This window comes from Klebsiella planticola, from assembly GCF_000783935.2.
Classification (GTDB): Bacteria; Pseudomonadota; Gammaproteobacteria; order Enterobacterales; family Enterobacteriaceae; genus Klebsiella; species Klebsiella planticola.
Genome location: NZ_CP026048.1, coordinates 57,672 through 113,537 on the forward strand (window position 1 = coordinate 57,672; position 55,866 = coordinate 113,537).

Annotated in this window: 62 protein-coding genes and 6 pseudogenes (1 of these 68 cut by a window edge); 10 read left to right on the forward strand and 58 right to left on the reverse strand. The window is 52.4% G+C overall.

All coding sequences use genetic code 11. From position 1 onward, the window contains the following. Positions 1-194 precede the first annotated feature (194 nt). Both MC50_RS26775 and MC50_RS29165 read right to left on the reverse strand, forming a co-directional pair. Positions 195-482: a thermonuclease family protein gene (locus MC50_RS26775; protein WP_009486461.1), complete on the reverse strand. Its 288-nt coding sequence runs from the start codon at positions 480-482 to the stop codon at positions 195-197. A 53-nt stretch (positions 483-535) separates the two neighbouring features. Further along, a pseudogene (locus MC50_RS29165) lies at positions 536-670 on the reverse strand (Y-family DNA polymerase); the annotation flags it as partial. Between the two features lie 104 nt (positions 671-774). On the opposite strand from MC50_RS29165, the pseudogene MC50_RS26785 reads away from it, so the two are divergent. The 3 genes and pseudogenes from MC50_RS26785 to MC50_RS26795 form a co-directional block, all read left to right on the forward strand. Beyond that, a pseudogene (locus MC50_RS26785) lies at positions 775-1,211 on the forward strand (IS66 family transposase); the annotation flags it as partial. Between the two features lie 189 nt (positions 1,212-1,400). Next, the gene (locus MC50_RS26790) at positions 1,401-1,775 is read left to right on the forward strand and encodes a cupin domain-containing protein (protein WP_001348195.1); all 375 of its coding nucleotides are present in this window, start codon (positions 1,401-1,403) and stop codon (positions 1,773-1,775) included. Positions 1,776-1,798: 23 nt separating this feature from the next. Continuing rightward, on the forward strand, positions 1,799-2,362 hold the full coding sequence (locus MC50_RS26795; protein WP_001097412.1) for a chlorite dismutase family protein: 564 nt from the start codon (positions 1,799-1,801) through the stop codon (positions 2,360-2,362). 250 nt (positions 2,363-2,612) lie between these two features. Here the strand turns inward: MC50_RS26795 and tnpC are convergent. From tnpC to cynR, 4 genes and pseudogenes are all read right to left on the reverse strand, one after another. Continuing rightward, positions 2,613-3,710, reverse strand: a pseudogene (tnpC, locus tag MC50_RS26800) (IS66 family transposase); the annotation flags it as partial. 53 nt (positions 3,711-3,763) lie between these two features. After that, positions 3,764-4,468 (reverse strand): IS6-like element IS26 family transposase, encoded by a 705-nt coding sequence (locus MC50_RS26810; RefSeq protein ID WP_001067855.1) that lies wholly within the window; start codon positions 4,466-4,468, stop codon positions 3,764-3,766. An 11-nt stretch (positions 4,469-4,479) separates the two neighbouring features. Beyond that, positions 4,480-5,115 (reverse strand): DUF2238 domain-containing protein, encoded by a 636-nt coding sequence (locus MC50_RS26815; RefSeq protein WP_040178291.1) that lies wholly within the window; start codon positions 5,113-5,115, stop codon positions 4,480-4,482. A gap of 59 nt (positions 5,116-5,174) precedes the next feature. Continuing rightward, entirely contained in the window at positions 5,175-6,062 is an 888-nt protein-coding gene (cynR, locus tag MC50_RS26820; RefSeq protein WP_003032546.1) for a transcriptional regulator CynR, read from the reverse strand. Positions 6,063-6,171: 109 nt separating this feature from the next. On the opposite strand from cynR, the gene MC50_RS26825 reads away from it, so the two are divergent. The 3 genes and pseudogenes from MC50_RS26825 to MC50_RS26835 all read left to right on the forward strand — a co-directional run. Continuing rightward, entirely contained in the window at positions 6,172-6,831 is a 660-nt protein-coding gene (locus MC50_RS26825) for a carbonic anhydrase (RefSeq protein WP_003032549.1), read from the forward strand. Between the two features lie 29 nt (positions 6,832-6,860). Then, a complete protein-coding gene (gene cynS / locus MC50_RS26830; RefSeq protein ID WP_003032552.1) occupies positions 6,861-7,331 on the forward strand; it encodes a cyanase in 471 nt (156 codons plus the stop codon). Between the two features lie 48 nt (positions 7,332-7,379). Beyond that, positions 7,380-7,685, forward strand: a pseudogene (locus MC50_RS26835) (cyanate transporter); the annotation flags it as partial. A 21-nt stretch (positions 7,686-7,706) separates the two neighbouring features. Here the strand turns inward: MC50_RS26835 and MC50_RS26840 are convergent. Continuing rightward, positions 7,707-8,738 (reverse strand): IS630-like element ISEc33 family transposase, encoded by a 1,032-nt coding sequence (locus MC50_RS26840; protein WP_003033020.1) that lies wholly within the window; start codon positions 8,736-8,738, stop codon positions 7,707-7,709. 1,230 nt (positions 8,739-9,968) lie between these two features. Here MC50_RS26840 and MC50_RS26855 point away from each other — a divergent pair. Continuing rightward, on the forward strand, positions 9,969-10,673 hold the full coding sequence (locus MC50_RS26855) for an IS6-like element IS26 family transposase (RefSeq protein ID WP_001067855.1): 705 nt from the start codon (positions 9,969-9,971) through the stop codon (positions 10,671-10,673). 262 nt (positions 10,674-10,935) lie between these two features. Continuing rightward, positions 10,936-11,067, forward strand: a pseudogene (locus tag MC50_RS28745) (ISNCY family transposase); the annotation flags it as partial. Here the strand turns inward: MC50_RS28745 and MC50_RS26870 are convergent. Next, positions 11,064-11,675 carry a DUF2913 family protein gene (locus tag MC50_RS26870; protein WP_000176305.1) on the reverse strand — a complete coding sequence of 204 codons (612 nt, stop codon included), beginning with the start codon at positions 11,673-11,675 and terminating at the stop codon, positions 11,064-11,066. The pseudogene MC50_RS28745 and the gene MC50_RS26870 sit on opposite strands and share 4 nt — an antisense overlap. Before the next feature lie 53 nt (positions 11,676-11,728). Further along, on the reverse strand, positions 11,729-12,010 hold the full coding sequence (locus MC50_RS26875; RefSeq protein WP_001568067.1) for a hypothetical protein: 282 nt from the start codon (positions 12,008-12,010) through the stop codon (positions 11,729-11,731). Positions 12,011-12,191: 181 nt separating this feature from the next. Here MC50_RS26875 and MC50_RS26880 point away from each other — a divergent pair, with 181 nt between their 5' ends. After that, a complete protein-coding gene (locus tag MC50_RS26880; RefSeq protein WP_004201125.1) occupies positions 12,192-12,518 on the forward strand; it encodes a C2H2-type zinc finger protein in 327 nt (108 codons plus the stop codon). Between the two features lie 987 nt (positions 12,519-13,505). On the opposite strand, the gene repA (MC50_RS26885) is transcribed toward MC50_RS26880, so the two are convergent. From repA (MC50_RS26885) to traM, 47 genes and pseudogenes are all read right to left on the reverse strand, one after another. After that, complete coding sequence (gene repA, locus MC50_RS26885; protein WP_015065551.1) at positions 13,506-14,519, reverse strand: plasmid replication initiator RepA; 1,014 nt, start codon at positions 14,517-14,519, stop codon at positions 13,506-13,508. Further along, a complete protein-coding gene (gene repA, locus MC50_RS26890; protein ID WP_022631532.1) occupies positions 14,512-15,063 on the reverse strand; it encodes a plasmid replication initiator RepA in 552 nt (183 codons plus the stop codon). The genes repA (MC50_RS26885) and repA (MC50_RS26890) overlap by 8 nt, the downstream gene beginning before the upstream one ends. After that, on the reverse strand, positions 15,056-15,133 hold the full coding sequence (tap, locus tag MC50_RS29320) for a RepA leader peptide Tap (RefSeq protein WP_014386216.1): 78 nt from the start codon (positions 15,131-15,133) through the stop codon (positions 15,056-15,058). Before tap ends, repA (MC50_RS26890) begins: the two co-directional genes overlap by 8 nt. Before the next feature lie 211 nt (positions 15,134-15,344). After that, positions 15,345-15,614: a replication regulatory protein RepA gene (locus MC50_RS26900; RefSeq protein ID WP_022631531.1), complete on the reverse strand. Its 270-nt coding sequence runs from the start codon at positions 15,612-15,614 to the stop codon at positions 15,345-15,347. A 135-nt stretch (positions 15,615-15,749) separates the two neighbouring features. Continuing rightward, positions 15,750-16,301: a phospholipase D family nuclease gene (locus tag MC50_RS26905; RefSeq protein ID WP_015065550.1), complete on the reverse strand. Its 552-nt coding sequence runs from the start codon at positions 16,299-16,301 to the stop codon at positions 15,750-15,752. Positions 16,302-16,404: 103 nt separating this feature from the next. Then, positions 16,405-16,713: a hypothetical protein gene (locus MC50_RS26910; RefSeq protein ID WP_015065549.1), complete on the reverse strand. Its 309-nt coding sequence runs from the start codon at positions 16,711-16,713 to the stop codon at positions 16,405-16,407. Then, entirely contained in the window at positions 16,710-17,360 is a 651-nt protein-coding gene (locus MC50_RS26915) for a DUF2726 domain-containing protein (RefSeq protein ID WP_014343480.1), read from the reverse strand. Before MC50_RS26915 ends, MC50_RS26910 begins: the two co-directional genes overlap by 4 nt. Positions 17,361-17,415: 55 nt before the next feature. Continuing rightward, a complete protein-coding gene (locus MC50_RS26920; RefSeq protein WP_004153014.1) occupies positions 17,416-18,060 on the reverse strand; it encodes a hypothetical protein in 645 nt (214 codons plus the stop codon). Between the two features lie 49 nt (positions 18,061-18,109). Next, positions 18,110-18,712, reverse strand: a complete 603-nt coding sequence (locus MC50_RS26925) for a PIN domain-containing protein (protein ID WP_015065545.1) — start codon at positions 18,710-18,712, stop codon at positions 18,110-18,112. 160 nt (positions 18,713-18,872) lie between these two features. Next, positions 18,873-19,466, reverse strand: coding sequence for a fertility inhibition protein FinO (locus MC50_RS26930; RefSeq protein WP_015065544.1), 594 nt, complete (start codon positions 19,464-19,466; stop codon positions 18,873-18,875). Between the two features lie 155 nt (positions 19,467-19,621). Then, positions 19,622-20,347, reverse strand: coding sequence for a type-F conjugative transfer system pilin acetylase TraX (traX, locus tag MC50_RS26935; RefSeq protein ID WP_015065543.1), 726 nt, complete (start codon positions 20,345-20,347; stop codon positions 19,622-19,624). A gap of 79 nt (positions 20,348-20,426) precedes the next feature. Continuing rightward, the gene (traI, locus tag MC50_RS26940; protein WP_047665716.1) at positions 20,427-25,685 is read right to left on the reverse strand and encodes a conjugative transfer relaxase/helicase TraI; all 5,259 of its coding nucleotides are present in this window, start codon (positions 25,683-25,685) and stop codon (positions 20,427-20,429) included. Next, positions 25,685-27,997: pseudogene (gene traD / locus MC50_RS26945) on the reverse strand (type IV conjugative transfer system coupling protein TraD). Before traD ends, traI begins: the two are co-directional and overlap by 1 nt. 126 nt (positions 27,998-28,123) lie before the next feature. Then, positions 28,124-28,813 (reverse strand): hypothetical protein, encoded by a 690-nt coding sequence (locus MC50_RS28750; protein WP_014343485.1) that lies wholly within the window; start codon positions 28,811-28,813, stop codon positions 28,124-28,126. 192 nt (positions 28,814-29,005) lie between these two features. Continuing rightward, the gene (traT, locus tag MC50_RS26955) at positions 29,006-29,737 is read right to left on the reverse strand and encodes a conjugal transfer complement resistance protein TraT (protein ID WP_004152629.1); all 732 of its coding nucleotides are present in this window, start codon (positions 29,735-29,737) and stop codon (positions 29,006-29,008) included. Positions 29,738-29,922: 185 nt separating this feature from the next. Beyond that, positions 29,923-30,456, reverse strand: coding sequence for a conjugal transfer protein TraS (locus MC50_RS26960; RefSeq protein WP_080748465.1), 534 nt, complete (start codon positions 30,454-30,456; stop codon positions 29,923-29,925). Positions 30,457-30,458: 2 nt separating this feature from the next. Next, positions 30,459-33,308 (reverse strand): conjugal transfer mating-pair stabilization protein TraG, encoded by a 2,850-nt coding sequence (gene traG, locus MC50_RS26965; protein WP_020277954.1) that lies wholly within the window; start codon positions 33,306-33,308, stop codon positions 30,459-30,461. Beyond that, positions 33,308-34,687: a conjugal transfer pilus assembly protein TraH gene (gene traH / locus MC50_RS26970; protein ID WP_014343487.1), complete on the reverse strand. Its 1,380-nt coding sequence runs from the start codon at positions 34,685-34,687 to the stop codon at positions 33,308-33,310. Before traH ends, traG begins: the two co-directional genes overlap by 1 nt. After that, positions 34,665-35,108, reverse strand: a complete 444-nt coding sequence (gene trbF, locus MC50_RS26975) for an F-type conjugal transfer protein TrbF (protein ID WP_020277953.1) — start codon at positions 35,106-35,108, stop codon at positions 34,665-34,667. Before trbF ends, traH begins: the two co-directional genes overlap by 23 nt. A gap of 45 nt (positions 35,109-35,153) precedes the next feature. Next, on the reverse strand, positions 35,154-35,711 hold the full coding sequence (gene trbB, locus MC50_RS26980; protein ID WP_032736782.1) for a type-F conjugative transfer system pilin assembly thiol-disulfide isomerase TrbB: 558 nt from the start codon (positions 35,709-35,711) through the stop codon (positions 35,154-35,156). Next, the gene (gene traQ, locus MC50_RS26985) at positions 35,683-35,922 is read right to left on the reverse strand and encodes a type-F conjugative transfer system pilin chaperone TraQ (protein WP_004144400.1); all 240 of its coding nucleotides are present in this window, start codon (positions 35,920-35,922) and stop codon (positions 35,683-35,685) included. Before traQ ends, trbB begins: the two co-directional genes overlap by 29 nt. A 10-nt stretch (positions 35,923-35,932) precedes the next feature. Beyond that, entirely contained in the window at positions 35,933-36,685 is a 753-nt protein-coding gene (gene traF, locus MC50_RS26990; protein WP_004152677.1) for a type-F conjugative transfer system pilin assembly protein TraF, read from the reverse strand. Positions 36,686-36,705: 20 nt separating this feature from the next. Beyond that, complete coding sequence (locus MC50_RS26995; protein WP_004144402.1) at positions 36,706-37,032, reverse strand: hypothetical protein; 327 nt, start codon at positions 37,030-37,032, stop codon at positions 36,706-36,708. Positions 37,033-37,044: 12 nt separating this feature from the next. Next, positions 37,045-37,293: a hypothetical protein gene (locus tag MC50_RS27000; RefSeq protein WP_004152675.1), complete on the reverse strand. Its 249-nt coding sequence runs from the start codon at positions 37,291-37,293 to the stop codon at positions 37,045-37,047. Next, the gene (locus tag MC50_RS27005; protein WP_049194392.1) at positions 37,271-37,525 is read right to left on the reverse strand and encodes a conjugal transfer protein TrbE; all 255 of its coding nucleotides are present in this window, start codon (positions 37,523-37,525) and stop codon (positions 37,271-37,273) included. Before MC50_RS27005 ends, MC50_RS27000 begins: the two co-directional genes overlap by 23 nt. A gap of 31 nt (positions 37,526-37,556) precedes the next feature. After that, positions 37,557-39,512 carry a type-F conjugative transfer system mating-pair stabilization protein TraN gene (gene traN / locus MC50_RS27010; RefSeq protein WP_020277951.1) on the reverse strand — a complete coding sequence of 652 codons (1,956 nt, stop codon included), beginning with the start codon at positions 39,510-39,512 and terminating at the stop codon, positions 37,557-37,559. 58 nt (positions 39,513-39,570) lie between these two features. Continuing rightward, complete coding sequence (gene trbC / locus MC50_RS27015) at positions 39,571-40,209, reverse strand: type-F conjugative transfer system pilin assembly protein TrbC (protein ID WP_015065635.1); 639 nt, start codon at positions 40,207-40,209, stop codon at positions 39,571-39,573. 12 nt (positions 40,210-40,221) lie between these two features. After that, on the reverse strand, positions 40,222-41,211 hold the full coding sequence (traU, locus tag MC50_RS27020; protein ID WP_009309872.1) for a conjugal transfer pilus assembly protein TraU: 990 nt from the start codon (positions 41,209-41,211) through the stop codon (positions 40,222-40,224). Continuing rightward, positions 41,208-41,597, reverse strand: a complete 390-nt coding sequence (locus MC50_RS27025; protein WP_020277950.1) for a hypothetical protein — start codon at positions 41,595-41,597, stop codon at positions 41,208-41,210. The genes traU and MC50_RS27025 overlap by 4 nt, the downstream gene beginning before the upstream one ends. A gap of 41 nt (positions 41,598-41,638) precedes the next feature. After that, on the reverse strand, positions 41,639-42,265 hold the full coding sequence (gene traW, locus MC50_RS27030) for a type-F conjugative transfer system protein TraW (RefSeq protein ID WP_020277949.1): 627 nt from the start codon (positions 42,263-42,265) through the stop codon (positions 41,639-41,641). Further along, a complete protein-coding gene (trbI, locus tag MC50_RS27035; protein ID WP_032736784.1) occupies positions 42,265-42,654 on the reverse strand; it encodes a type-F conjugative transfer system protein TrbI in 390 nt (129 codons plus the stop codon). Before trbI ends, traW begins: the two co-directional genes overlap by 1 nt. Then, positions 42,654-45,293, reverse strand: a complete 2,640-nt coding sequence (gene traC / locus MC50_RS27040; RefSeq protein ID WP_032431388.1) for a type IV secretion system protein TraC — start codon at positions 45,291-45,293, stop codon at positions 42,654-42,656. The genes trbI and traC overlap by 1 nt, the downstream gene beginning before the upstream one ends. A gap of 71 nt (positions 45,294-45,364) precedes the next feature. Beyond that, positions 45,365-45,763: a hypothetical protein gene (locus MC50_RS27045; RefSeq protein WP_023179972.1), complete on the reverse strand. Its 399-nt coding sequence runs from the start codon at positions 45,761-45,763 to the stop codon at positions 45,365-45,367. A gap of 375 nt (positions 45,764-46,138) precedes the next feature. Beyond that, positions 46,139-46,543 carry a hypothetical protein gene (locus MC50_RS27055; protein ID WP_004197817.1) on the reverse strand — a complete coding sequence of 135 codons (405 nt, stop codon included), beginning with the start codon at positions 46,541-46,543 and terminating at the stop codon, positions 46,139-46,141. A 66-nt stretch (positions 46,544-46,609) separates the two neighbouring features. Further along, positions 46,610-46,921 carry a hypothetical protein gene (locus MC50_RS27060; protein ID WP_047066479.1) on the reverse strand — a complete coding sequence of 104 codons (312 nt, stop codon included), beginning with the start codon at positions 46,919-46,921 and terminating at the stop codon, positions 46,610-46,612. After that, positions 46,922-47,140 (reverse strand): hypothetical protein, encoded by a 219-nt coding sequence (locus MC50_RS27065; protein ID WP_004195468.1) that lies wholly within the window; start codon positions 47,138-47,140, stop codon positions 46,922-46,924. It lies immediately after the preceding gene. A gap of 23 nt (positions 47,141-47,163) precedes the next feature. Then, entirely contained in the window at positions 47,164-47,412 is a 249-nt protein-coding gene (locus MC50_RS28990) for a hypothetical protein (RefSeq protein ID WP_223175793.1), read from the reverse strand. A gap of 70 nt (positions 47,413-47,482) precedes the next feature. Further along, entirely contained in the window at positions 47,483-47,881 is a 399-nt protein-coding gene (locus MC50_RS28995; protein ID WP_020277946.1) for a hypothetical protein, read from the reverse strand. 154 nt (positions 47,882-48,035) lie between these two features. Further along, positions 48,036-48,620: a type IV conjugative transfer system lipoprotein TraV gene (traV, locus tag MC50_RS27080; RefSeq protein ID WP_020277945.1), complete on the reverse strand. Its 585-nt coding sequence runs from the start codon at positions 48,618-48,620 to the stop codon at positions 48,036-48,038. A gap of 73 nt (positions 48,621-48,693) precedes the next feature. After that, a complete protein-coding gene (gene traB / locus MC50_RS27085) occupies positions 48,694-50,118 on the reverse strand; it encodes an F-type conjugal transfer pilus assembly protein TraB (RefSeq protein WP_015065626.1) in 1,425 nt (474 codons plus the stop codon). Continuing rightward, on the reverse strand, positions 50,118-50,858 hold the full coding sequence (gene traK / locus MC50_RS27090) for a type-F conjugative transfer system secretin TraK (protein WP_004152497.1): 741 nt from the start codon (positions 50,856-50,858) through the stop codon (positions 50,118-50,120). The genes traB and traK overlap by 1 nt, the downstream gene beginning before the upstream one ends. Further along, positions 50,845-51,411: a type IV conjugative transfer system protein TraE gene (gene traE / locus MC50_RS27095; RefSeq protein WP_004144423.1), complete on the reverse strand. Its 567-nt coding sequence runs from the start codon at positions 51,409-51,411 to the stop codon at positions 50,845-50,847. Before traE ends, traK begins: the two co-directional genes overlap by 14 nt. A gap of 19 nt (positions 51,412-51,430) precedes the next feature. After that, complete coding sequence (gene traL, locus MC50_RS27100; RefSeq protein ID WP_004144424.1) at positions 51,431-51,736, reverse strand: type IV conjugative transfer system protein TraL; 306 nt, start codon at positions 51,734-51,736, stop codon at positions 51,431-51,433. Positions 51,737-51,749: 13 nt separating this feature from the next. Next, positions 51,750-52,118 (reverse strand): type IV conjugative transfer system pilin TraA, encoded by a 369-nt coding sequence (traA, locus tag MC50_RS27105; RefSeq protein WP_004194426.1) that lies wholly within the window; start codon positions 52,116-52,118, stop codon positions 51,750-51,752. Positions 52,119-52,182: 64 nt separating this feature from the next. After that, entirely contained in the window at positions 52,183-52,350 is a 168-nt protein-coding gene (locus MC50_RS27110; RefSeq protein ID WP_032420970.1) for a TraY domain-containing protein, read from the reverse strand. Between the two features lie 168 nt (positions 52,351-52,518). Continuing rightward, positions 52,519-53,238 (reverse strand): hypothetical protein, encoded by a 720-nt coding sequence (locus MC50_RS27115; RefSeq protein ID WP_015065526.1) that lies wholly within the window; start codon positions 53,236-53,238, stop codon positions 52,519-52,521. A gap of 199 nt (positions 53,239-53,437) precedes the next feature. Then, positions 53,438-53,854: a conjugal transfer relaxosome DNA-binding protein TraM gene (gene traM, locus MC50_RS27120; RefSeq protein WP_072145360.1), complete on the reverse strand. Its 417-nt coding sequence runs from the start codon at positions 53,852-53,854 to the stop codon at positions 53,438-53,440. A gap of 390 nt (positions 53,855-54,244) precedes the next feature. Between traM and MC50_RS27125 the strand changes: the two genes are divergently transcribed. Continuing rightward, complete coding sequence (locus MC50_RS27125) at positions 54,245-54,730, forward strand: transglycosylase SLT domain-containing protein (RefSeq protein WP_001568108.1); 486 nt, start codon at positions 54,245-54,247, stop codon at positions 54,728-54,730. A gap of 32 nt (positions 54,731-54,762) precedes the next feature. Here the strand turns inward: MC50_RS27125 and MC50_RS27130 are convergent, their stop codons facing one another. Both MC50_RS27130 and MC50_RS27135 read right to left on the reverse strand, forming a co-directional pair. Continuing rightward, positions 54,763-55,092 (reverse strand): DUF5983 family protein, encoded by a 330-nt coding sequence (locus tag MC50_RS27130; RefSeq protein ID WP_047066474.1) that lies wholly within the window; start codon positions 55,090-55,092, stop codon positions 54,763-54,765. A gap of 32 nt (positions 55,093-55,124) precedes the next feature. Continuing rightward, positions 55,125-55,866 carry the 3' portion of a DUF932 domain-containing protein gene (locus MC50_RS27135; RefSeq protein WP_004152492.1) on the reverse strand. Its footprint extends 80 nt past the window's final position, so the window shows 742 of its 822 coding nt (coding positions 81-822); its start codon lies off the right edge, out of view — the gene reads right to left on this strand; it ends in the stop codon at positions 55,125-55,127.

Below are 55,866 nucleotides of genomic sequence, written 5' to 3' on the forward strand. Positions count from 1 at the left end.
TTGCCCACAATACCACCGGCTCAAGCAACAGGATTTTTTTATATTTTTGTTTTTAAAAGAAAAAAGCGGCCGTGCTCTAGTGGCATGGCCGCGTTACGTGGTCCTATCAGGGGCTTGTGGCTCTTGCGCCTCCTCGGATCGACACAAGTGCCGATCACTGCGGCGGGGCGCTCCTGGCTCAAGCTGAAAAGCGATCAGTATCCGCACCAGTGGCGACGGCGTTCCCTCCACGCATTCGGGCCGGGCCTCCACTCAACGGCTAACCCCTCGGCCATGAGGGTTTGCCCCACGTCCCGCCCGTCGATCAGCAGGTGAACAAGGCGGCGGTCGTACTTGTCGGCTTGGCCGGAATCGACAACCTCGATGCGCTGAGCGTTGGCAACCAGTTCGCGGAGGCGTGCGGTTGCCTCGCGGCCCTTCGTCAGCTCGGCGTCGCACCTGGGCTTGTAGGTTTCCGGGGTGTCAATCGACAGCAGGCGCAAGCGTTGACCGTTGTATCGTAACCGTCCGGTGATTCCACCTTGAGCCAAATCGCCTGCCGACCAAAAGGCTCGAAGCTTACCACCCGGTCGATTCCGGTCAGATCCAGAAACGCCTCGTCGATGGAGTAGACATCCACTCTCGATGCCAGAGCTTCCAGGGTCGTCATCACCCGCCGGCTTATATCGCCATTTGTGTGGAATAGAGAATCAATTGGAACGGGGGCTTTGCTCGCCCCCCCTTGAACTTCTCATACCCAACCTGTTTGGCTATAGCTACTGAGGAGATCGCGGTGGCCCACCAAATCTTCCGGTCATCCTGTTCAATTACACCGCTAGCCGTACCCAGGAGGTGCCGCAGCGCCTCCTGGAGGCAGAAAGGCGTCGAGCGTATAGGTTGCTGGGCATGCGCGGCGCAAGTTCATCAGAAAACTCAATCCAAGGGCAAGATCGGCCGAGCGGAGATGGCACTGACTCTTATCAACAAGCTCTACGGCATCGAGCGCGACATGGAAGAGGCGGGCGATGCCCAGCGATACCAGACGCGCCAGTCGCAAAGCCAGGCTTTCCTGGAGCAACTGAAAGCTAGGCTGGACAAAACCCCTCCCCAGGTCACGTCGTCAAAGTGCCTTGGGCAAGCAATCAATTGCCTTGCGAGCAACTGGTTAAAGCTGATCCGCTACATCGAAAGGGGGACACCTGCCCATCGACAACAACCCTGCCGAGCGGGCGAGCCACCTTCTCATGTACATATGACCAAAGCGTCGCCCGTCTCCTCCCGTTATGTCATGCCTACCCACGACGGAGTATTGACGGTCTCTGTGCGCCAGAGCATAGTTTTCCCGAAGGGCGCTTAGGTACATATCTTCATGTGCTGTCCAGGCGCAGTTGCGTTTAGAGTACGTGTCCAATCAGTTTTAAATGGGTGTGAACATGAGAGCAGAAACTGAATCGCGGATTTTTTCGGTGGATGAATATGTTCGTCCGTCTAACGGCGAACCGATTCGTTCGGTTGTTCTGGAAACCAATGACTCTGTCGTCGTTGTTTGGCACGCCCACCCTGGGCAGGAAATAGCTTCCCATGTACATCCTCACGGCCAAGATACTTGGACGGTTATCTCAGGTGAAGCCGAATATCATCAAGGTAACGGCATAGTCACTCATCTTAAAGCTGGAGATATTGCGATCGCAAAACCTGGGCAGGTACATGGTGCAATGAACTCTGGCCCCGAACCTTTTATATTTGTTTCAGTGGTTGCGCCGGGCAATGCCGGTTTTGCGTTGGCTGAGAAATAGGCGAAAGGCCTGAGAGGAAACTGATGAATACACGATTATTTACGTTCGCTGGTGGAGAAACGGGTGTTTGGCGCGTTGTTCGGATGGATGCCGTGGCGGGAGCCCCTCTCCCTGGAATCCCCCGGCTCGACGTAGCCGCTGGCTCTGTTTCGCCGCAGCCTTTGGGCACCAAATGGCTTCTTCGCGGGATAACGAGTAACGAGCGTTATGTCGTGCGTGAAGAGAAGGATCGTCTCGTGGCGAAGCAGCCAAGTTTGGGTCGAGCAGAGGCCACCTGTGCCGCCCTGATCCCTATCCGGAAAAACCCCTCATGGTGGGGACTGGCTCAAGACGAACGCCGGAAGATTTTTGAGGAGCAGTCCCGTCACATTCACATTGGGCTCCAATATCTCCCTGCTGTGGCCCGTCGTCTCCACCATTGTCGGGACCTGGGCGAGAGCGAACCCTTCGACTTCTTGACGTGGTTCGAATATTCCCCGTCTGATGAGCCGGGCTTTAACAGGCTTTTGGCCGAACTCCGGGCCTCGGTGGAGTGGAAGTATGTCGACAGAGAAATCGACATCCGGCTAGTGCATGAGCCGGCCTAGTATCAGGTTTAACTGCGATCTCCGTGCGGCATACACCTGCGACACCCGCAGCCCAGCAAAGCCCGGAAAATCTAGTGTGTCTAATAACTTAGGAGTAACACGACACGTATGCCTAGCGAGCCACCAGTCGCTTGGGAAATTTTCTACTTATGGCCTCCTCTTTCTCTCATCGATCTCCCAGGGCATATCCTGCCGTCTAGAGTTGGCACCTTGTCCAGCTTTCGAAGAAGGCTCTCCATACACGTCCGGCCTACACCTTGTTAGGTATGGCCGGTTTCCAGTTGTGGGGCAATAGCTCGTCGATGGCGTTGTTCTTCTGTGTCGGCAGGCGAGTCAGCACATCCTTCAGGTAGGCATAGGGATCATGCCGATTCAGCTTCGCTGACTGTATTAGGGTCATGACCGCAGCCGCACGTTGACCACTGCGCAGTGAACCCGCAAACAGCCAATTGCTGCGCCCCAGCGCCCAGGGTCGGATCTGGTTTTCCACCCAGTTGTTGTCGATGGGCACAGCGCCATCGTCCAGGTAGCGCGTCAGCGCTTCCCAACGTTTGAGGCTGTAATCCAGGGCTTTGGCCGTGCCGGAGCCATCCGGCACTTTCTGGCGATGGGCCAGCATCCACTGATGCAGCGCATCGGCAAGGGGTTTGGCTTTGGTTTGCCGGATTTCCCGCCGCATATCCGGTGGCAGATCTTTGGTTTCCCGCTCGATCTCGTAGAGTCCACCGATGTATTCCAAGGCCTTGGCCGCCAATTCGCTCTTGTTGGCCTCGTGCAGGTCATAGAACTTGCGCCGGGCGTGGGCCATACAGCCGATTTCGGTAATGCCGTTGCCGAACCCGGCCTTGTAGCCAGCGTAATCATCACAGACCAGCTTGCCCCGCCAGTCACCCAGGAAGGTTCGGGCGTGTTCGCCTGCACGGCTGGGTGCGAAGTCGTAAATAGCTGCCTTCAGGTCGGCAAACGGTGTGGTGCAGTAGGCCCAGACGTAGGCCTTGTGGGTTTTCTTCTTGCCCGGGGCCAGCATGCTGACCGGGGTTTCATCGGCATGCAGAACACTGTGTTCCAGCAGAGTATTTCTCAACGCATCCACCAGCGGCTGCAACTGCACACCACAGGCACCCACCCATTCGGCCAGGGTGGAGCGCGGGATTTCCAGGCCGGCACGGCCGAACATGCGTTCCTGACGGTACAGCGGCAGATGGTCGGCATACTTGGCCACCAGCACCTGGGCCAGCAGGCCAGCGGTGGGGATGCCTTTGTCGATCACCTGCGGTGGCACCGGTGCCTGGATCAACGTCTCGCAGCTGTCGCAGGCCCATTTGCCCCGGATGTGACGTTCAACGGTGGGCACTGTTGCAAAGTTAGCGATGAGGCAGCCTTTTGTCTTATTCAAAGGCCTTACATTTCAAAAACTCTGCTTACCAGGCGCATTTCGCCCAGGGGATCACCATAATAAAATGCTGAGGCCTGGCCTTTGCGTAGTGCACGCATCACCTCAATACCTTTGATGGTGGCGTAAGCCGTCTTCATGGATTTAAATCCCAGCGTGGCGCCGATTATCCGTTTCAGTTTGCCATGATCGCATTCAATCACGTTGTTCCGGTACTTAATCTGTCGGTGTTCAACGTCAGACGGGCACCGGCCTTCGCGTTTGAGCAGAGCAAGCGCGCGACCATAGGCGGGCGCTTTATCCGTGTTGATGAATCGCGGGATCTGCCACTTCTTCACGTTGTTGAGGATTTTACCCAGAAACCGGTATGCAGCTTTGCTGTTACGACGGGAGGAGAGATAAAAATCGACAGTGCGGCCCCGGCTGTCGACGGCCCGGTACAGATACGCCCAGCGGCCATTGACCTTCACGTAGGTTTCATCCATGTGCCACGGGCAAAGATCGGAAGGGTTACGCCAGTACCAGCGCAGCCGTTTTTCCATTTCAGGCGCATAACGCTGAACCCAGCGGTAAATCGTGGAGTGATCGACATTCACTCCGCGTTCAGCCAGCATCTCCTGCAGCTCACGGTAACTGATGCCGTATTTGCAGTACCAGCGTACGGCCCACAGAATGATGTCACGCTGAAAATGCCGGCCTTTGAATGGGTTCATGTGCAGCTCCATCAGCAAAAGGGGATGATAAGTTTATCACCACCGACTATTTGCAACAGTGCCCGACCAAGCAGCAATACCGTGGTTAATGCCCCGAGCAAGGCGCAGAACATGTCCGACTGCGTATCCCACGGATCGCCCTGAGTCCCCAGGAAATCATCTGCGCCCTGGCCCATCGCCAGCGCCGCCCACCACTCGATCAATTCATAGGCTGCACTGATGGCCAAAGCGATACAGCAGACCAGAAAACCGACCATTTTACGCCCGCGCACGTAGCCGCTGCGCAGTAAAATTTCTCGCGCCGCCAGTGCCGGAACCAGCCCCTGGAAAAAGTGGCCCAGTTTGTCGTAAGGATTGCGGCTCAGGTTAAACATCTCCTGCACGTCGAAGCCGATGGGCACTTTGGCGTAGGTGTACATGCCGCCGCCGATCAGAATAAGCGCGTGGAAAAAGATAAGCGTGTAAAGGAGGGGCGTCAGCGGGTAGCGACGATGCGTGGACAATAGCAGCGGCACAATGATAATGACCGGGGTGACCTCCATGAGCCAGGTCGTGCGGTCAGCGGTAAAGAGGCCGGTGTAAATCAGGGCAAGCAACAGGATCAGCGCGCCGCCTTTGAGTGTCGATGAGAGTGCGGTTGATGTCATACTCGTCTTCTGTCTCAGTCAAAAAAGCACTATCGCCTGCTGGCGTGCGAAATTCAATGTTACCGGGTGTACGTTTTCGTCACTTCCTGCGCCATTGCCGTAAATGCCTTCACGGCGGCCGTTCTCCACGCGCCTTTGCGTAGCATCAGCGCGGCGGTTCGTTCCAGCAACTGCGGCGTCAGTGAAACGGCTTTTAATCCCTCATTTTGCGCGGCGATTGGCGATGGAAGCAGGGTGGCGAGCGTTGTACGACGCACCAGTTCCAGAATGGCATTGATAGAGTTTGCTTCTATTACTATCTGCGGATGCAGATCTCTTTGGCGGCAATAGCGATCAATTTGTTCGCGCGTCGCAAATTCCTCACTCAGTAAAATGAGTCGTTCATTATTAAGATGTGACAAGGCTACGCACTCCTGTTGCGCCAGAGGATGGCTTTCAGACACCATCAACGCAAGGGATTCCTTCAGTAGCGGCAGTACGTCGATGTCTGCCGAATGAACATCATCAAATGCGATGCCGATGTCCAGTTCATCGTTGAGCAGCAGCTCTTCCATCTTTTCCTGCGACATCTCCTGTAACGCAAGGGTGATATTGGGATAGCGCGCATAAAACCTCGCCATTAGCGGCCCGATAAGCCACGAGGTAAACGTGGGGGTAACGGCGACACGCAGTGAGCCACGGCTCAAATCCTCGACATCATGAATTGCCCGCTTTCCCTCTTCCAGCGATCTCAGCGCATTTTTCGCGTAACCCAACCAGGCTTCGCCAGCATCGGTGAGCTGAATATGGCGACCACTGCGATCGAACAGTTGCGCGCCAAGTGACTCTTCAAGCTGTCTGATTTGCTGAGAAAGCGCGGGCTGCGAAACGTGAAGCGCCGTGGCGGCACGGGTAAAGCCTCGATGCTCAGCGACTGCCAGAAAGTAGTGAATATGTCGTAACAGCATCATCTTTCCCATAAGTTTTACCAATAGACTTGATTATAAATGAGTCTTTTATCTTATGGAACGTAGCGAGTAGCCTGTGTCCATTCTATAGTGAGACAGAGGAACAATCGTGAAAGAGATTATTGATGGCTTTTTGAAATTTCAGCGCAGCGTCTTTCCCGAACGCGCCGAGCTTTTCAGATCGCTGGCAAACCAGCAAAACCCACGCGCGCTTTTTATATCGTGTTCAGATAGCCGCCTGGTGCCGGAGCTGGTGACGCAGCGTGAGCCTGGCGATCTGTTTGTCATCCGTAATGCGGGCAACATTGTTCCTTCTTATGGCCCGGAACCGGGAGGCGTTACCGCATCGGTGGAGTACGCCGTGTCGGTTTTGAAAGTAAATGACATTGTTATATGTGGTCACTCTGACTGTGGCGCCATGACGGCCATCGCCGGATGCCATTGCCTGGACAGTATGCCCGCCGTCAGCCACTGGCTGCGCTATGCCGATTCAGCCCGCGTGGTGAATGAATCACGCACGCATATTTCATTGCAGGCGAAAACCGCATCAATGGTGCGTGAAAACGTTATCGCACAGCTGGCCAATATTCAGACCCACCCGTCAGTACGCCTGGCGCTGGAAGAGGGGCGGATGGCATTACACGGCTGGGTTTACGACATCGAACGTGGCGATATTGCCGCCTACAACGGTGCCAGCGGGCAGTTTGTCTCGCTTGCCGAAAATCCAAATACCTGCGCGATGCCGCTTCGCAGCCTCACCGCAGCTTAATTTTTTCTCTCTATACAGGAGGTTCCATTATGATCCACGCACAAATTAACCGCGATATTCGCCTCTCTTTGGCTGACCAGATTCTGCTTATCAAAGCGAAAAAAGATCTGACCTTTGCGCAACTCACCGATGGTACGGGCTTATCTGAAGCTTTTGTTACCGCGGCCTTGCTGGGGCAGCATGCACTGCCGGCTGATGCGGCGCGTCTGGTTGGTGAAAAGCTCTCACTGGATGAAGATGCGGTGCTGCTTCTGCAAATGATCCCACTGCGCGGCAGTATTGACGATCGCGTACCCACTGACCCGACCATTTATCGCTTCTATGAAATCCTGCAGGTGTATGGCTCTACGCTGAAGGTGCTGGTGCATGAGAAATTTGGCGACGGCATTATCAGCGCCATTAACTTCAAGCTGGATGTCAAAAAAGTGGCTGACCCGGAAGGCGGTGAACGCGCGGTGATTACGCTTGATGGCAAATATCTGCCGACAAAACCTTTCTAAACCCGAGTAAAGCCTGGCGCGTTATCCGCGCCGGGCTCAAAGAACAATATGAATCAATCTCCTCGTACGGGTCTGATGCTCCTTGTGTTGGTGCTGATTGGCCTGAATATGCGTCCGCTACTCACGTCAATCGGGCCTTTACTCCCGCAATTACGTGCGGCCAGCGGCATGAGTTTTACTGTGGCTTCTCTTCTTACCGCATTACCGATGGTCGCGATGGGCGGACTGGCGCTGGCGGGAGGCTGGATCACTCGTCATATTCGCGAGCGTGATAGCGTGGCGGTCGGTCTGTTGATGATCATTATTGGGGCGCTAATGCGTGAGCTGGCGCCTCACAGCGTGGTGCTGCTGACTAAATAGCTGCGCCTAATACCGCTACACTTTTGCCTGACCATGTTTTCCTCCGGGGAATGGGCTGGCGGTTTCCATAAAATGGCGGACCTTTTTCAGTAACTGCCACATTGAGCGGCACTGATGATTACGGGTTATCGTGTCATGAAGTGCCTGCCATAGCCGTTCCACATGATTCACCCACGGCGAGTAAACCGGCTGGTAAATTACCCTGAACTTGGGATTTGCTTTCAACCAGCGCTGTGTTTCGCGGCTTTTATGGATAATGTAGTTATCAACGATCAGCGTGATTGTTTTCGCCCGCCGGTAAGTGGCTTTCAGGTGCTTCAGCAGAGCGATAAACAGCGCTGAACTTTTGCTGTTGCCGCCCACGTAGCTGACTTTACCCGTGCCACTGTGCAGTGCGCCGGCCAGATAGTATTTTTCGTTCTGCCCCGGCGTCACTACCCGTTTCTGCTGTCCGCGCAACTGCCAGTCCGCACCGATTTTAGGATTAAGGTGAATATCCACTTCATCTTCATAAAATACCGGATGCTCTGCGTTGCATTCATCCAGCGCTTTGTGGATTACCGCCATCTTTTCATCTTTATGTGGGTCACGGATGCGCAGAGTTGGCGCGGCCCTGCGCCATACAAGCCCCGCAGATGGCAACCAGCGGCGAACGGTTCCTGCATGTAACTGGCAACCGGTTATCTCATTGATTTTTATTGCCAGTAATTCGGTGCTCCAGCGTGAACGTTGATAACCAAAATCGCCGGGAGAATGCTTTATCAGCTCACGTAACAGGGTGCAGATATGTTCAAAAGGCCAGCGTCGGGAGCGCCCTGCGGGTAAGGATTTCAGGCCTTCAATACCTGAGTGCGTAAACCAGTTAATCCAGCGACCAACGGATGAACGGGCACAACAGAGAGTTCTGGCAACATCGCTGACCCGTTCACCCCGATGAAGCATCAGCATGGCCGTGAGTCTGCGGGCATGATTTTTATCGCGCGTTTTATGAATAGCTTTCTGCATCAGGCGTCGTTCGCCACGGGGTATTGGTGCTATGATCGGCATCGCTCAGTCCGGTTGGTGGTTTTGGTTGGTTTGGCGAATGATCAGATCGCGCAATCCGGGCTGAGTTCCCTTTCAGTGATCTACTATTCCGCGCAGCTATTTAGTGTTGGCCTGCGGGTTCCCCCGCACCCGCTGTATGTAGTATCGGCAGCATCTGAGAAAACCACTACATGTAGTTATCAGCGCCACAACGGCGCGGGGACGAGTGCGGTTCGGAAAAATTGGGGTTTTACCGAATCCGGCAAAAGATTGCTTCCTATAACGTCCGCTTCTGGCACACAGCAGCCGTTAAGATGTAAGGCCTTACGCCAACTAAATCTAATGGGACAGATTTAGTTGGTGATGGTCAAGTAATCTGCAAACGGTCACCAAGTAAAATGCAAATGGGTAGTCAAGTCCGATGCAATTACGCACCCGGCAAGGTGGGCCGATTCCCACACGACAGCAGCGCCCGGCAAGGTGGGCGGATTTCCACACGGCAGCGGCGCCCGGCAAGGTGGGCCTATTCCCACACGGCAGCGGCGCCCGGCAAGGAGGGCCGATTCCCACACAGCACCGGCGCGCGGCAAGGTGGGCCGATTCCCACACGACAGCAGCGCCCGGCAAGGTGGGCGGATTTCCACACAGCACCGGCGCCCGGCAAGGTGGGCCGATTCCCACACGGCAGCGGCGCCCGGCAAGATGGGCGGATTTCCACACAGCACCGGCGCCCGGCAAGGTGGGCCGATTCCCACACGACAGCGGCGCCCGGCAAGATGGGCGGATTCCCATATCGACATGTATGTAGCTTGTGTTATCCGTGGATTGTGCAGCTCAGCGGGTCGCTTGTCGTATGGCGTAGTGTCCCCCGTAACCGGCCGCGTGCGGCCGCTAACGCGCAGTACGGCGCCGCGACCCGAAGGCGGGCCGCCGTTCCCGCGCGCAGGCGCGCGGCGCCCACTGCGCACCCCCGTGGGGGACGTACGGCAGCTGTGTGGCGGTGAGCGGGATTAGGGCTTTGCAGGGAGGGGGCTGGGTCGGGCGATACGTTCAGCATTGCGGTTTCCGGCGATTTGCGGCCGGTGCCCGTTTAACTCCGGCGTGGTCGCCTTCCATGCCCTGACGGCATAAGAAAATAAAACCGCCATGCTGCGGTCATTCATGATTTTGTGGTGTAGCGATAAATAGGGCACTGTTGCAAATAGTCGGTGGTGATAAACTTATCATCCCCTTTTGCTGATGGAGCTGCACATGAACCCATTCAAAGGCCGGCATTTTCAGCGTGACATCATTCTGTGGGCCGTACGCTGGTACTGCAAATACGGCATCAGTTACCGTGAGCTGCAGGAGATGCTGGCTGAACGCGGAGTGAATGTCGATCACTCCACGATTTACCGCTGGGTTCAGCGTTATGCGCCTGAAATGGAAAAACGGCTGCGCTGGTACTGGCGTAACCCTTCCGATCTTTGCCCGTGGCACATGGATGAAACCTACGTGAAGGTCAATGGCCGCTGGGCGTATCTGTACCGGGCCGTCGACAGCCGGGGCCGCACTGTCGATTTTTATCTCTCCTCCCGTCGTAACAGCAAAGCTGCATACCGGTTTCTGGGTAAAATCCTCAACAACGTGAAGAAGTGGCAGATCCCGCGATTCATCAACACGGATAAAGCGCCCGCCTATGGTCGCGCGCTTGCTCTGCTCAAACGCGAAGGCCGGTGCCCGTCTGACGTTGAACACCGACAGATTAAGTACCGGAACAACGTGATTGAATGCGATCATGGCAAACTGAAACGGATAATCGGCGCCACGCTGGGATTTAAATCCATGAAGACGGCTTACGCCACCATCAAAGGTATTGAGGTGATGCGTGCACTACGCAAAGGCCAGGCCTCAGCATTTTATTATGGTGATCCCCTGGGCGAAATGCGCCTGGTAAGCAGAGTTTTTGAAATGTAAGGCCTTTGAATAAGACAAAAGGCTGCCTCATCGCTAACTTTGCAACAGTGCCCTTCGGGATAACGCTTACCGCTCATGGGCACCTCTCTTTAAGCCATCTTAAATGACTCTGAGGTGTCTGTTAAACCCGTGGCGATTCAGTACTCAATGCTGAATGGGCAGCAAGAGGGCGCAGGGGATTTGAACGTAATCCCCGTGATGATTAGCCTCCTTTGGGCTGAAAAATTTGCGCATGTGCAAACCACCGGAGCACACGCTAATAGGCCGTTCAGAAGGTGAGCGTCAGGCCACTCTGAAAATTGCCCGTACCATGCTGCAGAACGGCATTGACCGCAATACTGTCATGAAAATGACCGGTCTGACTGAAGATGACCTGGCACAAATCCGCCACTAATCCCCCTTTCCTGGCACTCCCTGCCGGGCCATCAGTGAAAACTGGTGGGGCAGGGAGGCATCAGACTCAGGCTCAGCCTGCCAGCCACAGCGATTTAACAGTTTCATTATCCCAGTTACGTTCCCTGTCAGACGTACTGTCAGCGGATTTGTCTGTTGGCCATTGTCGTCAAAAGCGGCATCAAGGTTTGTCCGTAAGAGATAAACACCGTTTACTCCAGGATTGAGTACCAAAGCATATCGTCCGGCCCATTCTCTGTCGCTCATTACGCGGTAATTCCAGCCCATGTCTTTCGCTGTTTCCAGCGCATACGTCAGGCGGAACATGTCGTTCTGTTCAGTCAACTCGCCGCTGCAGGAGCGCCAGACATAGCCCAGTTTGTCGGCCAGCTTAGCTCTCACACCCAGCAAACGCCCCTGATTCAGTAACCACCCGATATCCTGTGCCACATCGCGCGAGAATCGCCGTTGCTTCAGTGCTGCCGCGAGCCAGCGGGTGAGAAAGAGATTTTCCTGTGCGGGAGAGAGTTCTCCCTGCTCCTGTCTGGCCAGTGCCAGCGCGACCAGTGCACACCATGCCAGATGGCCTGTTTTTTCTGTCAGCGTCATAACAGATACCTCCCTTCAGTCTTACTGATTCCCAGGTCTTAAATCTCAGTTGTTCAGCTCTGTACAGTCGGTCTCAGCTGCCATGTTGCCCCACCAAAACAGGTCACACCGACCACCTGCTCCCAGGTTTCCTTCTGCTCCAGCAGCTTCTCCAGCGCATGAAAGTCCGCGCGCGAGAGCACAATATCTTCCCGCTCGCCGGGCGACTCCAGAATATACCCCTCAGGTATCCGCGTGGCCGATTCAGCAGCCTGCCGTGAGGATATGCGGTAAAAGGTTTTGATGCATCCTCCGCGAGTGAGGGCATCGAGGATGATGCTTTCGGCAACGCGCATGACTGGCTCCGGTTAAAAGTGTTTCACGTCTTTGCCGGTGTGCAACTGGCGACGCTCATCATGCCGCGTAGTGCTTCCACAGACAACGGCTTTGCCTCATTGCCCCGGTGGACCATCGCATGGCAGTTCGGACAAGGAATGCTATGGTAAATATAACCTTCCCCTTACACTCATGAAGCTTATGGAAGAATTATTCACTTGTCCGATATGTAAACTCTCATTTGGCCATAAAGCTAGGTTGAGAAAGCATATAAAAAAGCATACGAAATCCCTTGAAAAGAATCTCGCTAAGGCCAACTCAACCAAAAAGGCTGAGCATGAAAAGATGCTTATTCAGGAGAGGATTGCAAGGACAGGTAGCGCTTTTAAAAATGAATCGGAGAGAAATAAGTACTTTGAAAGAAGGCGTGCTGAAAACCCCATATTTGATATCGATACGCCGATCAGAAAGGCCTCGTTTATAGTGAATGCCGGTGCCTTTGGTTTGGGTAAATCCAGAAAAAACTAGCCGTTTTTTTGGCAAAAGCAGATCTAATGTCCCCGTGGTGAGTATATAAAAAATTACGGGGAGCTGAGCGACCTTCGTCTAGCTCTCTTCTTGTTTTTTTGCCGCAGCGGACTCTCGCGTGCGTCAGACACAAGTGGCGCAGGGGACGGGTTTTTGATGCGCGTCAGCGCATGGGAGGCGCCATGCGCCGGAGACCCCCGCAGCGAAGCGAGGACGAAAAAAGCATTACGGCTTCAGCCGTAATAATCCCCCACACTGCTAAGCCCAGAACAAACCCGCTAAAAACGATACAGAAGCTGCTGTGCGCGGTCGGAGTGGTCACGACAAGGCGATAGCCGCAGTCGGGGCGTATCTCCGCGTTAGCGGGCCGTTAGGGCCGCTTACGAGCGTGTACGCCAGAACGAAAAGCAACACCACCCACAGCAATGACAAGATCTAGTTACAACATCCGCCATTCTAAAGCGATGGTGTTCCCCGGCCTTCGGCCGGGGGCGGCGGCGCTTTTCAGTGGTGGGGAGGGGCACCTGGCTGGCAAACCGGCGCCGGTTTTATGACGGATTTCCTTTTGAATGCTGTAACTAATGAGGTTCTCCGGTCGGGGCCCGTCGCGAAGCGATGGGCGCTACTTTTATCTGAGCGACGCGGACGCTTGCGGCCGCTGTAAGCGAAGGCCTCACTGAGTTATTCACAGAGCCGGCAAAGACAAAAGATCTCCCTGCAGCTTGCAATGCAGGGGATTAAAAAAGTGGGGTAAGACTATTTTGCAGGTTTGCTGTTACCCTTTTGCTAAATTCCCTGTTTATTCATTTGCGGGTTTTTGTGGATAAGTGAAAACCTGGTGCGAACGTCACAGGGTATACGTGCTCAAACCAGCGATGGTCCGACGGCCGGAACGTCAGATGGATAAAAACCAGGCAATTTCATGAATCCGGACAAACGCCAAAAGCCCCGGGCAGGGGCATAGAAAAAATAGCTAAATGATATCCGTCAGGACGGCGGAGCCAGGGCCAGCTCCAGCTGATACAGGTTCTGAATGGCCAGCTGCTGCAGCCGCTCCGTTGTACACCAGTAAGCCTCGTCTGCCGGCATTGTCTTCAGGATATGAAGCGACATTTCGTGAATCTGGCGCTCACGAGAATATCTGGCCAGGCGGTTAGCTCGTTTACGTTCGGCGCCACGCTGCCGACGGAACCTCAGTGCATCGAGAGTTTTTTGACGGTACCAGCGCTCACGTGCTGCACACGGGGAGATCTCCTCATCTTCACGCAGAATCCCCTCCTCGATAAGACGACGACGCTCTTCGCTTTGCCGGAGCTTTTTTTGTTGTTCCGCATCAAGTTTTTCCAGATCCACTCCCAGCATCTGAAACCCTAACGCGGTGATATAGACGTATTTAGGAAGCCAGGTACGGGATTCCCTGTCCCAGCTATTTTCTTCAGATACAGCCAGGACACCAAAACGAACCTGTTCGTCAATCAACCGGGACAGACGTGAGACTGTTACCTCTGTTTCCGGAATAACTTTTCCATGACTGTCTTTCTGGCTGAGTTCTTTTGCCAGACGAGAAATACACATACCGACCGTCAGCTTGCCGGCATCACAGAAGCTGATCAGCACTGGCCAGATAGCATCCAGCAGACGTTGCTTTTCCGGCCGGAAGCCATACCGGCGGCCAGCCCGACGACGTTCCCTGACGTACAGCGGATGAAGCGATACGTGCATACGCAGTCGCACCTCACCAGTGGTGCGATCTTTTTGAACAAGACGGTTATAGGCGTGCCCCAGCTGGCCACCCAGTTTTTTGTAATGCTCCGGTCGAAACCAGGTCGGGTTTTCACATTTGGGTTTTGTGGAGTGCTCGCCGCGCCGGCGACGGGTAGATTTCTTCTCCGGGGAAACCAGAAAAGATGCCACATGGCCGTCCTCTACCCCCTGCCAGAAACGGATCTGTTCATCCATATCCAGCTGACTCCAGTGTTGCGGATTGTGCGCATTACTCATCTGCACTCTCCCTGCCGCTGTTTTTGGCGGCCAGACACTTCAGTCTGGCTTCGCTCAGAGAGAGTGGAAATACGCCAAGAAATTCGAACAGCTTAGGGGTGAAAAAAATCTCAGCAGTTGAATAGCAATCCGATGAGCAGGCAACAAATTCAAAATCTTTTTCCAGCGATTCCAGTGCCCTGATTGCTCGTGTAATGGACACTTCGCCAGAAAGAGATTTAGTTGCAAGTCCGCACTCCAGGGCAATCTCCCTGAGTGAGCGCAGAACTTTATTTGACAGGGGATCGTAATAAAAACACATCGCCATGAGCAACGCATTCATCGCTCTGCGGCGCAAAAATGGGGGTTTACGTTTTCGTATTCCGTCCCTACGCGACATCGCTGATGCGATATCGAAACTGAAGCTTTCAGTGAAACCATTGGCTTTTACCATAAGTTTCAGCGAGAAAGGCCAGGGAGTGTAGTCCTGGGGAACCGTGAAAACAGGTTCAGGATTGTTTACCTGAACATACTTGCATGAGCTTTGTTGGTTATGATCAGTCACCGCTTCCTGCGCTTATGTTGCACAGAAGGAGCGAATGACACAGAAACTGAGCTTGAAGTTTTCTGAGCATGTACATATACTCCCTGCATAGAGCAACAGCTTCTATGCAGTTTATGAGGGCCCCGTTAATCTTTTCCTTCCGCCAAGATTGAAGAAGATTATCGGGGTTTTTACTTTCTGGTTCCGGGTAAACATCCACAAAACCAGCTCCCTGCCACCTTATGGTGTGGCCAGCCAAGAATTCTAAACGTTCAGTAATCTAGCACTCATAGCAGGCATGATCAAGAATGTGACGTCGTTACGTCGATTCCTAGTTTCGCAGATTCCCTTTCAATCAGCCTCTCAATCATTGCTGCCTGAGTAATTCCTTCATTCTCACACATGATTTGAAGCTGGTTTTTAAGCTTGTCCCGCACAAATACTCTCACCTCTTTGTGCGTCGCTTTTTTTCGGGCAACAGCTTTCTGCTGACGTTCTGCCGCAGAAACAGGGTTGCCCTTCCTATAGGGACGTTTAGATGAGGAAGTAACTCCGTTAACGACCTGTGACATCTCTGCCTCCTCAAGCATATAACTGAATACTTGAACAAAGATACTACACGTCGCTGGATGCAGCGAGAGTTACGTTATTTTTTGTTATATAACCTGCCCTTGTTGGCGCAATGAGCAGGCTATTGAGCGAGGAGGTTAATACGAGGAACTCCAGTCTTTTCCCATCTCCCACCGAGTTTGCCAGTGCTGGAGATAGCGTTGAGCAACGACTGGTTCATCCCACACGACTAGCACGTTCTCTGAATTGAACCGATCAGCGGCTCGAGTGTAGTTAAAAGACCCCACTTCAACATTACGGCCGTCAGCAATAATGACTTTATCGTGCATGATTTTGTACTGCGACACTGTGCGAACCGGGATACCGGCATTGACCAGAAGATTCATGGCCGCCAGACTCGCCTTGTTTTGCCTGCCTGTATTGGCTTTCCAGTCCAGAACCACTTTCACATCGAGACCACGCTGTTTTGCCCTGACAAGCGCGCCGGCGACTTCGGGTGAGGTGAAGGAATAGCCCATCAGCCGGATTTCCTGCTGTGCAGAATTAATAGTCTTCAGGACCAGCTGCAGAGCCGTTCCTTCCGGCGAATACCCCGTCTCGATGCTGGCGGCATACACGGCCGGAACTGGTGCAAACAAAGACAGGCTGATAAGCCCGGACAGACAACATCTGCGGAGCGTACGGTTCATTTTTTTCACAGTATTTCCTTAACGGGTGTTTAAGAAACGCCGGGAGCGGGGAAACTGGCTTTTCCCCGTTCCCGAGGTTGGACAACGACGCGATGCGGAGGCGTCAGGATTTTGTGGTATGACGAAACCAGTAGCAGACGGGTCCGTCGCCGGTATCGTGGACAGATCCCAGAAACCAGCCATCATCATCCGGTGGCTCCGGTATCCAGCCACGGGCATTCGGGGCTTCATCCGTAAATCCGGCAGCGAAAGCTTCAGGCGCTTCATCGCGCATTGTTATCACAAAGCACTGGAGTTTATGGGTTCTGAGCCAGTAACTTAATTCTGCGGAAGTTTCACAGCCACTTCGTACCAGCGCAGGATGTGTCCAGTACCCCTGTTCATCACGTTTCACTTCGGCGGCGATAATCATTTTTCTTTCTCCTTGTGTTCGCTATGCTTTGTCGTTGATTTCATAACGGTTATGGATTTTTCTTCAGCACCGGCTTCCCGGTATTTCAGAAACTCTACGACCTTTCTTACCAGACTCTCCGAATCCCGATCGCGTAGTAGTGGAATGCCGGCCTGCCTCAGAACCTCTTCCAGCAGAATATCGCGCCGGATACGGTGTTTTTTCTGGTGTGAGGCATCATCCAGTTCAACTGCGCCGATGATAGCGAAGGTATGGATGTCAACGATGACCACATCGCAGTGCCACTGTGATGCCATCCGGAAGAGTTGCCACCAGGTCCGGGATCGTGGCCGGATATGGGGAGAGAGTGTGGCAATATCTGCCACCCGGACCTGAGGACACAACAGCCAGCGTGTTCGGCTGGTATGCCTCAGCAATGCCCGGAAAAAATGTTGTTCCCGTGGCGTCATCAGTGTGTCATTACCCACCCAGACCCGCTGGCGACACAACCGTTGCTCAGCCTCTGAGGGGCGAATACCCAGGGCTTTCAGTGACCTCAGAACCGGGGAAGTCTTCGTTACTGCGCGTCCTTTCAGAAGCAGCACCAGAAATCCCAGCAAACTCAGCACAACAACGGTACTGCCCGCCATCATTAATATCTTTGCCATGTATTTTATTCCCTGATGTTCCTTTCTTTCCCGATGCGTTTTCCTGTCGTCTTCCTCATCTTTCTGTCCCTCTTCTGATAAGGCAGAACTCTGCCGGCAGCCTGTCGAGCAACGCGCGGCGAAATACATTCGGCAGTCCTCTCCCGGCTACAACATCAGCAATCAGAACTGATATGACGCTAATCTGCAGGAAGTGGCACAGGACAAAACCAATCTGATGCACCAGTTCCGCAGCAGGCATATTACGAAGAGCATTAATCAGCCGGATGGCATCCTGTGGGGAACCCCAGGCGAGAATACCGATACCGACCAGCATCACCGCCGGCGTATACAACAGCCCCCGGCTGATAACCCGTCCGGTCAGGCCTGTAAGCTCACACCTTTGCTGGCGAAACACCTCATCATCCCGGAGGATTTCCCATTCCAGCCGGGCCTTTTCATGGCGCGGCACCTCGGCCACCACCTGAATACCGTCGCGAATACTGACCAGCGGTGAGACCTCTGGCTTTCTCATCCGGTCGATGTGCCGGGTGTACAGGGCAAGGCCTGCCCAGAACAGCGCGACAGATAACGCAACCAGATAAAATCCGCTTGCCCGGGATACAGGAGAAAATAAAACCATCTGAACCAGTGCCAGCGCGCAGCCGTATAAATAACAGAATAACTGCTGCTCAGGGCGCAGAATGAAATATCTGAACATATTGATTCCTTTTTAGATAAAAATAACATTCACAGCCGTCTTAATTTCATTATCGCCAGACCACTGTTTTCTCATACACCGCAATCACACCACGCCTGATTAATTCCTCTTTAACGCGACCATAAAGCGCCATGCCTTTTGTATTACCGGACAGGGATTTAATATAATTCATCAGGGATGAAGTATTCGCCGGGCGGTTCCCTGCAGATTTTTTACTTAATGACTGGACTTTATCGGTCAGGTGCAGCACTTCATCGTTACTGATTACCATAGGTGCCGCCTTCGGTTTCTCTGCAGAGCAAGGCGATGATATACGGCAACATCGTCTCCCCGCCCTGCATAGCTCGGCAATGACGCCATCATAGCCTTTATCATTCGAGATAATATGAAATATCATCTCTTCCGGTGCAGTCGCGCTAAGTCTTCCCAGCTCAAACACCAGATGGAAGTCCACATTATTTTTTGACACATTCGCAACCTGGAATACGCTTACCGATATATCACCTGCATACGTTACAGCTGGAAAACGTATAAACTCCTGCTGAGGCCCGGTAAATAAAATAAGGCGTTCATAACGGGACAGACGGACACTTTCAAGTGTACCAATATTTTCATAATCTACGAGAGCAATAATTTTTTCAGTCATCGTCATCCAGAATCTGTCTGCACGGACAGTTATGATGCCGCAGCCTGTAATGCGGCAAATATAAAATGAATACCTGTTGCTATTTCAGGCATACCCTCAGCTAATTTTCGTTACATCTATTAGCTGAGGATTCCCAAGTATAATTATCAGGAATGGGTAAATATAATTAAAGGGTCTGACTCATCTTTCGTTCAGCCCGCAGCAGCTCCTTCATCATGCGCTCACTGGCGTACTGCGCTTCCTCTGCAGTGACGGTCGCGACGGCATTCCCCTGCAGATCATAGCGGGAGGCCCCCACCTTCATCCGGGACAGATACCCCGCAGACCGGGTCAGACTCTTCAGGCACTTAATCACCTGTTTATGCGACAGCGGCAGGTCGCGGTTCACAATGTCGGCGAACAGCTGTTCGCGCATACCCGTTGCCAGCAGACGGGGTGAGTTTCCGTCGAACAGCTGTGGCCAGAATGCCTTCAGGGTCATGATGGCCTGTTCCGGCGGCAGCAGGCGAAGATAATGCACCGGAGGTGGCGTCTTTACCGCTTTAACCGGCACCGGCGCAGCGTTGCGCGCGGCGGCTTCGGCCGCTTGTTTAACCTTCTCAAGTTTCTCTTTTTTTGCCTTCCAGGCCGGCGGGGACGAGACCACCACGACCTTCTTTCGGCGCACCACACCAGGAGCAGGGGTCGCCTCTGCGGAGGTCGTACTGTTCTCCGCCGGTTTTCGTTTCAGGCTCAGTACAGGGCGTTTTTCTTCACTCATAAGGGGCCATATCAATAAAAGCTACAGGTCTGAGGTATACGATACGCTAACGGTATCATCGTTTCACCTCGCAATGCAGTGGACACAACGATGATGTCCCCTTTGTCACGTTTACGGGCAATGTGCCCGCCCCCGGACCTGTGTCCGGTTTTTTTTTACATCGAGACGACAATACCGAGTACCGCCAGGTGCACGGCATAGAACATCACGAAGAACTGCCGCGGCCAGAAGCGTTTCACACGTTCTCCGGCAGATGAGCACACCATCAGCGTCAGCAGCGCAATCGCCAGCCCGGCCACTGATTCACTCACGTCATGCATATTCATCAGCAACACCATGAGGGCCCACAGCACCCCGTATCCCAGCCGTTCCGGTGCATGCTGTGCGCGACAAAGCAGCCAGCTGGCGGTGAGCATGCCCACTCCGGCCATGCCGTAGCTGCCGGTTGACAGGGGTATCCAGGTGACCAGCAGTCCAGCCGCCGGGAGGGTGTAATACCAGGACGGCTGGCTGACCCACCGCAGGACCTGGCCCGTAACGGCAAAGGCAAACAGAATATTCCCGGTATACCACGGGTATCCAATAAGCATAAACGACACCTGGGCGACCAGCGCCCAGCCCCACAGGCTGTTCAGTTGAGACTGGCGTATTTCCGCGTGCCGTGCCAGATTCATTCCCCATGCCAGACCGAACAGCGGAAAACAACCACGTCCCAGCAGGCGCATCACTTCATTGTTTCCGGCCAGCAGTAAGCCGGTGTGGTCAGTCACCATCAGTACCAGTGCGACCGTTTTAATCATATCCGTTTGTCCCGGTGTCCAGGTCAGCAGGCGCTGAAGCCAGCTGTCTGTCGCGCCTGGAAATGTGTATTGTGCTCTCATATTTTTTTCCTTTTAGCGCACCGGCAGACTGCCCGATTTTAATCGGGGAGGCTGCCGGTGCAGACAAGCCGCAGGCGCGTCAGTCGCCCCCGAGTGTTTTCTCGCGGTTAAGGTCACGAACCATGTCACGCTCCACAGCCTGCAGACGCTCACGCTGCAGACGTTCTGAGGCCACCTGCTGAATCGCCGCCTCCTGGCGCCGGAACTGAGGATCATCCGGTAGCGTCGTTTTCTCCGTACCCGGCCGGTCACGCTCCAGTCCGCGAATGACGTCCCCGATAACCTCTTTCACCCGGTCCGCCGGCTCGCCGGCTTTACGCGCCTCCCCGGCCACTTCCCGGGCAGTCTGTTCCGCCTGTTTTTCCATTTCCCGGCGCTGCTGTTCTTCAGCCGCCCGCTGTGCCAGTACCTCTGGCGGGAGGATAATGTCAGCCCCGGCCTGCGGTACCGGAGCCACCGGCGCAGGTTCAGCCCATACCCGCCCACCGGTCATGGCCCCGGGGTTCCAGGGGCGGTCATCACCGGCCAGCCGCACCACCACCCCCGTATCGGGATTGTCGCGGGCCATTCTGACGCCCTCCCCCATATTCCCGGCCAGCAGGCTTTCTCCGTTGCGGCTGTTCTGCAGCGCCACGAACCGGGCGTCTTCATTGCCCATAATTCGTCCCTCTCCGCCGATAGCCTCCAGCCGTCCGTCCCGATCGGTCAGCGGGCTGAGCCAGATACCGGCGGCTTTCCCGTTTTTATCAAATGCCGGCAGCGCCACATGCGGCTGAGGGTACTTTTTCCCCGGAGAAATGAATTTTCCTGGTGAACTTCCCTGTGCCAGACCGGACTGCTGCAGGGCTGCCCGGCCCGCGGCGGTTTCATCCAGTGGCCTTGCCCGCCCGAACAGCAGATCGGCTGTTTTCACCGCCCGGTCGTTACGGGGTTCAAGAATATCGTGCGCCGTCGCTTTCTCAGGTGAATTCTTGATGGCCTTTATCCAGCCCTCACGGTTGTCGGTGTAGACCTGAACATGCTGTTTCATGCGGGATAAAGCCACATAGGCAGACTCAAAGCTGGCCATCTGTTCCCGACCACCGGCCACCCCTTCCAGCGCGATGGCATACGGTTCGCTGGCCCCCTGGGCGCCGTGGGCGGTGATGGCGTAGGCGAGGTCGATATGCTGCTGTGCCTGCTCCGCCTTCGGGGTCAGCGTACGGGTGATTTTGCCATCAGACAGCGTGACACTGTCACCCGAAACAGACTGCACTTCCCAGATACTGTTGGCCACATAGCCGCGCTCCGGGTCACTTTTGCTGAAGCGCATTCGGTCCCCCTGAGACACGGTGATCTTTTCCTGACGATAGAGCGTGACGCCTTCTGCCGATGCCTCCCGGGGTGAGATAAATCGCTCCTTTCCTTCACTGTCTGTCAGGGTGATCAGCTGATTATCCTTATCCACCTTGCTGATACGGTGGTATACGTTATCAACCAGCGCCACCGCCTCCTTGTGAGCCGTCCAGGTCGACAGTTTGCGCAGTTCACCGTCACGGATGTTACTCGTGACCAGCACCGGCAGGGTGATTTCCTCTTTGCCGGTTTCCCCGTTCTCCCGCCGTGCGTCATGGATCAGACTGTTCAGCGCCCGCCGGTCCTTATTCAGATGGGTGATCACCAGCGTCTGCGACTGTGCCTCCGGGGTCCGTCCGGTATAGTCCTTCACCAGCGCCTCGTAGAGCGTCGCGGGCTGACCTTCCGGCAGGGTTTTCCCCTCGCTCAGCGCCTTTTCTATCGCCTTTTCCTGCTTTGGCGTGAATTCCACCACAGAACTGCCCGGCGCCCATGAGCCTTCTTTTCTCGGCACCTGCTCCGGCGTGACCTGCTCGATGGTGGTCAGGGCGCGGTGCACATCCCGCTCAATCAGGCTGTAGACCGCCGGTCGCAGCTCAGGCATCTGGCGTACAATCTCTTTCATGATGGCAACGTCGGCGGCGCTGCGCTGCTGCATCAACCTGAACGGCTGGCCCGGCGCGATGGGCTGCAGCTGGTCGTTATCCCCACTGGACACCGCCCGTCCACCGCCGGCGACGATGAGGGAGTGGGCTTTTGCCATATCGGCCAGCCCCACCATCGAGCTCTCGTCGAGCAGAAACAGGGTGTTGCTGAAATCGGGTGTCTGGCCATTGCGCTGCAGCAGCTGCGTGTCGTGGAGGAACGACGCCGTCGTGCGCGCCTCCACGCCGGCACTCTGCATTTCCCCGACCGCGCGATGCGTCGGCGCCAGACCGATGACGCGCGGACGGGTCTCTTCCGGCAGCAGACTGATGGCACTCATGACTGCCCGGAACTGGGTGGTTTTCCCCACCCCGGCATACCCCTGAACCACCGTGAAGCGGTCCGTGCTTTCCAGAATCATCCGGGTCGCCGCCCGCTGTCCGGCGGTCAGGTCCGTCATCAGACTGGCCGGCACGCGGTCCATCAGGGGGGCCACCGCGTCTTTACCTTCCAGCACGTGGGTCAGGATGCTTTTTTCGGCGTCCCAGGTCTGACGGGAAATCAGCAGGTCATTGCCGTAGCCGTGCGCCACCGGTACATTCAGCAACTGCCCCGACCTGATTTGTGTCTGAATGGTCGTGTCGATGTCCGCCATCGAAACCTTCCCGCCCCCGGTTTCCATTGCCGTCGCCAGCAGCTGGGGCCGGGAGAAGGTCAGGTCCTGGCTCTCAAGCAGCGGGATGGCCAGGTGAATGGCCTGTTCTGCCGGGGTATGCAGCCCGGCCTTCTGCTGCGCAATGGCCGCATCCAGGTCCGTCTCGCCGGATCGGGACTTCAGCTGCTCTGAGACCACGCTAAACGCGGTATGCCGCGACAGCTTCTCCGTCGTGCGCGCCGCATCCTGCGCCGAGTACAGCCGGAGGTGACTTCCGCTCTGTGCCAGCTGGTTGAGGGTGGCGTTATCCAGCTCACGCTGCGTCACCGACGCAAAGACCGTTGCCGTCTCGCTAACCGACCTGCCGGGACTTTCCACCCAGCCGTGGCCGACTTTAATACCGTCAAACACGCCCGCACCCACGGCCAGGGTCTGCGTGGTTTTCTGCCCCGGCCGCTGTACCGTCAGCTGCCCGTCCTCCACTTTCATCACTGTGACGCTCTCCCCGCCCTTAAGGCGTGTGTCCGGTATCTTCCCGAGCACCGCCAGACGTTCCCCCTCTGCCACCGGCAGTGTATCTGCCCGGAACAGCGTCCACTGGCTGTCGACCGCGGAAACCTTCAGATCCAGACGGTCCCCTTCCCGGTCTTTCAGGGTCAGCATATTGCTGCTCGCGGTCACCCGGTCAATGACAAAGCGATCGTGCGTCCGGGTCTCCGGATCCCAGCGTTCCATCACCATCCCCTCCCGGTAATAATCCCGCACGCCCCGGCTTTTGCTGTCCAGCCACACCGGCGTCAGGGCTGTAATGGTCGTGTCTTTCTCACCCAGCACCCCCTCCTGTCTGAGGGAGTCTCGGATGAGGCCGTTGAGTACGCTCTGTTCACGCGTCCCGCTGATTTGGGCCACGCTTTCCTGTCCTTCACGCACGCTGACGGCAAACTCCTGTGCCAGCCGGCTGTAGCGTGCTCCTTTATCCGGTTCACTGATGATGTCGGCTGTGGTCTGATGGCCCCCCTGCCAGCGATACGTATTCACGCCGCTGTCCTTCAGCACCGTCAGCGCACTGCCGGTCCCGCTGCGCTTCCCGCTGTCGGAGAGCAGGACCTGCACGTTATGGCGCATCGCGCCATCGAGCAGGGAAATCGTTTCCTTCAGGCTCAGCTTCTCCGCCTGATCCACGATGAGTGTTCCGCCTGGAATAAACGCCGTCCCGTCCTGCAGGGCGGATTTACCGGTCACCGTTTCCCCGGCCAGACGCACATCACCGGCGAGAAAATCACGTGAGCGGTTATCGGCAGCCAGGATATGGACGTCACGCCCCTGCTCCCGGGCCATCAGGGTTAACTCGGCCACCCGCTCCCGCTGGCCGGTTGCACCGCCCTGACCGGAAACGATACCCATTACCGGGCGATCCTGCGCCAGCACACTGACGGCATCGCTGAAAGGGACCTGGCGCACCACAGACGCATCAGGCGTGACGGAGACATGATTCTGGCGCTGCACCTCCTGACTCAGGGCTTTGACGGCGAGTTCATCGAGAACGTGGATGTTTGAGGTGAACAGGCCTTTCTCGCGATCGAGAGGGATAAGCTGCTCCCGTTCAATGGCGGCATTGATGCCCTTTCTCGCCAGCTCAAACACACCGTCCTTCGCCTCCAGCTGGCCGACCGTGCGTGCCAGCAGGTCGGCATACGTGAACTGCACCTTGCGGTCGCTGAGACCGGCAATCGCTTTCGTCACCACATCCGTGATATCCGGACCGTCAGTGTTCACCGGCGCGGCAGGTGCACGGGCCAGCTCTGCGGCTCGCGCATCGGCGGCCTCACGGTACCCCCGGATGTCAAACCCGGTCTCCTTCAGCGTGTTCATCCACTCCACCATCTTCTCTGCCGGATCGATGGCTTCTTTCGACTTGCGGGTATCGAGCGCGGCCACATCCCGTGACTTCAGGGAGGCATCGGGTCCTGCAGCCTCCCGGAGTTCCTGACTGCGCGTGGAAAACGACTCAACCGGCACGCCCTCCATCTCCCACATGCCATTCCGACCCGCATCGACTGTCTTGTAACCCATAGACTCAACATCGGCCCTGAGAGAGTTCTGGTATATCTTTCCGAAAGCGATGCGGTTGGCCAGTATGGTTTCGGAGAACCCGGTTTTACCGACGGTATCGCTGGCCAGCGTCAGCCATTTATCGCCGTTCTGTGTCGCGTTGATAACCACGCTGTGTGTGTGTATCTGTGGATCCTGAGCGCGCGATGTATCATGGTTAAAGCGGGCAATAATCAGATTCCCGGTCAGGACCGTTTCAGACACGCCATCTTTCTTTACCCGTGTGGAAGCAAGAGACTCCACCTGGTTAAGAGCCACTGTTACCGCGCGATTATGAGCATCGATGAGACGCTTATCGCCGCCCAACATAGCCAGCATCGATACACTTTTCGGTGCCGAGAACGTCAGGTCATAACCGGGCCGGTGCTTATTCACGCCATCCTGTATCCGGGTCAGGTCGCTGCCATCAGGTAGTTTTCCCTGCAGAAGCTCCGTGAAGACCTGCTTGTCTACCTTTCCTTCAAGTCCCAGCAATTCTGCGCCTTTACCCTGCCAGCGCTCCTCCATGCTCCCGATGACGTAGTAATTGTCTTTCTCTGTGTAGTAGTTACCGGCACTGCCCGCCGATTTAACCTGGCTGAAACTGAGCATCAGATATTCCCTCCAATCTCGACATCATCCTGCTCATCGTGCCGGTGGCTGTGGTTGATATTGACTTCCTCACGCCGCTGCATATCCCGCTGTGTCTGCTCATCTGCCAGCCAGGCGTCATACGCCTGCATGTCCTCAATGACACCGTCCTCGTTCATGCCGGCCGGCAGCATGTCCTGTCCCTGTTCCGCTGACTGCTGCGCCAGTTCCTGTTGTGTCCCGCCTGCAGCTGTTGCAGGGGCACCGGAAGAGGATGCTGTTGAGGCAGCAGCGGCCGCTGCGGCTGCTTTTGGTTTGATCAACGGTACGGTCGTGACCCGCAGGACGGAAGGCTCCGTTGTTCTGACGGAAGGTTCCGCTGCCGGACTCTTTGTTGTCGGCGGCGCTTTTACCGGTTCCGGAGATACTGTCATGTCTGCTGGCGCAGGCTGACTGACCGGCTCAGGTTGTTCACCGGCGTGACTGTTTGTATCAGCGGGCCCGGATGCCGGCGCATCCGGAGTGAAAAGCGCCCTGGCAAGGCTGCCTTCAGCTTCCCGCGCTTCAAGCAACGCACTGAGCCGCGCATCCACCCGCGCATCGAGAGTGCGAGGAATAAATCCCTCGGCAATTTTCGGACGCGGTTTGTATTTGAGGGCCAGTTTCACGGCCGGATACGGCCCGGGCAGCGTGACATAGCAGGACAGGTCAGGCAGCGTCTGAATATCGGATTAACTGACCAGCGTTTCCCGCTCTTTTTCTTTCCCGGTCGATACACCATCACGCACCGGGTCAGCACCGTAAGAATACTGCTCGCTGGCCTTGAGGATTTCCTTCTCACCAATTTCACCGGCAGCAAACTCCGCAATCTCCTTACTCGGGGAGCGGAAGAAGGCCCGGGTGTTCATCACGTCAAAGAGCGTGGCGGCAGGCTTGACGCCATAGATATCTTCCAGCTGGGCATAGGACTGAATACCGAACACATAACAACCACCAAATTTACGCGCCTCCGGGAGGATTTCGACCAGGTCCGGCAGCTTGTGCAGCGTGGGGAGCTCGTCGGCGAAAATCCACACGCGCCGGTTACGGTTCTCCCCCATCGCCAGCAGGCCGCGGATAGCAATTGACAGCCACATCGAGATAACCGGCTTCAGGGAAGCATGGGTGTCAGCGTTGGAGGAGATAAACAGCCAGCCATTGGGTCGGTCCTCACGGACACCGCGCATCCAGTCCCGGATAGTGAACGGCTCGCCGTTCTTCTCAATGCCCTGCAGGTAGCGAATAGCCTTGACGTAGTTGGTCAGCACGGCACGAATGGAGATGGCCGTTTTCTCAATTTTCTCTTCAACCAGGTTCGCTGCCGGCGTGTTCTGCAGATAGGCGCGCAGCTTGTCGATTTTAATGGACAGCATGGTATCGACCAGCTTCTCGTAGCTGCGATCCTTGTCTTCACGCATCAGGTACGCGCCTTCGGCAAAGATAGTGCGACCGGAGCCCTGCCAGAACGGGTCTTCTTTGGTACCCATCGGGATAAGGGTGTTGGAGATGTTGTCGAAGTCCGGCAGCGTCAGGCACTCTTTCCACAAATCCCAGGCCGCGCAGCGCGAATCCAGCGGGTTGAGGATTTTATCCAGTGACGGGTCATAATAGCTTTTGACGAACTCACAGGAGCGATCATAAATGATGGCCATATCGCCACGTGCACGCACGTAGTTCAGTAGCCGGCGGATCACTTCTGATTTACCGGAGCCTACGGTACCGTGGAGGCAGAAGTTCTGGATTTCGGAGTTTTTAAGAATAGGCAGATCGCCAATTTTAATATCGGAGGCCATACCATCACGCTTCATCTGGCGGGCCACTTCTTTGGGCTTATCGGAAAGCTGGCGCCCGCCGGTATTCTCATCCTCACTCTGCTGTTTCCCCTGGCGGCCCAGCACCCAGCTGGCGATGAAGAACGTCACGATACAGATAACAAGAGAAACCACGGCTGCAAAGACGAAACTGGTCCACAGCTGCTCTCCGCACCAGATAGTATATTTATCAGCCAGGATTTGTTCTGAGGTATATTCCAGCGACTGGCCGTAATACTGAATGGTGTATACCGGCTGGGAACGAATAATATCGCGCATCGGCCCCAGCGTCGTACACCACCAGTATACGCAGCCGTTCACAAAGGTTTGCCAGCTGAGCCGGTACATCAGCATCAGCCCGCACAGCACCCAGAATAAAATAAACAGCACGTAGAAAATAATATTGGCAATCTGACCAAACATGCGAAAGCGCATATTGGCGATCTGACCGCCCTGCGTCATATCTTTGGCATTGAAACTCATGGCACTAATCCGTCAGTAAAGTATTAGGGTCGGAAGGACAAATTAATCAGCGGAAATACACCGGCACAAAACAGGATTACAGTCATGCCCGGATCCATTGATGGCCAGGCCGGATACTGACTTCTATTAAGAGGTTATGCAGAAGGTATAGCCCTCTGAGCCAGGGCAGTGCCCGCCTTTAATATACGACTTCGCCACCTGCCGTCCGGCCTCATCGACCAGGGCATACAGTGTGGATGGCAATGTTTCAGTCGTGTACTGCAGGCAGACGCAGTAGCATTTCACCGGATGTTTAATCATATCCGGACGTTCAAACCAGCCGGTTGACGGGAAAATCCGTGTGCCGAAGAGCCTGTCAGAAGGAAACTGAGTCTGCACGGACCAGGCAAACACGTCGTCAGCGCTGTCGCGGCGATTGACGCCGGGGATATACAGATTTTCTGCTTCGCGGACAACACGGGAGGCAAGAGAGGACAAGGCGGAGTCATCCGTGCTGGCCGGGCCTTCCACACATATGGAAAGATGGAAGTATTCCGGTTTGCTCTGTACTTCTGGCTTTGCATCGGAAATAACTGACGCCGTGTTTCGCTTACGCTCCACGGAAGACGTCATTATTTTTCGGAAAAAGACACCTGCGATGAAAACAAGCAGAAGAATAACTAACGCGCTGCAGATATACATGATGTGGTCACTGAAGAGAGAACAGACCTCGCGATGTGACAGAGAATAAATGCCCCCCGCCGCAGGATGTGGGTAAATATCGCCAGGCATCAGTTCATGTGTATCAAGAGACCTGACAGGCACAGATATTGTCATAAATAACCTCTGTTCAAATAAAGACGAAAAGACTCCGCCGAAGGCGGCAACGCCTCACAGATGCACAAATAAATTGCGCAACTGTTCACCGTTTAGATGTGGAATTAACTGATTATTTGACGAATGAATTCTGACACGCCGGAAAGGTGATGCCAGTCTGGCCCGGAGTACCCGGGCCGTGGAATAGAACGCTTACAGGATATTAGCGATCGATTTTGCCAGCTGGTCTTCAAGAACAGGCTGGGCTTCAGGGAACTTGAGGTTAACTTTATTCGCGTTAGAGACGACGCGAGTCTGGTATTTATGCTGATTACCCGTTTCAGTACTTGTCTGCACTTTTGCGCCGGATGTTCCCTGACGTAATACGGCCACGTTATCAGTCTGAACCTGTGTTTTGGTTCTTTCCGCGATCTGAACATCGGTTATCATGGTGTAGTTCACATCTTCCACCATCGCGTCAGCCGCCATTCCGACCAGACCGGCTGCAAGCCCTACTCCCAGGGTTGCTCCCGCGGAACTGGAGTTGTAAGCGGTAATCCCCGCCCCAAGAGCGGCGCCAGTCACAGCGCCCTCATAACCCCGGCTTAACCAGCCCTGAGACTCACGAAGGTCCATTTTATCGGCCTTGAGCACATTCGCCTGGATCCAGTAGCCCGCCGTATCGGGGTTACTGACGACCTGATATCCCTTTGAAGTGACAGCGCTGGCAATTTTTGCCTGCAGGCCACTCATATCCTTATCGGAGGTATTTTTGATTTGCAGATAAACCGTCTTATTATTTGAAGGTTCCAGCCAGATTGTTTCGCTCATCTGGGTTTTTACTTCCAGATTTCTCTTTTTAATAGCGGTTCCCATTGCACTACATCCAGACAACACCAGAGCAGAGCTGACGACCATCACAGCCATGACTTTATTAAGCTTCATCCTGAATCCTTGTGACATAATCAATACGAGTGAATACACATTCTCTTATGATTTCGGAATGCGCATTCACTATATACGAATTTTAAGCGAGATGTGAAAACTAATTACAGCCTGAGAAATCAATAATAACAAAGGAAACTTTTAGGCTGTTAACAAACCACCATAATTGATAGGTTGCCTCTGGATCATCCCCCCCCCAACTTTTCTGCTCTGAAAGAGTTTATCGCAGATGAGAGTACCGAAAATTGATATCGTCCAAAATCAATATTCATAACAAACCATACAAAAATCGTCGCAATAAGAATCATGAACGAAAAAGGAAATGGAGAGGCATAATACACTCTATTAAATAGTGCAAGCGCTAGAATTAAAGCCATATACACAAGTGCATAGACCATAACTTTTCTAGATATAAACCGATATACCTGCGAGCGCATTCTATAGGTTCTGGGAACAGATAAAAAAAGTGAACGCGCACTTGCCACACCAAGCAGAACAATAAGACTTATAACACCGGGGAACACCAACACCCAAAATATGAACTTAACAGACAAATACCCGCCCCCTACACTAATTAGGGCGCAAATCATATTCCAGGCGGCAACAATTACTCCAGGCCATAGACATGACCAAAAAGATGGTATCTCCATTTCACCTCGTGAAAACACATTTTTCAGCTCATCTACTTCTTCAATGAGGATTTTATTGGTCATCATCATTTTCATCTTTTCCCATCAAGAAAATCCTTTTGCGTTTTCGCCGCTTTTTCCTCTAACTCAGCCTGAGAGTCAGCTCCAGGTAAAGAATTTACCTTACTCTTTCTTTCATTATAATCACCTTTAAACTCATTTGCTTTAGTTTTATGGTTCTTTTCCATTTCAGCATTTTCACTTTTCACCTCTGCGCCTTGCCGTTGTATGTTTTCGCGGGTTTCCTGATGCTGTTGTTTATTCTCTGTAATCATCCTATCCACCTTCTGACCCACGTTATCCTTAATACCCGCATCTTGTGTCATAACATCGATACGACGAGAATTTTGTCCGTAGTCGGCCATTACCGAACCATTGTCACCACCATCTGACACCCCAGCCATATTCTGTCCGATGCTTTCACGCCCCTGTTGATACGCAGCATCAACCCTGGGTTCTACCTGCTCTTTGACGAATTCACGCGCCAGGGCTTCACGCTGCGCCGCAATTTCAGGAGAACTGGTATTGGTCAGAATGGCTTCGGCATCCTGTGGAGCACGATGCTGAACAAAGTTCGCAAACTGCTGAGTCAGGTTTTCGTTCATCTGGCCAGTCATGCTCTCTGTGCGTGATGCCATCTCACTGTACTCATGGCTGCGTGTCCGGCTGCTTGTATACTGGTCATAGCTGTTTTTGGCACTGGAGAGTGACGCGGCAAACTGGTCAACACGCGAGCTGGCATTATTATCGGTAATATTGCCCGATGTGGTGGTTTTGCGGCTGGTAAAGTAATCGGATGCTTCCTTAAAGTCTTTGGCCGCCTGACTGCTGGTATCATGTCGGCTGTCATTCGATTCCCTACCGGAAGTTCCAACGTTATCTGTATTACCTGAGCTGTGTCCCCAGCCTGCACTTCCTTTACCACCAACTTCAGCAGAAAAACCACTGCCCCACTTTCCTAACTTGCCAAACAGCTGATCCCCAGAACTCCATTTACCAGATACATGTGCATCAAATGATTGAGTTCTTTTCGATGAATCATCCATCAACTGCTGGAAAGACTCCTCATTACTGATGTTGTTGGCTTTCGCATTAGCAACAACCGCATTCCACATCTTGCTTCTGGCCATCGAATCCTGCGAAGACTCGGTAGTATCGGCCCCAGTCGTTGTTGATGTGCTGTTCCCTTTATTGGTGCCAAATTGCTGCAGACTATTCCAGGCACTTGTCACGCTGCTGTTATAGCCATGCAGCGCGCTTTCGGCCTGGACATCAGCCTCACGGGCCATCTGTTGCTGCGCACTGGCTATCTGACGACCGACGTTGATATCCACCGGCAGTTTTGACATTGCACCACCACTGTCCCAGACCATCGATCCATCCCGCGTCTGCGTGCTCATACCCCCATTCGCCAGCTGCCGCGACATCTGTCCGAAACTGGTTGTACTGTTGGTACCCCAGCTGTAGCCGCTGACGTTCTCCATCTGCATGTTGGCGAAAGAGTAATTCCCGTCCACCACGCCGGAGGCCGCCTGCGATGTTGCACTGAGCCCCGAAGAAGAAAAATGGCTGTAGGCACTGGAGAAAGCGGCCCCCATGCTCTTCACGATCCCCCACGACAAGGGCGGTATCATCACGGCAATATAACCCGCGGTGGTCGCAATATCCGAGTTTTTGAGCTGAACCTGCGACAACTCAGAGAGAACAACCGGCACGCCATTTTGCTTCGCATAGTAGGCCATCGCGCTGTTCAGGATGGCGAACAGTAATGGCCACGTCTGCAGCCAGATAAGCGCAAACACATACCCTTTAAGCACCTGCAGCGTCATCATGTTAAACATGGCAGCCATCACCATGATCGGGAACATCCCAATCATTAAACCCATAATGACGGTCTGCATCAGTGGAAGTGCGCGAAGCGCCTGGTGCCCCATTGTGGCCTGTGCCAGCCGCTGCTTTTCAAGGGATGATGTGTTAGCCATATTGACCAGACTGGCGGTGTCCCCGCTGCGGGCCGCATAACTCTGGATCCCACTGCGCAGGGCGTTCATCGTGACGTTCTGGCGGATAATCTGCCCGGCGCTCTGTCCCGAGCTGTAGAAGTAATTGTAGCTGTCGCCAATCATCTGGCTGAAAAGCAGATCGGGATTAGGTTTGCCGCCAAACAGCTGACGAACATAGTAGTTCCAGGTTTTCCCGCCTGTCTGAGTATCAAGCGCAAGAGCCGATTTCAGATCCCGTGAGGCCTCTTCGCATGTCTGGAACTGGTTGTTTTTATCAAACACGCCACGCAGTGGGCTTGGGTTTGCAAAAATCAGGGTATACGGATCAGGTGAATTCAGTAATTCTTCAAAAGAGTACTTATGATTGAGGAAAATATCGCCCATCACACAGTTTTGTACGTAATCGGAAAACAGCGTCGTAATCTGAGGATTTTGTGACAAAAAATCCGTACTTTTCGCGACCAGATTACTGCCAAATAACATCCCCGTTTTACTGTACGTGACGCTGTCCGGCAGCGCGAAGACCATCTCATAACTCTGGATAAGCGCGTTTCCTACCCGTGTTGTCAGCGACGCAGGAATGGCAAGACCAATAGGAACATTATCGACTTCATAGACCTGCGCAACGTTACTGTAATCGATGATCTGCACAGGGGTACGAATGACAACCAGCATAGAGACCAGGGTGAGGGAAAAGACCCAGCCAATAAGGTCCATTACGTTGTGTTTTTTTACCCAGTTCCCCGCCACAATGAGTACCGAGATGGCGATACACATCTTTTCTATAGTCGACCATGTGCTGGTCCCCATAAACGCCGCAATCGCGTTCAGGTTGCCCCGTAACCAGTCGCCGCCAGCAATGGCATATATCTCAAGCATTACAGATTCCCCCCAAAATGATAGTTATTCTGGTAGCGGGTCATCATGCGGGCAGAGACCTGCTGGCGCATGTAACTCATTTGTCTGTCAACCACAAGCAAGGCGTCCTGCTGGACCTGAACACGGGACTGGAAAGCGGCAATTTGCACACTCGCCTGGTTGAGATTTTCCATGATCATATCCATTGTCGACTGGGGATAATTACCGGTTGAGATCATCGCCCGGGCCTGCTGGATAAGTTCCTGAATGTACTGCAGCAGGATGTCGTAGCCGATATAGTCCGTCAGCTGGTAAATAAGTGAGTTAGACACCCCGAGCATCTGCGGATCGACCAGGTATTTGAACACCGGAATGGTGGTGCTGGAGATAAACCCTTTCTCCTGCTCTGTCAGTTTTTCATCAGCCACCGCTTTATTCTGGATACTGCTCAACAAAGCGCGAATCTGATTTTTGAGCGCCTTATTGGCGGTGATGGTTACGGTCGCATCAGCAACGACCTTGAGACATTTATCCGAGTCATTGCAGTGGTAGATTTTAGCTGTGCCGCCCTCCATCATGGCTTTAATCAGATCCTGGTCAGTGGTGCGTGCCGGCAACGGGGTGATCTCACTGTTCTCACCAAAAATCAGCGTACCGGTCAGGGTCATCACAAACTCTTTCAGCTCCTTATTGCCATCAAAGAGCCGGTTCTTCGATAAGGCATTCCACATGATGTTAATGTTCTTCATCACACGTTCTTTGTCTTTATCGCTGGCCTTATCCTGGACGCTGTCCATCTTGCCGCCCACCGTACAACCCTGGCGCGAGGCGGCCCAGTCCGAAAAGATATTGCTTTCACCGGCAATGTCCTGGCAGACCTTTTGTTGAGCGACCTGGGTACGAGGAAACAGGCCACCCACAATTCCCTGAGCAGCCTGGCAGGAACTGAGGTTCATGCTGTTCATGTCAGTGGCCATCTTTTGAAGGAAGTCCTTTGCGGTTTTGATCTCCGGAACCGTGGTCTGCAGGGCAAGGTCAAAGAAGTAACCCGCGGCGTTGGACATAATTTGTTTGCCAAAGCGCTGCAGCTGCTCGCTGTTGATAAAGGAGAACGATCCCAGGTACGCATCGATGCCGCCGCAGCCGGCGTTAATATCCGGCAGGGTCATGCTGACCAGCTGGATCGTTTTCACCTGCGTTCTGGCATACAGCGAACCGCCAGAGGCATAACCCGCCGCCTGCCCCTGCCAGACCTGTGGCTGGCTGGTATTGGACGCAAACCCGAGCTTATTGAAGAAGTTATTCATGTCGCCATTCACATCGGCGGCGGCGCTAAATGACAGGCCAAGCGCGGCACCGCAGAAAAGTGACAGAAGTTTAATTCGCATCCTGTCCTCCATTACGCACAGCATTCTTTTTAACTCTGTCATTTCTCATAATAAAAAGGGTCTTAAGGTGATAACTGAAAAAATTGCGGATCGCTAATGTCACTCCGGCAACAAAGAACCCCACCCCAACAGCGATCAGCGCATAAGGGATGGCGTACATCATAATATTCCACAGGTCTTTTACTCGCAGGTCACCGCTGGCTATCCAGTCATCCACGCAGAGATTAAATAAAAATCTCATTATCCATAACAGCAGAGCACCTGCAGTGAGAAACACAATGAATAATTCCAGATAGATTTCCAGACGCCTTTCCCGGTGGATAAATTCCGGCTTCAGTTGTTCTATTTTTTCTTCTGCTGTCTGCCCGGGTGCTTTTAAACTGGCTGGAAATAAAAACGCATACAGTCCCGTCGAACGTATATATTTGTTCATGGCTATTTTCCTTAATCACTTGCTAAGACCGGATATAACAGAGACTCAGTGCATCATCTGAAATACCGTATCCACTCTGGCCATAAAGCCCTGTGCATCCGTGGCGCCCTGCAGGATCGGGTACGCTGCCAGCGTGTTTACGTTCACCAGAAACGTAGTCGGCGTGGCCACCGGGATATTGGGGAAAAAGGTCTGCATCACGTCAGGAGGCGCCGGCAGCGCTTCCGGAAACGCGTCATCACCCTGTCCGTCAATGGTGTAAGAGAACACGGAGAAGCCATACTGTCCGGCCAGCTGCTTCAGCACCGGGTCAAATTTATGACAGTAGGGACAGTGTCCCTGCATGAACAGCACCACTTTCCAGTCGCGCATGTCCACCTGCTTTCCGTTGCTGAGTCGTAACCAGCGTGGCTGAGATGCCCCGCTCACCGCCTGGGGAGTGTCGCTCTGCGGGGAGGCCGTTTCAGTACCGGAGATACCCCGCGGATCCCAGAGCGACTTCACCTCATCGAGCGTTCCCGCATGTGCCACCCCAGCCAGTGCAAGGGAAAGAGCCAGTGCCGCCAGCGGCGTCTTAGCGAGGTTCATCAGGCTGTTTTTCACAGGCTTTCTCCTCTTTTTCGGCTTCAGCAATCAGGGCGTTTAGAATGCGGTATCCCCCGAACACCACCATACCCAGCCCGAAGATTTCCCCGGCCTGGACGGCCAGCTCAGGCTGTTTTCTGACAAGCCGGGCTATCAGGTGGAAAAACACGCCCACGGCCAGCACCCACATCCCGGTGATATCTAAATCCGGAAAACGAATATTTCGCATGACACACTCCTTAGAAATTCGGTTTAAAGTCGCTGGAGACATAGAGGAACTGTTTCGCCAGGTCGTCCTGACTGATAAAGCCGTAACTGAGAGGCTTCACCTGGCCACTTTTCGGGTTAACCAGCATCATCGCGGGGAAGAACTTCACGCCAAGCTGCTCTGCCTGGCCCTGGTCCGTCCGGCTGTCGGGCAGCATGGGGTTAATCACTCCGTCAACCGACACCGGTATCACGCTCAGGCCATAGGTTTCGCGAAAATTTTTAATCACCTGGACCAGCTGGCCATCGATCGCTTCCCGGCCCCGGTAGAAGAACATCACGCCGTAGTGCTGTGCGAGGGTGGAGATAGCCTGTCGCTGTTCGGCATAGTCGGCAGCGAGCTGGTTTTTTACCGTGCCGTTGTAGTGGCTGTACTGCAGGTTGTAATCGAGTTCGGGGTTTTCCAGCATGGCTTTCTTCGCACTCATCGAGAACAAACCTGCCTGCTGCGTCCAGTAGTTCTGCAGCCGGAAATACTTCACGAAGTTTTCAGACGATGGATACAGAATGGCTTCGTACAACGACCGTTTGGTGGCCGCCTGGAGTGTGGCGAGTTTCTCCAGAATATCCATTTGCGGCGGTGGTGCCGCTGGTACGGCTTTCCTGTCCTCATCACGGGGCTTCAGTTTCTCGTTGTACCACTGCCAGCCCGCGTCTTTGGCGAAAGCCGGCATCAGGGCGCAGCAAAGGCACCCCGCCAGCATGGCGGCATGTATTGTTCGCATGGCAAATACCCTTTTATGAATTAATGCGACTGGCGTGACAGATGCTGATAGACACTGTATTTATCGAGCTGGCGCTGTACCTTTCCTGCATCATCACGGGCTTCAAAGCGATAACCGCTGCAGTACAGAGGCAGATGATTTATCTGAAGGTCCACCCGCTCCCCGTCCCTGATCACCCACGCGGCCTGAGAAACAGTGTCGCACTGGATCCCCCAGGCCCGGTTGGTTGTCATAAATGCGTTAACCTGCCTGTCCCGCCACAGGCTGTACGACATAATGCTGACCAGGAGAAAGACAAACACCCCGACAAACACCATGACCAGCCCGTATGCTTTTTTCTCTTCCATTGACTCTCCTGGTCACATAATAAGGAATAGCGGCATGCTCAGTACTGAAGATATAAAAGCCTGCCGGTCCGCTGGCAGTTTCTGGAAAGCAGGTGAGTACTGAGCGGCCATCTGAACCAGTTCGGACGAGTTAATCAGGAACCTGTCTGTATGCAGAGAGATATCCGCAAGAACAGCCAGTACCATAACATGATGCTCCTGGGGTAAATTCTCTTCATTCAGAATGTCTATAAATTTCTCAATCGTGATATATCGATTCATCTTTGCTTTTCCTTGAATTTATAACTTTCTCCAGGACTGAGAAAAACAAATAACACACAGACATGGCAAACCCAGCCATAAGAATAAAGACCACACTTTCGACATAATCACTTCCCGACGTCCCTTTGACGGCATCCCAGGAGAAATAAATCACCGGAGAAATAATGATTATTGTTAGCGTTAATCTCAGGACAAAATCAATAACAGGCTTTTTGTGAAAACTCATTTTCATGATTATCGGTCTCTTTATTAGGCAGCATGGTTTATTGCGCGGATTGCTGACTCATGATTTCCTTAATTCGTTCTCTGGTCTTATTGGTGAGCACATCGTTTTCCGGTATTTTTTGATTTTTCATCAGGTCGTCCATAAAGTTGGTGAAATCCAGCTTGTTAAAATCAATCTCCTGGAGTTCCGCGACGGTAATGCCCCGACAGTCAGGACTGCTGGCGCCGCCAAAACCGATATGCAGCTGACCGTTTCTTCCCTGCTGCTGAACGATCTGCGCCAGTTTTGAGTCGAACTGGCAATAGCTCCTTTTTTTCTCCAGGCAAATCCCCAGAACCTTTTTAGAGCAGAATTCCCCTATACTGACCGTCAGCTTGTCTTTTTTCGCTTTGGCCAGCGCCTTTTCCTCGCTGCTGCAGCGTGCCAGCCCCACATCCTGGCCCCAGCCGCTGTCTTTGCAGCAGTTACTGAAGCCGGCAGCAAACTTCTTACAGAACTTCGCTTTTCCGGTGAATGCCCGGACATCCACCCCGTTCAGTGCAGCGACGTCCTTTCCCGCGGCAGCCAGTGCCGCCAGCTCAGACACCGCCTGCCCAAAGTCGTTGCTCTTCCCGGACGTGGCTTTGTCACATTCACCATCAAGGCAGAAGACATCACCGCCGCAGATCATTTGCTTGCCACTCGTCCTGGTTTCGCAGGAATACGTTGCATATTCATGCAGGCACGTGCCTTCCTCGCTGGAGAAGGCGCACTGGCGGGATGACAGAGTACAGGCCGTATTTTTCATCAGGCTTTCACAGGAGCCGTTGTCCGCCGGCTGCGTGAGCCAGGTATCCTTATATTTCCAGCATGCTTCCGTGAACGAGTAATCCCTGCCTCCGAGGGTGATGGTTCGCGTTCCTCCCGGACTGATACATTCCTCGCCCGTTTTTTTCCCTTCATCCTTACTGAACGGACAGCTTTCAACCCAGACGACTTCAGGTGCATAGACGGTTTCGGTTTCTTCCATCACCAGGGTGACCGTGACCTGTACGGGTTTCTGGCTGGCCGATGATACGGTCCGTGATGTTTTGCTTACTGAAAAGTTCTGCCCAGCAGTGACCGCTTTGTCCACACCAAACGACTGATGAATCTTCCCCTTCCCGTCATAGGTATATTTCGTACAATGCGTGTTCTGACCGCCTGAACACATCGATTCTGAACGTGGCCAGCTGATCACATCAATGGGGAACGTTCGTTCAAAGAGGGTCAGGCTTTCACTCACTGCACTCTTGCAGCTATCCCGCACCTTCCCTTCGGAATCGCATTCTTCAATCCAGGGGATCACCAGAGGCTCACCATCCACCGAGGCATTCAGCAGACGACCGTTGGTCGGGATCGTCAGGTTGCCACTCCATTGCCGGGTACTCCGGGCATAATTCAGCGTCACCACCTGCTGATAGGTTCGGTTAACTTTCTGCGTGGTGGCGTTATCCTTCAGGGTCGCTTCCCGTGTGCAAAAATTTTCCACCTGCAGATCACGTTCGCAGGTATGGTTTGTGAACTCGCTGCGGTTCACAACCTGGGCGGTACAGGACTGTCCGGTATCACCGACAATGCTGTCGGCACGGGATTCTGTATCCTTTGCGGCCTGAATAAACGGCGCATCCTGAGATATCTGATCCGGTGGCCGGTTCGTGAACGACTCCGTAATCGTTTTGCCGGTATCTCCCTGGCTGAACTCCAGGGCTGAATCGCTTTTCAGAGAGCTGTCTCCGCTGGCAGTGACGCCGCCGTAGTATTTTGTCTGATCCGGGTTGTCGGTATACCCCGGCAGGTTTTGCTCACCACTGAAATTTTTCAGTGAGTTCAGACCATTGCCCTGCACCTGTTTCGCAAAATCCGAACCAGCTTTATAGTCGCTTCCACTGTCAGCACAGGCGGGGGATGCCAGCCAGATAAAGGCGCTCAGGACAAAAAAATGCGCAGTCAGTACGGAAATAACCGTCTTCATTTCTGCCCTCCCTCATCCCTCACCATTTCCGGTAACGCTATGAAGTACGGTCTGTCTTTCATGGCTGGCTCCCGGCGGCATTCGAGGGCGCATCAAGCATCTGCCGGGCCACCTGTGCACAGTCACCGGTTTGTGCGACTTTCTCCAGCGCCTGTTTGACGTGAATGTTACCGCGTACCACGTCATATCCGGCCTGACACCGTACCACCAGAGACGGCACACTCCGGATGCTGTACTGCGTATATAGTGTCGGGTCGATCTGCACGCCGTCGGTCACGCCATCCTTCACCAGCTGCAGCACCGCGTCAGTGGTGGTCTTCATGTCGTTATTGACGAGCCCACGCAGTGTCGCCGGAATGCCGTACTGCCGGGTTTCGTGCAGCATCCGCTTCAGCCCCTCTTCAGGTATCGAGAAGGAGACAAAGTACAGCGCCCCTTCTGCCGGCTTTTCCTGATTCGCCGCTTTCTGCTGACTGACCAGATTATCGATAAACTGGCGGTCTGATTTGGGCAGAGGATTACGGTTGATTTGCGCCTCAAGCTCCTGCTGCAGCTGTTTATCCGGATGCTGGCGCAGCTGTTCGCTGAGGTTCTCCTGCTGCTTCAGCCATTCTCTGTCTGTAACAGAGGAGGTTTCAGCCAACACTGCTCGTCCGGTCAGCAAAAGCATGACCATAAACAGATTCATTAATTTCATGAGAGACTCCTGTCAGAGAAAGACACAATTGCGTTTACGCCACATCAGATAGCCATAGTTCTTACGGGTGTTGGGTGGATTTTTACCGGCCTCCCAGCGCATCACGCTGCGCCCCACGGGATGGCACTGGCCGCTGTCCGGGTACATGTTCACCATCTGATAGCGCCAGCGCTCTTTGGGGATGATCGGGGACGGATACTCATAGCAGACCGCCTTGTCCTTCCCGATGCTCTCCATAATTTGTCCCTGCCGGTGAAGCTTGTACGCCATGCGCTCGCTGACAAGTAACGAGGACTGCAGCGGACTGGACTCGTTGCTTACCCAGCCGCTAAACGGGTACATCGAACCCTGAGAGCCGGCACACCAGAACAGAATATCGAGTGGCATATGAAACGCGCTGGCCATAGCGTCAGCCGCGCACGCCCCCTGTGCGATGGGGTTGGCAAACAGGATGGCTTCCGGATTCAGAATGGTGGTGAGGCTGCTGTCCACCCAGGTCGGGTCAATCTCGGACAGATAGGCTATATCCATGTCTCCGCCTTCCAGACAGCCTGCGGAGGTGATGATGTTCAGCCAGTAGGTCAGCGGGTACTTGTACCAGTGAACGTGATAAAAAGCGCCGTTCACCTGCTTGTCGTCCTTTCTCGCGGTCCCCATACCGGTCTTGCCGAGATTGATACTGAAGCCCCCCAGATTGACCATACAGCCAGGCGAACGGCTGACGTCCGTCATGGCCATCGGCTCCCAGTACCCGATGGCCAGGCCGGGGCGAACAAAAATCGGTGGCGGCGCCGGACACAGCTGCAGGGGACTACCCGGATTGCTGGTATCAGGCAGATCGCCTTTACCAACCTGCACGCTGCCGAGTGATAAAGGAAATATGCAGCGCCAGCACACATCGGTGATCGGGTTGACGAATCGACCTTCACACGACGGATCTGCATGTACCTGAGGGACTAACGAAAAAAACAGGAGGATAAACAAAAATGATATTTTTCTCATTGATTATCCCTTCCCCTGTATTTTTCCCAGATGTTGTTTACACCATCGATTATTTCTTTCTGCTTTTTTAAATCCTGTCCCTTAGCGAAATGCTTCAGCACGTTGGAAATAAACTCCAGTCTGTAAACCTTCCGCCAGAACGAGTCCTCATCATGTGGTTTTAAAAGAAAAAGCTCATCCAAATCCTTTTCCATATCGCTGATGAGATGACTTGCTTTGCCTTCAACATACCGACAATACCGACTATTCTGTAATTCATAATCGTCAATTTTTTCTTTCAGAAGCCTTTCACATTCACGTCGGTGGTTAATTTCTTTATTTTGTCGAACCACCGTAAGCCACTGAACAACAATTAATGCTGCGAGAGTAATCTCAGTAATAGTCATATAATCACCTGACAAATAATCGTAATTCGGAATCGTACGGGTCAACGGACGGGAAACACCTCAATATTCAGCCGTTCACCGGAGGGCGCCGGCGTGATCCGCGCCGGGACCGCCGTCAGGCCAAATCGCTTGCTCAGTACGCCGTTCTGGTCGAAATAGACCCGGCTGTCCAGCGCTGCGGAGGTGTCCGGGATACTGCCACGCACCAGGATAATTTTGCTCATCAGGGTTTCCGGCACCTGACGCTTCATCCAGGCCAGCTGGTCGGCATCGTCTCCATTGATGAAGTACAGGGTCTGGACAAACGGTACGGTTTTAAGCGGGTTCACCACATCGCCCTTGCGGGCAAACACCCGCCCCTCATTGTCCTTCAGGTCTTCGGTCAGGCGGATGCTGGGATCAAACCAGCGCTGCTCGTATTTCTCCGCACGCTTAATGCCCTCCACCGGTGCCGGCCGCTGACTGTTCTCGATAACCCGCTGCTTAAACGCATCCATCGTCTGGTCCCACTGGCCAGAGGATTGCAGTGACTGCAGACGCTGCGTGATGAGCTGCAGCATGTCCTGCTCCCGGACGGGCCATAAATCCCCCCAGGTACCGAGATCAGCCGCCTGAGTCAGCGGCGATACCAGGCAGGCGGCGAGCAGACAGTCTTTCAGTCGTATCATTACTGGTCTCCTTTCATCCGGCGGGCAATGTCGTGCTGGATGTTGCGGGTCACATCGGGCGCGCCCTGAACCACGGCAGGTGAAACCAGAATGACCACATGATGCTGCTGCTGATACTCCGCCAGACTCTTCTCCAGCGCGTCGTTAAACCGATCAGAGAGCGCTTTGGACTGCGCCTCTGTCAGCTGCTTCTGACTCACACTGTCCATAAAGCTGTCGAGCGTCTTCTTCATATCAAAAGCCACCACCCGCGGCGTGGAGTACTCCAGAACCACGCGTGAGAGAAACGCGCTGGTTGCCAGGGCGAAAAGCACGAGAGCAACGATGACAGGTATCCGGCGAAAGGTATGAGAGGTCGTACTGACCGGTTGTTCGGTGTTGTTTTTCATCACTGTTTATCCTCCATGTCATTCACCGGTATTCGGGATTCAAGCTCTGCCATTTCGTCTTTAAAGTTGCGGCACGCCAGTCCGTATACCGCATCGTGGATATCGACCCCCTCCTGCCGGCGCGCTTGCATGTACTCAAAATCCGGGCCTTTGGAGGAGTACATCGCCCGGCTGAGCGGGTCAACGAACAGGCGGTGCCAGGAGCAGTTCGCTTCCACCTGCAGCATAAAAGAGGAGAACCACTGCTCTTTGGCCGAACCGAAGCCGTTAATCATGTCTTTCTCCAGCTTGCTGAACTGATCCGGGTACAGCTGGTTATACTTGGCAAACTCTTTGGCTGACTGCTTCAGAATGGCCTTGTACGACGAGTTCCCCCAGGCAGCGCGTGCAGCGCTCGATGCGGTCGGGGAGTCGAAGTCCACGATATTTTGCGTGATGGTGATGTATGCGCCGGTATGTCGACGCGCGGTACGGTAGCCTTTCTCGATAAACTGCCCCACTTTTTCATTCTTGAAATCAAGGAGCTTCCAGCCCTCATCGATGACGTTCAGTTTTTTCAGGCCACGCGGTGACTGATACATCCTGTTCTCGATGTAAATAATCAATGAGAACATCACCGCGATAAGCAGAGAGGGCCGCGACTCCAGGCCACCGAGCTCCAGTACCACCATCCGGGCGTCATCGTGAAGTGTTGGTTTATCTGAGTTGAAATAGTCCCCGTAGATCCCATTCACCGTGTACTGATCGAGCAGGATTATCATCTCGTCCAGACGGCCCCGGATTGTCGGGGAATCAGCATATTCATCGCTGTCCTTCGCGTCCTGTAAAAACTGAACTACGTCATCAACGCGTGCATGATTACGCTTGCTTAACCAGGCCGCCTGAACTGCCTGCAGAAGCAGGCCTTCATGGACTTCATCGAGGTTGCCGTTCGGACTGGCCATCACCGACATCTGATCGCGTATACGTTCTGCTGACATGTCGAAGTGAGCATCATCCAGCACGTTGGCGAACGGGTTAAACTTGAGGGTATCGCCATCGAGGTATACGCCCCCCATGTTTTCACACAGGGACTTATAGCCATCGCCCATGTCGAACACCCAGGCAAACCCGCCGGAGTCGAGCACACTGCGAATGAGGGGCTGAATCAGACCGGTTTTACCCGCCCCGGACGTCCCGCAGACTGCCATGTTGAAATTGGTATTGTTCATTCCCTCGTAGAACAGGTCGATGAACGCCAGCTGATTTCGGTAGGTGGGCGCCAGGAGTCCCGCCGGCGCCAGCGGGCTGTCAGCGACGATCGGCAGGAGGTTAGCCACCTGGAACGTCTCCGCCCGCTTCACCACGCCTGCCGCCTGCAGCTCTTTAAACAGGCCCTCACCACACTTGAACGGCATCATGGCCAGAAAGTTACGCAGGTGATGGTAGCGGGCCGGGATCAGCTGGAAACCGCCTTTACGGTAGCTGTTGAGCACCTGCTGTTCAGCGGCGAGAGAGGCCTCTGTGCTGTCTGCGGTGTACGTGGTGATATTAAAGAAGTAGGACACCAGGGAGGTCTGGTTGGTCGCCAGTCGCTGGCGGATATCGCCCCACTCCTGCATTTCCTTTATCACGTTCGGAAAAAACTTCGCGTAGGAGGTTTTGCTTTTCTTCTCCACGTCCATGAATTTCATGTTGGCTTCATTCTGGGTCTTCACCTGGTCCTCCACCATCAGCGTCAGCGTGATGACAAAGGGGCAGGAGATGGAGAGCTCCGGGTTAAGCAGGTTGGCGTAGTTATCCGCGGAGGTCCAGAGGAAGGCCATTTCCGGATCACTCTCCAGATGGTAGCTCGTCACCCGGGTTACGCACTCTTTCCCGTCGCGCCCCAGGCGGCCAATTTTCAGATGACCGGCGGTGACCTGCATATCAAAGCTGTCATCGACACACTGATAGTTCAGATCCTGATAGGGGTCCAGCTTATACGGTACGCGGTACATCTCGTGCGGGTCCGGGTTTATCAGCTCGCGCATCAGTTCGACCAGCCCGGCAGCATCAAGGATACGCGTCGGAATATAGGCACCGCCCAGTGACGCCCGCAGGATCTTAATCTGGTTCTCCATCTCCACAATTTGCGTGGTGGAGTTTTTCTTCCGGGGCACGCAGCAGGAGATGTACACGCGGTAGTTTCGCAGCGTCAGGGGTAAATCCAGTGCAGGAGGCAGGGGGAACTTCGTCTCCGCTGCCCGGAGATAGTAGGCCTGGGTGATGGCGTTAAACTTCTTAGCCTGTTTACCGCTCCAGCGGAATTCACGCAGACCGTAGTCGATATCATTGCCGACCAGTTTGCTGGAGACCAGATGAAAACTGACCGGGACGCCCCGGGGAAGTTTGCTGCGCAGTAAATGCTCCAGTGTGGCGACGATACTTTTATCCGCACCGGGTAAAGGACGCGCCTCAAACATAAAACCGATGGTTTTGTTATTAATAAACAGCCCGGTCGCGGAATCATAATCCTTATAGGGCAAAATACGGCTGAACTGGGGGAAATTCATGCTGCCCAGCGTGTCATTGGCTTTCGCGGATTCGTCGGGCAGCTTCAGTGCTGATACCAGTGAATTCACTGCCTGGGTGACGGCATCGATGATGTTATTACTCATGCGGGCGTTCCTTTAAGAGCATTTCAAAATAACAAGGGTAATAAATGGCAAGAAGAATATTCATATCCGCACTAGAAACTCCTTCTTATAATGGAAAGCACTGGAATAAAAAACAATAAACACATGGAGGCAATAATCTGACCCATAAAGATCGAATCCAACAACACCTCCCCTTGCCACAGACAAACAAGCAGAGTGATAAATAATAAAACCACATGAAAGAAAACAATCAGGAACAGAATGTTCGCTGAGAACTCCCCATCACCAACTTCCACCTCTAAGCAGAAAAAATAAAATACACACAAACTACAGATAATATAGACGCCTTCATGTCGAATACCCTGAAAGAAATCAGGAGAAAACTCTCCTGCCAGTCCATTGTAAGTCAGTCTGGCTCCCAGATAGATGAGCCAGTAGACTGGAGGTATAAACAAAAATCCGTACTTTCGAAGAAACAGCATCATATCCATCCCCTGATTATTTGCTCATAGCGTTCAGTGCGTTAAGTTTTTTTTCACGTACTGCTTTAATCTCTTCTTTATACTTGCATTCTGATGCCATCTTTTTTGCGTCACCGAAAGTTAATGGCTCTGACGAAGTGACTGTGTTAGTTTGAATTGCTAAACGTAATGCCTCACCTGCACAAGGTGTCTAATGAATAATACTTTGCAGTTGTTCTGGAGTAGCGGGCTGCATATCGCGAGAATCTTCAATATACCGCACAAAAAATACCCAGTTAACACAATTAAAAGAAGAACTATCAAAAAACCAAATTGCTGGCCAATTTCTTGCTGTCTTTCCATTGTTCCATCCCTACCGGTCAATCCAGTTTGTTAATCAGCATTTCATTTTGAGTTAGCTTTATATAATTCCCACTGATGGATATAGGAATAATACTGCCCACCAGGCACATTAATGATGATGCCATCACAGTCCAGTTTATTAACAGGGCTGGTAAAAGCGCCTGTCGGCATGTTTACCTCAAGTGTCCGGCAGTCATCTTTCCAGTGTCTACCTGCTTCAAGTTCATCCATCGAAAATGAGTGAATGGAGATAACGAACATCCCGGAAAACCCAACCACCGCTATAAGCGCACAGTATATGAATGTATCGCCTCTGTTAACTCGAAGATTGAATTTTTCAGGGATGGCAACCATTGCCAGCGCACCGACCACACCAATAACAAAAAGAATCAGGCATATACCGTTAAGCCATGCAACGTTATGTCCAAGTATATAGTACGCTTTCACTTTCTTATTCCTTATGCTGCATACTTTCAAATAACGTGAGATTGTTAATACTGACCATCGGTCTTACTATTCACCTGCCCCCATCCGATCAAAGTAATAAATCAAGACATAAAACATATAAAAGATCACTGTGGCTGTAAAAAATCCCGTTATTACTGACAGCGTCAAATCAGGAGAGTCCGCCCATATGTTTTTATCCTTAAACACCATAAAAAAAAATAAAGCACTGAGACCTGTAAGCCCAAACAACATTAAAATACAGGCAAGCGTATCTCTTATAAAAACACCAATAATTACATAGCCGTAACCGCAGATGATGATTGCCATTGCAAAAAAAAGTCGAACAAAACCATCAAAACTTAACTGGTATTCAGCCATTTACCCACCCTCATTCAATGTTTCTATCACGCTGCTCAAAGGCTCGCGGGTTTTAATTTCAATGCACTCTCCTGTATTACTTCCGTAACCTCTGCCCCCACGTGCTTCGAGTACCCGTAGCATTTTTATGCAGACATCTGTATTAGGCATGGGAGTAATATCCCAAATCCCACCGCCACTACTCGGCGTCATCAGCACCAGAAAAATAAAGGCATGCATACTTTATTGCCTCTGTTTATATATTAACGAATGAATATTTCTTTCATTGCCTCTGCGATAGTTGTTTGCCTATTGCCACTTATCGCTCTGTCATAATCAGACTTGCTTACATTTTCAATAACATCACTACACTGAAGTCGATTTTGCGCTGGAGAGAAAAACCCTTTATCAATATTAGTCTCAAGCAACCGGCAGTCATTTTTCCAGTGATGAGATAGAACTTCGGGCACTGTATTACTGTCAGTAGAAAAAAACAGGCTATAATATGTCAATTAAAACACCACAGCCATCGTACATTTGAATAATTCACTCATAACCAGCCTTTGCTTTCAGTTAAAAACATCATTGCATTTTATATTCAGATGAACTTCCCTCTGGCCTGTACTTAACGGGAAGGTAGCGGGTTATTCCATCAGGACATGACCAGGCGTCTTTGCGACCATTAAATCCTTGTTGAGCATCGAAAGCTGACACCTTGCAGTTTGTTAACGTATACATTGTATTATTTTTTCTAAAAACCATATCTTTATAAGTATCCTCTGGTGACAAAATAACAAGAGCGGTTATAACATGAAGAATTAAAACCCCAGAGAACATGCAACCACGTAACCCCCTTCTCTCAAACGCCCTTGATGCAAAAGATCCAACTATCACTCCCATGCCAATAGCGAGAAAAAAATAAAATATATAAAATGAGTCAGCCCGAACAAGTCTATAAGAGAATGTTAAATAATTAATCATTTTCAACCCCCCCTTTTAAATAACCCTTACATAAAGATACATGAGCGTAATATCTTCGTCTGAGCACGCTACCGCCCATCCCTTTCAACGCAGAGGGCACTCGTTATAATTCAGAAATGAAAACTTACTGCAGCGCCAGTAATGGCGCTGTGAATCAATTAAGGCGAGGCTGTCCCCACGCCGATGGTTTTACGACAAAAAGAACCGTTGCTGGCTGGTGATATACATCATCTGAATCCACATACGGCGCTATCCACAATGACGTTGTCTCCTCCCCTTTTCTTAATGGCCGGGGATAATTACCTGGCGGTGTTGACGGTGACGTAAACGTTGACGCCACTACTGGTAAAGACATTTTCACTACCGGCAAAGACTGGAGCCTTTTCTCGGTTTCGAAATATATTGCCTCATTCTTTGCCGTTGGATTATTTAGGTACACTGCACGTGCTCGTTCTCTCTCCGCTGCCACTCTGGCCCGGTTCAGGTTGGGTTGAGGCGGCAACGGGTACGAATTAACTGACGTGGTTCTGAAATTACCCTCAGCCAGTTGTGGCAACCCGGCCGCAGCCGGCTTTGCATCACTGCGTTCCTCCTTCAGCTTCGCTTTTTCATTTGCCTGCTCCATCGTCATACAGGTATCCGACGTCGTGGCATTACATTGAAATTCAGTCTCTGTGCCCGCGCACCCGGTTAAGAGCAAAGCGCTGCCCAGAGGAATTAACAGCATTAATTCCTTCATAATATTTCTCGCTATTTATCGGTTTTTTTTTTCAGGTTCATCCTGAGCTGGGTATTTTCCTTAATCGCCCGAACTAGCCATTATTTTCCCCCTGCGGCGCTGCGCCCGGAGAGAACTCACGCGGATCAAGTTTGCCCAGCTTCTTCAGCATCTCGTCAGTATTGAATCCGTTCATACCGCCGCCTGACTGATGATGTGCATCAGCCTGCTGTGCCGGCTCCGCCTCCTGATTCTGAGCCTGCTGTTGCCCGTTCTTTTCCGCTTCCAGTTCTTCAATCGTTTTCAGCTGGAATCCATCCTGGAACACGACGGTCACTTCGTTGCCGGCACCAATCGGAATGACCGGGTGATACTGCTCGGCCCTTTTGATGTAGTACTCGCTCAGCGTCTGCGCAGCTTTAGATGCACCACCGCCGACCCCCATTTTCAGAACGTCACCGGCGCCAACAGATGCGGTTGCCCCCAGGCCAACAGCCGGCTGTGAAGCCCGTTCCATGCCCTGACCAATCCCGTCAACAAAACCGGCCCCCCATGCCCAGCCGAGGATTTTTCCGTTACGCATCACCACCTCTCCCTTAACCCCGTTTTTCCCCATAAAGGAAACGTGGCCGTTAATGGGCTGATCGATGGTTTTATCACCTTTGATACAGCTGATATTGCGGGTACGGACGATGGCGCGTTCGCTGGAGACATCGCCCCAGGCTTCAAGGCCCACAAAACACCCTGTCAGGTCGTAGGTTTTGCTGTTTGGCATTTCCACGCGACCGGTGATACGCAACTGCATCGGTACAGTTGATTCATTCCCGGTAACAGACGCGTTGGCATCTGCCCCCTCGATAAGCATGCTTTTTGCAAAGCTCCCCGACGGAATGTACGGCAATGACTTCGTTTTTTTTCCTTTGTCGTAACTGAACGTTTTACGCTGTATCTGGTTTGGTACCGGTACAGACTGGTAGCTGACCTGCGGCGGCGGTGTCATACCATTCCCCGGATAGAATGCCGTCGGAGGCGGTACCGCGGCGCCGGTTTGCGGCGGATAACTGGCTGGCTGCGGCTCCCCTTCCGGACCGGGTGGCGGTGACGGAGGAGTCGGCGCGGGCTCGCCACCAGAGACAGCCGGTTTCACGCCCAGCGCCTTCAGCTGAGTCTGCATGGCTTCATTATCACTGCTGAGCTTGTCGATACGTATCTGGTCAGCGGTTCGCGCCTTACTCAGTAGGTCCACTTCCCCCTGCAGGGAGTCAAAACGCTTGTTGAGATCAGCGGCAGTCGCCTGCATTTCTGTTGTCGCGTGCTGCTCCACCTTACTGTTGAAGCTGCTGTCGACCACCCCGGTCATATCCGGTGCGGGTTCGCCCTGAGCCGGGGCTTCCTCATCAGAGCTCATGTTCAGATCTGACAGATACAGCCCGCCTCCGACTGCTGCCGCGCCGCCCGCCAGAATGAGTCCCAGCCAGATATATTGCTTACGTTTGATCAGCGTGTTGAAGTTGGCCATCAGCGCTTCACTCCTTCATCTGACGTCGTGACCCAGATCTGCATGCGACCACCGGCAGTCAGCAGGCCCGCCGGGGTACTGAACATGACGGCACGTGTTCCGGGCTGCCAGAAATCGCTTTCACGCACCATACGGGCCGACAGGGAGACATTGTCCAGACTGTAACGGACGACTTTCAGGTGGTGGCCGACCCAGACCCTGTCGGCAGTGGCGCGCAGACCAGCCGGCACCTGCAGCACTTCAGAAGTGACGGGGACAGACTGATACTCATCGGGTACGCTGCCCTGACGCACGGCGCGATTCAGCGAAACCAGTAACGATTCATAGGGGTTCGACTCTTCCCAGGCTTTTGCCGGACCGGGGGTACCCGCCAGCTCGCTGACCAGCTGAATTGTCCGGCCTGAGCCCGCACGGGGCACGGCACGAATGGAGAAGTTCAGCCCGCGTTCGGTTTCCACAATGAAGGTGAATGGTTTTTTACTGACGGTCGCCAGAATGGCACCGCCGCTGTCGGTCTGCTCCTGGTTTGTCAGGCCACCGTCCAGGCTGTTTATCGCCGTGATGCGATCTCCAGGTACTGTGAACAGATTCGGGTCGGTGTTACTCACGGCAATATTTGCCTGACCACCATTGGTCAGGGGGACCACTGTCGGCGCCAGCGTACCGCTGAGGGTCGCGGACATCGCGGGGGCGACCAACAGCAGACAGCCTGAAATAAATAACGGGTTAATTTTTTTCATTATTTATTTCTCCAAAACGCGCCAGCCAGCTGACACCATCGACACGACTGAACTGAATGACATAGCTTTTAATTTCACTGTAGGGTTTGGAATCCCCAATCCACGTTTTCAGCTCACCCCGGATATCCACGCGGTTCTCTGCCGGCCAGGCACGCATCGACGTCATATAAAAGGTGGAATTAACGTTATTGTCTTTAATGCGTTTCGCATCTTCAGCCAGCTGGACCTTGAGGCTGTTCTGCGAGGCGGGTAATACATACCGGAGTAGCTGCTGATGCTGGGCATCAACCGTTTCCGGCGTGACATTCAGACGCAGGGCAACAAAGGACAGGCCCAGCTGCTCAATATAAGAGGCGTCAGCCTGGTTCTGAGACACCGCAAAGGGTGCACGGAATAACATCGGTGTCACCGCCACTTTCTGTTCCGTCTGCAGACGGTAATTATTTATGCCCTGGATAATATTGGTCGCAAGACTGAGGGTCAGGAGTGTCCCCAGACTGATAAATCCCACAGCGATAACGCGGGTGGTATTTTGTCTGGCACCATGTTCCATATGTTATTTCCCCGTTGATTTATTTAATCCACTGCCGGAAACAGGAGTCCGGAACATCATGAAAGAAACCTTTAAGAAGGGAGGTTGGCAGATACCAGTAAATCAGGTCGCGTAGCCAGGAACTGCCCCGCCCTTTTTTCAGTTTCTTGATACCCCAGAAAACCAGTACCGCTGAAGCTATGCCAAATATGAACTTGCTGGTCCAGAAACCCCAACCGAGACAAATCACGGCCGGGATAAGTTCATCGAGATATAAGCCAAACCAGCGGGACTGGTTAGTCAGTGTTTCCGGGAAACGGTATCGCTTTAATTCGTCTCCCGTCATCACGTGCTTCCTGTCAGTAACCGGCGACCGACATACCGATGGTGATAAAGGTGGAAATAATCGCGAAGCCAAACAGGAACTTCACGTTTTTGGTCATCATGTACATGATGCCGCCGGCGACAACTTCTGCCAGAACCACCCATTTGACGACGCTGGACTGCTTACCAAACGTGCCTTTAACGGTCGCATCCCCGGACTTCATCAGGTCGGTTGCCGTGGTGGTGGCCATCGCAGCATCCGGGAAGAACGCCGCCACAGCAGCAACCGGTAGCGCAACTTTAGCGACTTTCAGTGCTTTCTTTTTATTGAAAACGCGGGACATAAAAGACGGTTTGGTTTTTTCAGAGACAGCAGAGCCCTGAACACTTAATACAGCATTCATATTTATTTCCTTTAAAAAGAATGGTTGATATATAAAACAGATTTTTGACTATGATGTTAAATCACTATTCCTTTTCACCTCCTGGTACGGCTAGTTCCGAGTTATAAAAGTCCGGAAAACGTTCTAGATGATCTTTCAGTCTCAAATAAGCTTCAGCTGTTTTACTTCTTCTGCTTCTGTCTTTTGCTTTGATGAGTCGACGATTAGTTTCTTCATCTAATTTTAAAAGCACATTTTTTCCAGGCGCAGGTCGTGCGTTGCTCCTAATCGCTCTTTCCAATCGACCTCCAAAGTAAGATTACCAACCTTTAATAAATCTTACATTGGAGGATTTAAAAGTAAACAAACTAAGGAGAAATCTTAAGTAAATTATTTTCACAAATCAAAAGTACCGATGGTACTATTGATTTAACAAAAAATTAACACCATCTTTTAATATCGAAACCACATTCGATATAAACTTTCCATAACTTAGAGTATAGATCGAGGACATTATGATATAGTCACGATCATCAAAGCTCAGTTCCTTTTTTATTTTACTAACTGTATTTTTTGAGGTTTGCACCCCAACACCTGTAATCTTAGAAATACATGCATGAGAAAACCCAACCGCATACAGATTAAAGATAGCCCAGTCAGACTTTGCTGAACGCTGAATTCTTTCGATATATCTTTGCATCTTTATAGAAAAGTCATTGAATTCCATTGAAGGATGAGGTATCGGTTCATCTTCATTTATAAAAACCCATTTACTGTATGTATCTTCATTAATCGAGAACGTTTCAATAAAAACAGTCCAAAGTGAACCTGCCAACCAAATATTTTTAACAAGTACAGCAGAACCTTCTGAAAACGATTTCAGTTCTGACTGCATCAGTTCCAGTTTGATCTCCAGGGAGAGATCCAGAAACCAGCTTCCAGGTGCTCTGGGTGTATCAAATGCTCCAGTTCCACCAGATGTTAAGAAAATTTTGTCAAAGGTTGGGCTGGTGTGAATTACTTCGCCCCGGGAATCACGAATAAAAGCAGGGCAAGATGAAATATTAAGCATCTCGCGCATAGAATGAATGGAATCTGTTTGACTGCGCACAGCAATATGACTACGATCCTTCGCACACATAGGCGCCTCCTGGAAAGGACACTATGGATAGTTGACGTTCGGGGGGACTAGCCCCGGACGTCAACGCTTCAACAAATTTTATTACAACCCTGTAAGTATTCTATATTCCTTATTCTTCCATGTCACTTTTTAAAGCTAGTTCATTATTCTTTTTTTACTGCTGAATTAATTACAAACCACCATAAACACACACCAGTTCTTACTCTTCTTCCTGCTCGGGGAAGAAGTGAGAAATAACATCTTTTGCATCTTCTCGAATGTTACTCACCATGCTGCGGAACTCGAATCGTTCATCACCTGTAACATGAGGGCTTAGAGAGCCAATAGCCAAAAGTTTGGATACAGTAAACTGAGTCTTCATGACATTCTCAAGCAAAATCTTATTAAACTCAGTTTGGTTAAACCCTGAATCTTTTCTTTCCATTTGAGCCTCATAAACCCTAAGCCCTAATTCAAGGAGCATCGAAGCGACACTTGAAAAACTGACATCCTTTTCCTTTGCCCCTTCAGCCCTTCGCTTTTCCACTATTGCATTAATTTTCTCTGCAACTTCATCACTAGCATAAGCTTGTACCCTGGCCATATCGGTTCCTTTATTAAAAACAGCATCAAGCAAGTTATTATGGCGAGAAGATAACGCGAGTTTACCTTCTTTACAACTCTAAACTTAAGTCTAGAGTCTAAGAAAGTTGCATTACGAGTCATATGACGACTTAAGTCTAGAGTTAAGTCGCTTTAAATATATGATTATAAAAGAGTGAGTCATAAACGAGTCGCTATAGACTTACCGACGACTTACTACTGACTCGCCGGCAACTCACATATATATAAAGAAAAATAACATAATGTAATATAACTACAGTTAAGCCACTGAAGCTAAAGTGAAATCTGCAAAATTTTAATTTTGCGTAGTGTGTGGTGATTTTGTGGTGAGGAGTGCATATATGTTGAGTCTCGGTCTTGGATGGGTTAAGGTTATTCCGGGATTTGGCACGGAGGGGAATTCATGAAGGGAGTAGCGTTTGGTATCATCCTGTCTTTAATACCATTGTCATCAATGGCAGCAGACTGCTTTGATATGGCTGGCAGGGATTACAAAATTGATCCGGATCTCCTGCGTGCTATATCATGGCAAGAATCACGATTTAAAATTGATGCGATTGGGCGTAATCCTGTTACGGGTTATGGATCAGGCTTGATGCAAATTGACTCGCAGCATTTCAACGAACTGTCGCGATATGGAATAAAACCGGATCATCTTCTTAGCGATGCTTGTCTTAACATCTACACCGGAGCCTATTATCTGGCTCAGGCGTTTAAAAAGTGGGGCGTTTCGTGGGATGCAGTCGGGGCATACAATGCAGGCTTCAAAAAGACCCCGCGCCAGGCAGCAAGACGTTACGAGTATGCGAAGAAGATCCATTACTACTACACGGCTATCAAAGCAAGCAAACGAACTTCTTCTAAAGATCAGAAAATCGCCATGAACTAAAAAACCTTCTGATATAAGAAGGCTTGAATTTCTTAAAAATCTACGGCATCTATACCTGGATAATAATCGGCATCACTTTCAAAATTAAAAAGCAGATACCCGCCCTCCCGGTGCATTAGTATGAGATTTTTGCGTAAAAATTTTGACACCCCACTTCTTTTTAGCGCCAGAAGATGGCGTTTGAAATCATACATCCTTATAACACAACCATAAGGTGTATCATGTATCCACTCTAAGTAACTATCGCAAGTTAGATAATTGGTTGTTGATGAAAGCACCTGAAGAACTCTGATATCACCTTCTTCCATATGTGAAATACTGATACAGACAGCTTTAAATTCAAACATAAGTATTCCCACCATCAAAACGCCGGACAGCTGCCCGGCGCTTATAATTAGCCTTTAAGAGTGCGGAATTTCTCCGCAATTAACCACAATGCCTTATTGAGTTTAACATCACCATCGATTGCTTTTACTGGCCGGGTTGTTGTTCTTTTCCCTTTTTCAGTTCGGCCAGGCAAACCGCCTTTAATCAGATTTTCCTGGACCCTTTGATATGTAGTCCAGATGTCATCTTTTTTATCTTCATAACGGCGCGGATGAATTATCTGTTCAATACTGACCGGAGATTTATTTTCATCTTCATATCGGTAGGTTAATGCAGCTTGTCCAAACAGACGCTGTTCTTCCTTGGTTAAGGCAATAGACTTCATGACATCAACGCCTTCAGTTATTTTATCGAAAATTCCCAGAACTTCGTAAGCACCTTCGATAACCCTTCCCACAATATCACCTTTATGAGGTACACGAATCTCACCAAACGACGTACCGCACACAAGGCCATTTGTGCATACAAAACGGAACATACCCGGGATCATTTGATAACTGGACGATCCATCATGCGAGTTAAGAAGAATGATTTCGGGTACTTCTGTTCCTTTATTGGCCCCTTCACGGCGAAGTCTTACCATATGCTTAGTATGCCCCCGTTTATCCTCATCCCTTACTCGTGACTGACAGGCAAAAAATGGCTGGAAACCTTCTTCACGTAATTTATCCAGCAGTGTAATGGTTGGAATATAGGTATAGCGATCACTACGTGAATTATGCTTTTCTTCTGAAAACACAGAAGGTACA

What these genes read in the sequence shown, in the direction of transcription:
- MC50_RS26790 (WP_001348195.1), top strand. Translation starts at nt 1,401, where the DNA reads ATGGGTGTGAACATGAGAGCAGAAACTGAATCGCGGATTTTTTCGGTG.
- MC50_RS26795 (WP_001097412.1), top strand. Translation starts at nt 1,799, where the DNA reads ATGAATACACGATTATTTACGTTCGCTGGTGGAGAAACGGGTGTTTGG.
- MC50_RS26810 (WP_001067855.1), bottom strand. Translation starts at nt 4,468, where the DNA reads ATGAACCCATTCAAAGGCCGGCATTTTCAGCGTGACATCATTCTGTGG.
- MC50_RS26815 (WP_040178291.1), bottom strand. Translation starts at nt 5,115, where the DNA reads ATGACATCAACCGCACTCTCATCGACACTCAAAGGCGGCGCGCTGATC.
- cynR (WP_003032546.1), bottom strand. Translation starts at nt 6,062, where the DNA reads ATGCTGTTACGACATATTCACTACTTTCTGGCAGTCGCTGAGCATCGA.
- cynS (WP_003032552.1), top strand. Translation starts at nt 6,861, where the DNA reads ATGATCCACGCACAAATTAACCGCGATATTCGCCTCTCTTTGGCTGAC.
- MC50_RS26840 (WP_003033020.1), bottom strand. Translation starts at nt 8,738, where the DNA reads ATGCCGATCATAGCACCAATACCCCGTGGCGAACGACGCCTGATGCAG.
- MC50_RS26855 (WP_001067855.1), top strand. Translation starts at nt 9,969, where the DNA reads ATGAACCCATTCAAAGGCCGGCATTTTCAGCGTGACATCATTCTGTGG.
- MC50_RS26870 (WP_000176305.1), bottom strand. Translation starts at nt 11,675, where the DNA reads ATGACGCTGACAGAAAAAACAGGCCATCTGGCATGGTGTGCACTGGTC.
- MC50_RS26875 (WP_001568067.1), bottom strand. Translation starts at nt 12,010, where the DNA reads ATGCGCGTTGCCGAAAGCATCATCCTCGATGCCCTCACTCGCGGAGGA.
- MC50_RS26880 (WP_004201125.1), top strand. Translation starts at nt 12,192, where the DNA reads ATGGAAGAATTATTCACTTGTCCGATATGTAAACTCTCATTTGGCCAT.
- repA (WP_015065551.1), bottom strand. Translation starts at nt 14,519, where the DNA reads ATGAGTAATGCGCACAATCCGCAACACTGGAGTCAGCTGGATATGGAT.
- tap (WP_014386216.1), bottom strand. Translation starts at nt 15,133, where the DNA reads ATGCTCAGAAAACTTCAAGCTCAGTTTCTGTGTCATTCGCTCCTTCTG.
- MC50_RS26900 (WP_022631531.1), bottom strand. Translation starts at nt 15,614, where the DNA reads ATGTCACAGGTCGTTAACGGAGTTACTTCCTCATCTAAACGTCCCTAT.
- MC50_RS26905 (WP_015065550.1), bottom strand. Translation starts at nt 16,301, where the DNA reads ATGAACCGTACGCTCCGCAGATGTTGTCTGTCCGGGCTTATCAGCCTG.
- MC50_RS26910 (WP_015065549.1), bottom strand. Translation starts at nt 16,713, where the DNA reads ATGATTATCGCCGCCGAAGTGAAACGTGATGAACAGGGGTACTGGACA.
- MC50_RS26915 (WP_014343480.1), bottom strand. Translation starts at nt 17,360, where the DNA reads ATGGCAAAGATATTAATGATGGCGGGCAGTACCGTTGTTGTGCTGAGT.
- MC50_RS26920 (WP_004153014.1), bottom strand. Translation starts at nt 18,060, where the DNA reads ATGTTCAGATATTTCATTCTGCGCCCTGAGCAGCAGTTATTCTGTTAT.
- MC50_RS26925 (WP_015065545.1), bottom strand. Translation starts at nt 18,712, where the DNA reads ATGACGATGACTGAAAAAATTATTGCTCTCGTAGATTATGAAAATATT.
- MC50_RS26930 (WP_015065544.1), bottom strand. Translation starts at nt 19,466, where the DNA reads ATGAGTGAAGAAAAACGCCCTGTACTGAGCCTGAAACGAAAACCGGCG.
- traX (WP_015065543.1), bottom strand. Translation starts at nt 20,347, where the DNA reads ATGAGAGCACAATACACATTTCCAGGCGCGACAGACAGCTGGCTTCAG.
- traI (WP_047665716.1), bottom strand. Translation starts at nt 25,685, where the DNA reads ATGCTCAGTTTCAGCCAGGTTAAATCGGCGGGCAGTGCCGGTAACTAC.
- MC50_RS28750 (WP_014343485.1), bottom strand. Translation starts at nt 28,813, where the DNA reads ATGACAATATCTGTGCCTGTCAGGTCTCTTGATACACATGAACTGATG.
- traT (WP_004152629.1), bottom strand. Translation starts at nt 29,737, where the DNA reads ATGAAGCTTAATAAAGTCATGGCTGTGATGGTCGTCAGCTCTGCTCTG.
- MC50_RS26960 (WP_080748465.1), bottom strand. Translation starts at nt 30,456, where the DNA reads ATGATGATGACCAATAAAATCCTCATTGAAGAAGTAGATGAGCTGAAA.
- traG (WP_020277954.1), bottom strand. Translation starts at nt 33,308, where the DNA reads ATGCTTGAGATATATGCCATTGCTGGCGGCGACTGGTTACGGGGCAAC.
- traH (WP_014343487.1), bottom strand. Translation starts at nt 34,687, where the DNA reads ATGGAGGACAGGATGCGAATTAAACTTCTGTCACTTTTCTGCGGTGCC.
- trbF (WP_020277953.1), bottom strand. Translation starts at nt 35,108, where the DNA reads ATGAACAAATATATACGTTCGACGGGACTGTATGCGTTTTTATTTCCA.
- traQ (WP_004144400.1), bottom strand. Translation starts at nt 35,922, where the DNA reads ATGCGAAATATTCGTTTTCCGGATTTAGATATCACCGGGATGTGGGTG.
- traF (WP_004152677.1), bottom strand. Translation starts at nt 36,685, where the DNA reads ATGCGAACAATACATGCCGCCATGCTGGCGGGGTGCCTTTGCTGCGCC.
- MC50_RS26995 (WP_004144402.1), bottom strand. Translation starts at nt 37,032, where the DNA reads ATGGAAGAGAAAAAAGCATACGGGCTGGTCATGGTGTTTGTCGGGGTG.
- MC50_RS27000 (WP_004152675.1), bottom strand. Translation starts at nt 37,293, where the DNA reads ATGAATCGATATATCACGATTGAGAAATTTATAGACATTCTGAATGAA.
- MC50_RS27005 (WP_049194392.1), bottom strand. Translation starts at nt 37,525, where the DNA reads ATGAAAATGAGTTTTCACAAAAAGCCTGTTATTGATTTTGTCCTGAGA.
- traN (WP_020277951.1), bottom strand. Translation starts at nt 39,512, where the DNA reads ATGAAGACGGTTATTTCCGTACTGACTGCGCATTTTTTTGTCCTGAGC.
- trbC (WP_015065635.1), bottom strand. Translation starts at nt 40,209, where the DNA reads ATGAAATTAATGAATCTGTTTATGGTCATGCTTTTGCTGACCGGACGA.
- traU (WP_009309872.1), bottom strand. Translation starts at nt 41,211, where the DNA reads ATGAGAAAAATATCATTTTTGTTTATCCTCCTGTTTTTTTCGTTAGTC.
- MC50_RS27025 (WP_020277950.1), bottom strand. Translation starts at nt 41,597, where the DNA reads ATGACTATTACTGAGATTACTCTCGCAGCATTAATTGTTGTTCAGTGG.
- traW (WP_020277949.1), bottom strand. Translation starts at nt 42,265, where the DNA reads ATGATACGACTGAAAGACTGTCTGCTCGCCGCCTGCCTGGTATCGCCG.
- trbI (WP_032736784.1), bottom strand. Translation starts at nt 42,654, where the DNA reads ATGAAAAACAACACCGAACAACCGGTCAGTACGACCTCTCATACCTTT.
- traC (WP_032431388.1), bottom strand. Translation starts at nt 45,293, where the DNA reads ATGAGTAATAACATCATCGATGCCGTCACCCAGGCAGTGAATTCACTG.
- MC50_RS27045 (WP_023179972.1), bottom strand. Translation starts at nt 45,763, where the DNA reads ATGGATATGATGCTGTTTCTTCGAAAGTACGGATTTTTGTTTATACCT.
- MC50_RS27060 (WP_047066479.1), bottom strand. Translation starts at nt 46,921, where the DNA reads ATGGCTGAATACCAGTTAAGTTTTGATGGTTTTGTTCGACTTTTTTTT.
- MC50_RS27065 (WP_004195468.1), bottom strand. Translation starts at nt 47,140, where the DNA reads ATGCATGCCTTTATTTTTCTGGTGCTGATGACGCCGAGTAGTGGCGGT.
- MC50_RS28995 (WP_020277946.1), bottom strand. Translation starts at nt 47,881, where the DNA reads ATGATTAATTATTTAACATTCTCTTATAGACTTGTTCGGGCTGACTCA.
- traV (WP_020277945.1), bottom strand. Translation starts at nt 48,620, where the DNA reads ATGAAGGAATTAATGCTGTTAATTCCTCTGGGCAGCGCTTTGCTCTTA.
- traB (WP_015065626.1), bottom strand. Translation starts at nt 50,118, where the DNA reads ATGGCCAACTTCAACACGCTGATCAAACGTAAGCAATATATCTGGCTG.
- traK (WP_004152497.1), bottom strand. Translation starts at nt 50,858, where the DNA reads ATGAAAAAAATTAACCCGTTATTTATTTCAGGCTGTCTGCTGTTGGTC.
- traE (WP_004144423.1), bottom strand. Translation starts at nt 51,411, where the DNA reads ATGGAACATGGTGCCAGACAAAATACCACCCGCGTTATCGCTGTGGGA.
- traL (WP_004144424.1), bottom strand. Translation starts at nt 51,736, where the DNA reads ATGACGGGAGACGAATTAAAGCGATACCGTTTCCCGGAAACACTGACT.
- traA (WP_004194426.1), bottom strand. Translation starts at nt 52,118, where the DNA reads ATGAATGCTGTATTAAGTGTTCAGGGCTCTGCTGTCTCTGAAAAAACC.
- MC50_RS27115 (WP_015065526.1), bottom strand. Translation starts at nt 53,238, where the DNA reads ATGTGTGCGAAGGATCGTAGTCATATTGCTGTGCGCAGTCAAACAGAT.
- MC50_RS27125 (WP_001568108.1), top strand. Translation starts at nt 54,245, where the DNA reads ATGAAGGGAGTAGCGTTTGGTATCATCCTGTCTTTAATACCATTGTCA.
- MC50_RS27130 (WP_047066474.1), bottom strand. Translation starts at nt 55,092, where the DNA reads ATGGTGGGAATACTTATGTTTGAATTTAAAGCTGTCTGTATCAGTATT.